Annotated in this window: 52 protein-coding genes (1 of these 52 running past the window's edge); 23 read left to right on the forward strand and 29 right to left on the reverse strand. The window is 67.9% G+C overall.

The window, feature by feature from the left end; all coding sequences use genetic code 11:
- Window positions 1–1,504: MmpA family trehalose lipid delivery protein (locus tag BKA16_RS00005; RefSeq protein WP_183368635.1), on the forward strand; the 1,504-nt coding region annotated here is incomplete at its 5' end.
- Here BKA16_RS00005 and BKA16_RS00010 read toward each other — a convergent pair.
- Entirely contained in the window at window positions 1,435–2,574 is a 1,140-nt protein-coding gene (locus BKA16_RS00010) for a glycosyltransferase (protein ID WP_183368636.1), read from the reverse strand. The genes BKA16_RS00005 and BKA16_RS00010 overlap by 70 nt on opposite strands.
- Window positions 2,575–2,602: 28 nt before the next feature.
- Between BKA16_RS00010 and BKA16_RS00015 the strand changes: the two genes are divergently transcribed.
- Window positions 2,603–3,358, forward strand: a complete 756-nt coding sequence (locus tag BKA16_RS00015) for a class I SAM-dependent methyltransferase (protein ID WP_183368637.1) — start codon at window positions 2,603–2,605, stop codon at window positions 3,356–3,358.
- Window positions 3,359–3,447: 89 nt separating this feature from the next.
- On the opposite strand, the gene BKA16_RS00020 is transcribed toward BKA16_RS00015, so the two are convergent.
- From BKA16_RS00020 to BKA16_RS00050, 7 genes are all read right to left on the reverse strand, one after another.
- On the reverse strand, window positions 3,448–3,951 hold the full coding sequence (locus tag BKA16_RS00020; protein WP_343067223.1) for a hypothetical protein: 504 nt from the start codon (window positions 3,949–3,951) through the stop codon (window positions 3,448–3,450).
- On the reverse strand, window positions 3,948–6,518 hold the full coding sequence (locus BKA16_RS00025) for an ABC transporter permease (RefSeq protein ID WP_246371556.1): 2,571 nt from the start codon (window positions 6,516–6,518) through the stop codon (window positions 3,948–3,950). Before BKA16_RS00025 ends, BKA16_RS00020 begins: the two co-directional genes overlap by 4 nt.
- A gap of 2 nt (window positions 6,519–6,520) precedes the next feature.
- Window positions 6,521–7,309, reverse strand: coding sequence for an ABC transporter ATP-binding protein (locus BKA16_RS00030; protein ID WP_183368638.1), 789 nt, complete (start codon window positions 7,307–7,309; stop codon window positions 6,521–6,523).
- A gap of 199 nt (window positions 7,310–7,508) precedes the next feature.
- On the reverse strand, window positions 7,509–9,329 hold the full coding sequence (locus BKA16_RS00035) for a phosphoenolpyruvate carboxykinase (GTP) (RefSeq protein ID WP_183368639.1): 1,821 nt from the start codon (window positions 9,327–9,329) through the stop codon (window positions 7,509–7,511).
- A 114-nt stretch (window positions 9,330–9,443) separates the two neighbouring features.
- Window positions 9,444–9,770, reverse strand: coding sequence for a hypothetical protein (locus BKA16_RS00040; protein ID WP_183368640.1), 327 nt, complete (start codon window positions 9,768–9,770; stop codon window positions 9,444–9,446).
- 18 nt (window positions 9,771–9,788) lie between these two features.
- Window positions 9,789–10,883 carry a GTPase domain-containing protein gene (locus BKA16_RS00045; RefSeq protein WP_183368641.1) on the reverse strand — a complete coding sequence of 365 codons (1,095 nt, stop codon included), beginning with the start codon at window positions 10,881–10,883 and terminating at the stop codon, window positions 9,789–9,791.
- On the reverse strand, window positions 10,880–11,557 hold the full coding sequence (locus tag BKA16_RS00050) for a hypothetical protein (RefSeq protein WP_183368642.1): 678 nt from the start codon (window positions 11,555–11,557) through the stop codon (window positions 10,880–10,882). Before BKA16_RS00050 ends, BKA16_RS00045 begins: the two co-directional genes overlap by 4 nt.
- A 110-nt stretch (window positions 11,558–11,667) precedes the next feature.
- Between BKA16_RS00050 and trmB the strand changes: the two genes are divergently transcribed.
- The 5 genes from trmB to BKA16_RS00075 all read left to right on the forward strand — a co-directional run bounded on the left by trmB (window position 11,668) and on the right by BKA16_RS00075 (window position 17,867).
- The gene (trmB, locus tag BKA16_RS00055) at window positions 11,668–12,483 is read left to right on the forward strand and encodes a tRNA (guanosine(46)-N7)-methyltransferase TrmB (protein ID WP_183368643.1); all 816 of its coding nucleotides are present in this window, start codon (window positions 11,668–11,670) and stop codon (window positions 12,481–12,483) included.
- The gene (locus BKA16_RS00060; protein WP_183368644.1) at window positions 12,480–13,136 is read left to right on the forward strand and encodes an NYN domain-containing protein; all 657 of its coding nucleotides are present in this window, start codon (window positions 12,480–12,482) and stop codon (window positions 13,134–13,136) included. Before trmB ends, BKA16_RS00060 begins: the two co-directional genes overlap by 4 nt.
- Window positions 13,137–13,252: 116 nt before the next feature.
- Complete coding sequence (locus BKA16_RS00065; RefSeq protein WP_183368645.1) at window positions 13,253–16,252, forward strand: MMPL family transporter; 3,000 nt, start codon at window positions 13,253–13,255, stop codon at window positions 16,250–16,252.
- A 39-nt stretch (window positions 16,253–16,291) separates the two neighbouring features.
- On the forward strand, window positions 16,292–17,425 hold the full coding sequence (locus tag BKA16_RS00070) for a lysylphosphatidylglycerol synthase transmembrane domain-containing protein (RefSeq protein ID WP_183368646.1): 1,134 nt from the start codon (window positions 16,292–16,294) through the stop codon (window positions 17,423–17,425).
- Between the two features lie 31 nt (window positions 17,426–17,456).
- Entirely contained in the window at window positions 17,457–17,867 is a 411-nt protein-coding gene (locus BKA16_RS00075; RefSeq protein WP_183368647.1) for a DUF3054 domain-containing protein, read from the forward strand.
- A 31-nt stretch (window positions 17,868–17,898) separates the two neighbouring features.
- Here the strand turns inward: BKA16_RS00075 and BKA16_RS00080 are convergent, their stop codons facing one another.
- Entirely contained in the window at window positions 17,899–19,542 is a 1,644-nt protein-coding gene (locus BKA16_RS00080; protein WP_183368648.1) for an NTF2-like N-terminal transpeptidase domain-containing protein, read from the reverse strand.
- 130 nt (window positions 19,543–19,672) lie between these two features.
- On the opposite strand from BKA16_RS00080, the gene BKA16_RS00085 reads away from it, so the two are divergent.
- From BKA16_RS00085 to BKA16_RS00095, 3 genes are all read left to right on the forward strand, one after another.
- Window positions 19,673–20,395 (forward strand): pirin family protein, encoded by a 723-nt coding sequence (locus tag BKA16_RS00085; protein ID WP_183368649.1) that lies wholly within the window; start codon window positions 19,673–19,675, stop codon window positions 20,393–20,395.
- Between the two features lie 42 nt (window positions 20,396–20,437).
- Window positions 20,438–22,420, forward strand: a complete 1,983-nt coding sequence (locus tag BKA16_RS00090) for a M13 family metallopeptidase (RefSeq protein ID WP_183368650.1) — start codon at window positions 20,438–20,440, stop codon at window positions 22,418–22,420.
- Between the two features lie 131 nt (window positions 22,421–22,551).
- A complete protein-coding gene (locus BKA16_RS00095; protein ID WP_183372801.1) occupies window positions 22,552–24,606 on the forward strand; it encodes an MMPL family transporter in 2,055 nt (684 codons plus the stop codon).
- A 7-nt stretch (window positions 24,607–24,613) separates the two neighbouring features.
- On the opposite strand, the gene BKA16_RS00100 is transcribed toward BKA16_RS00095, so the two are convergent.
- On the reverse strand, window positions 24,614–25,219 hold the full coding sequence (locus BKA16_RS00100) for a DUF3592 domain-containing protein (protein WP_183368651.1): 606 nt from the start codon (window positions 25,217–25,219) through the stop codon (window positions 24,614–24,616).
- 66 nt (window positions 25,220–25,285) lie between these two features.
- Between BKA16_RS00100 and BKA16_RS00105 the strand changes: the two genes are divergently transcribed.
- Window positions 25,286–25,825, forward strand: a complete 540-nt coding sequence (locus BKA16_RS00105) for a potassium channel family protein (protein WP_183368652.1) — start codon at window positions 25,286–25,288, stop codon at window positions 25,823–25,825.
- Between the two features lie 8 nt (window positions 25,826–25,833).
- On the opposite strand, the gene BKA16_RS00110 is transcribed toward BKA16_RS00105, so the two are convergent.
- Window positions 25,834–26,139, reverse strand: coding sequence for a hypothetical protein (locus BKA16_RS00110; RefSeq protein ID WP_183368653.1), 306 nt, complete (start codon window positions 26,137–26,139; stop codon window positions 25,834–25,836).
- A 52-nt stretch (window positions 26,140–26,191) separates the two neighbouring features.
- Between BKA16_RS00110 and BKA16_RS00115 the strand changes: the two genes are divergently transcribed.
- Window positions 26,192–27,049 carry an alpha/beta fold hydrolase gene (locus BKA16_RS00115; RefSeq protein ID WP_183368654.1) on the forward strand — a complete coding sequence of 286 codons (858 nt, stop codon included), beginning with the start codon at window positions 26,192–26,194 and terminating at the stop codon, window positions 27,047–27,049.
- Window position 27,050: 1 nt separating this feature from the next.
- Here BKA16_RS00115 and BKA16_RS00120 read toward each other — a convergent pair whose 3' ends face one another.
- The 5 genes from BKA16_RS00120 to BKA16_RS00140 are packed head-to-tail and all read right to left on the reverse strand — an operon-like array spanning window position 27,051 to window position 30,426.
- Window positions 27,051–27,653, reverse strand: a complete 603-nt coding sequence (locus tag BKA16_RS00120; RefSeq protein WP_183368655.1) for a TetR family transcriptional regulator — start codon at window positions 27,651–27,653, stop codon at window positions 27,051–27,053.
- Entirely contained in the window at window positions 27,650–28,816 is a 1,167-nt protein-coding gene (locus BKA16_RS00125) for an NAD(P)/FAD-dependent oxidoreductase (protein WP_183368656.1), read from the reverse strand. Before BKA16_RS00125 ends, BKA16_RS00120 begins: the two co-directional genes overlap by 4 nt.
- Complete coding sequence (locus BKA16_RS00130; protein ID WP_183368657.1) at window positions 28,813–28,992, reverse strand: rubredoxin; 180 nt, start codon at window positions 28,990–28,992, stop codon at window positions 28,813–28,815. Before BKA16_RS00130 ends, BKA16_RS00125 begins: the two co-directional genes overlap by 4 nt.
- A gap of 1 nt (window position 28,993) precedes the next feature.
- Window positions 28,994–29,161, reverse strand: a complete 168-nt coding sequence (locus BKA16_RS00135; RefSeq protein ID WP_183368658.1) for a rubredoxin — start codon at window positions 29,159–29,161, stop codon at window positions 28,994–28,996.
- Between the two features lie 2 nt (window positions 29,162–29,163).
- Window positions 29,164–30,426, reverse strand: a complete 1,263-nt coding sequence (locus BKA16_RS00140; protein ID WP_183368659.1) for an alkane 1-monooxygenase — start codon at window positions 30,424–30,426, stop codon at window positions 29,164–29,166.
- A 126-nt stretch (window positions 30,427–30,552) separates the two neighbouring features.
- Here BKA16_RS00140 and BKA16_RS00145 point away from each other — a divergent pair, with 126 nt between their 5' ends.
- Complete coding sequence (locus tag BKA16_RS00145) at window positions 30,553–31,338, forward strand: SGNH/GDSL hydrolase family protein (RefSeq protein WP_183368660.1); 786 nt, start codon at window positions 30,553–30,555, stop codon at window positions 31,336–31,338.
- 67 nt (window positions 31,339–31,405) lie between these two features.
- Here the strand turns inward: BKA16_RS00145 and BKA16_RS00150 are convergent, their stop codons facing one another.
- The 4 genes from BKA16_RS00150 to BKA16_RS00165 form a co-directional block, all read right to left on the reverse strand.
- On the reverse strand, window positions 31,406–32,059 hold the full coding sequence (locus BKA16_RS00150) for a hypothetical protein (protein WP_183368661.1): 654 nt from the start codon (window positions 32,057–32,059) through the stop codon (window positions 31,406–31,408).
- A 187-nt stretch (window positions 32,060–32,246) separates the two neighbouring features.
- Window positions 32,247–33,416, reverse strand: a complete 1,170-nt coding sequence (locus tag BKA16_RS00155) for an IS30 family transposase (protein WP_183368662.1) — start codon at window positions 33,414–33,416, stop codon at window positions 32,247–32,249.
- Between the two features lie 294 nt (window positions 33,417–33,710).
- Entirely contained in the window at window positions 33,711–35,909 is a 2,199-nt protein-coding gene (locus BKA16_RS00160; RefSeq protein WP_183368663.1) for a 3-hydroxyacyl-CoA dehydrogenase NAD-binding domain-containing protein, read from the reverse strand.
- A gap of 36 nt (window positions 35,910–35,945) precedes the next feature.
- Entirely contained in the window at window positions 35,946–37,154 is a 1,209-nt protein-coding gene (locus BKA16_RS00165; RefSeq protein WP_183368664.1) for an acetyl-CoA C-acetyltransferase, read from the reverse strand.
- 106 nt (window positions 37,155–37,260) lie between these two features.
- Between BKA16_RS00165 and BKA16_RS00170 the strand changes: the two genes are divergently transcribed.
- From BKA16_RS00170 to BKA16_RS00185, 4 genes are all read left to right on the forward strand, one after another.
- Window positions 37,261–38,451 carry a TetR/AcrR family transcriptional regulator gene (locus tag BKA16_RS00170; RefSeq protein WP_183368665.1) on the forward strand — a complete coding sequence of 397 codons (1,191 nt, stop codon included), beginning with the start codon at window positions 37,261–37,263 and terminating at the stop codon, window positions 38,449–38,451.
- Window positions 38,452–38,509: 58 nt separating this feature from the next.
- Window positions 38,510–39,421 carry an adenylate/guanylate cyclase domain-containing protein gene (locus BKA16_RS00175; RefSeq protein WP_183368666.1) on the forward strand — a complete coding sequence of 304 codons (912 nt, stop codon included), beginning with the start codon at window positions 38,510–38,512 and terminating at the stop codon, window positions 39,419–39,421.
- Window positions 39,422–39,517: 96 nt separating this feature from the next.
- Window positions 39,518–41,461 carry a TerD family protein gene (locus BKA16_RS00180; protein WP_183368667.1) on the forward strand — a complete coding sequence of 648 codons (1,944 nt, stop codon included), beginning with the start codon at window positions 39,518–39,520 and terminating at the stop codon, window positions 41,459–41,461.
- A gap of 182 nt (window positions 41,462–41,643) precedes the next feature.
- Window positions 41,644–42,375 (forward strand): YoaK family protein, encoded by a 732-nt coding sequence (locus tag BKA16_RS00185; protein ID WP_246371560.1) that lies wholly within the window; start codon window positions 41,644–41,646, stop codon window positions 42,373–42,375.
- Window positions 42,376–42,435: 60 nt separating this feature from the next.
- Here BKA16_RS00185 and BKA16_RS00190 read toward each other — a convergent pair whose 3' ends face one another.
- A complete protein-coding gene (locus BKA16_RS00190; protein ID WP_183368669.1) occupies window positions 42,436–43,893 on the reverse strand; it encodes an MFS transporter in 1,458 nt (485 codons plus the stop codon).
- Between the two features lie 220 nt (window positions 43,894–44,113).
- Between BKA16_RS00190 and BKA16_RS00195 the strand changes: the two genes are divergently transcribed.
- Entirely contained in the window at window positions 44,114–44,674 is a 561-nt protein-coding gene (locus BKA16_RS00195) for a TetR family transcriptional regulator (protein ID WP_183368670.1), read from the forward strand.
- A gap of 4 nt (window positions 44,675–44,678) precedes the next feature.
- Here BKA16_RS00195 and BKA16_RS00200 read toward each other — a convergent pair whose 3' ends face one another.
- Entirely contained in the window at window positions 44,679–45,932 is a 1,254-nt protein-coding gene (locus tag BKA16_RS00200) for an ROK family transcriptional regulator (RefSeq protein WP_183368671.1), read from the reverse strand.
- A gap of 319 nt (window positions 45,933–46,251) precedes the next feature.
- On the opposite strand from BKA16_RS00200, the gene BKA16_RS00205 reads away from it, so the two are divergent.
- From BKA16_RS00205 to BKA16_RS00215, 3 genes are all read left to right on the forward strand, one after another.
- Window positions 46,252–46,923 carry a histidine phosphatase family protein gene (locus tag BKA16_RS00205; RefSeq protein WP_183368672.1) on the forward strand — a complete coding sequence of 224 codons (672 nt, stop codon included), beginning with the start codon at window positions 46,252–46,254 and terminating at the stop codon, window positions 46,921–46,923.
- 121 nt (window positions 46,924–47,044) lie between these two features.
- Entirely contained in the window at window positions 47,045–49,111 is a 2,067-nt protein-coding gene (locus BKA16_RS00210; protein WP_183368673.1) for a CocE/NonD family hydrolase, read from the forward strand.
- Window positions 49,108–49,776, forward strand: coding sequence for a TetR family transcriptional regulator (locus tag BKA16_RS00215; protein WP_183368674.1), 669 nt, complete (start codon window positions 49,108–49,110; stop codon window positions 49,774–49,776). Before BKA16_RS00210 ends, BKA16_RS00215 begins: the two co-directional genes overlap by 4 nt.
- A gap of 47 nt (window positions 49,777–49,823) precedes the next feature.
- Here BKA16_RS00215 and BKA16_RS00220 read toward each other — a convergent pair whose 3' ends face one another.
- From BKA16_RS00220 to BKA16_RS00240, 5 genes are all read right to left on the reverse strand, one after another.
- Window positions 49,824–50,564 (reverse strand): SDR family NAD(P)-dependent oxidoreductase, encoded by a 741-nt coding sequence (locus BKA16_RS00220; protein WP_183368675.1) that lies wholly within the window; start codon window positions 50,562–50,564, stop codon window positions 49,824–49,826.
- Window positions 50,561–51,577, reverse strand: a complete 1,017-nt coding sequence (locus tag BKA16_RS00225; RefSeq protein WP_183368676.1) for a phosphotransferase — start codon at window positions 51,575–51,577, stop codon at window positions 50,561–50,563. The genes BKA16_RS00220 and BKA16_RS00225 overlap by 4 nt, the downstream gene beginning before the upstream one ends.
- 31 nt (window positions 51,578–51,608) lie before the next feature.
- Window positions 51,609–52,814, reverse strand: coding sequence for an acyl-CoA dehydrogenase family protein (locus BKA16_RS00230; protein WP_183368677.1), 1,206 nt, complete (start codon window positions 52,812–52,814; stop codon window positions 51,609–51,611).
- Between the two features lie 81 nt (window positions 52,815–52,895).
- Window positions 52,896–53,513, reverse strand: a complete 618-nt coding sequence (locus BKA16_RS00235) for a TetR-type transcription factor C-terminal domain-containing protein (RefSeq protein WP_183368678.1) — start codon at window positions 53,511–53,513, stop codon at window positions 52,896–52,898.
- On the reverse strand, window positions 53,510–54,163 hold the full coding sequence (locus BKA16_RS00240; protein ID WP_183368679.1) for a TetR/AcrR family transcriptional regulator: 654 nt from the start codon (window positions 54,161–54,163) through the stop codon (window positions 53,510–53,512). Before BKA16_RS00240 ends, BKA16_RS00235 begins: the two co-directional genes overlap by 4 nt.
- A 96-nt stretch (window positions 54,164–54,259) precedes the next feature.
- Between BKA16_RS00240 and BKA16_RS00245 the strand changes: the two genes are divergently transcribed.
- The gene (locus BKA16_RS00245; protein ID WP_183368680.1) at window positions 54,260–55,129 is read left to right on the forward strand and encodes an oxygenase MpaB family protein; all 870 of its coding nucleotides are present in this window, start codon (window positions 54,260–54,262) and stop codon (window positions 55,127–55,129) included.
- Between the two features lie 16 nt (window positions 55,130–55,145).
- Here BKA16_RS00245 and BKA16_RS00250 read toward each other — a convergent pair whose 3' ends face one another.
- Together BKA16_RS00250 and BKA16_RS00255 are read right to left on the reverse strand one after the other, a co-directional pair.
- Window positions 55,146–56,564, reverse strand: a complete 1,419-nt coding sequence (locus tag BKA16_RS00250) for an LLM class flavin-dependent oxidoreductase (protein ID WP_183368681.1) — start codon at window positions 56,562–56,564, stop codon at window positions 55,146–55,148.
- 62 nt (window positions 56,565–56,626) lie between these two features.
- Window positions 56,627–57,226, reverse strand: a complete 600-nt coding sequence (locus tag BKA16_RS00255; protein ID WP_183368682.1) for an XRE family transcriptional regulator — start codon at window positions 57,224–57,226, stop codon at window positions 56,627–56,629.
- 18 nt (window positions 57,227–57,244) lie between these two features.
- Here BKA16_RS00255 and BKA16_RS00260 point away from each other — a divergent pair, with 18 nt between their 5' ends.
- On the forward strand, window positions 57,245–57,671 hold the 5' portion of the coding sequence (locus tag BKA16_RS00260; protein WP_183368683.1) for an AzlC family ABC transporter permease. 287 nt of this gene lie beyond the right edge of the window; the window shows 427 of its 714 coding nt (coding positions 1–427); the start codon lies at window positions 57,245–57,247; the stop codon falls past the right edge of the window.

A 57,671-nucleotide genomic window follows, 5' to 3' on the forward strand; every position in this document is an offset into this window, starting at 1 on the left:
CACGTTGGCCCGCAGGCTCGTCCCGGCTTCGGGCACCGCGGGCGCCGTCGCGGCCGCGGTGGTCGGCATCTGGAATCCGTTCGTCGCCGAACGCCTTCTGCAGGGCCACTGGAGTCTCCTGATCGGCTACGCGACGCTCGGCCCGATCGTCCTGACCGTACTCGGCCTCGCCGAGGAACGGTCGTGGCGTCGGATCGCCATGCTGACCGGCTTGTTCGCCGCCGCGGGCTTCACGCCCACCGGGTCGATTCTGGCGTTGGTCGTCGCCGCGGTGACCGCCGTCGCCGCGCGTCCCGGTGTCCGCATGACGCTGATCGGCGCAGTCGGCTGGGTGCTCGCCTCGTCACCGTGGCTGGTGGCGGCGGCGGTCTCGAACGCCTCCGGGTCGTCCGGCGGCGCAGCAGCTTTCGCTCTTCGCGCCGAACCGGGTCTCGGCTCGTTCGGCACCGCGCTCGGACTGGGTGGGATCTGGAACGCCGACGCGGTGCCGACCAGTCGCACGACGTGGTGGGCCGCCGTCGCGACCGCGTTGTTCCTCCTCGTCGTCGCCACCGGAACGATCGCTCTGCTGCGTTCATCGGCAGGCCCCGTCCCGAAGGCCGAGTGCGGTGCGGATCGCCGTGACGAACCGCGTGTCGAGACCGCCCCCGCGCGTCGCCTCCCTCTCGCCCTGGCCCTCCTCGCCCTCGCCGCCGTCCTCCTCGTCGTCCTCGCCGCCACCGGTCCCGGTCGCACCGCGATGGACGCCGTCCTCGCCGACGTCCCCGGTGCCGGGCTCCTCCGCGACACGCAGAAGTACGTGGCCCTGGCGGTCCCGTTCGCATCGCTCGCCGCGGCCGCGGCGGTCGGCGCGCTTCGCCGTCTGGTGCCGGGTGGTTTCGCCGCGACCGCGGTCGCACTGCTGGTCGCCGCACTGCTTCCCGACCTCGCGTGGGGCGTCGGCGGACAGATCCGACCGGTCACGATTCCCGCCGACTATCAGCGCGTGGTCGACGAGATCGGCGACGGCGACGGATCGTCCGTCGCGCTCTGGCCGACATCGACGGTCCGCTCTCTCTCGTGGACCGACGGGCCGTCGCTCTCGCCGCTGCCGAGGATGATCGACGCCCCGGTCGTCGTCGACGGCACGCTGATCGTGGACGGCGAGCCGCTCGACGCCCCGACCGGGCGCACCGCCGACATCGTCGCCGCGCTGAACGACGGCGGCGACCCGCAGCGTCTCGCCGCGCTCGGTGTCGGCTGGGTGGTGGTCGACGAGGCAGATCCCCCGCCGCTGCTCGCCGACTCGCAGGTCACGGGCGGTGATCGTCTACGCCTGTACCGCATCGCCGACGCCGAGGCGGCGCCGTCGCCGAGTGCGGCGGCCTGGATCTCCGCGATCGGCGCGCTCGCATTGTGGTGCACAGGCATCGTGTGCGGTGTCGCCGCGGCGATCTATCGACGGCGACCGGACAACTCGTCGAACAGCTCGGCGAATCCGTCCGCCGTCGACGCCCAGGAGTAGTCCGCCGACCGCTCACGAGCGGCCTCGCCGAGCATCGCGAGCCGCTCGGGGTCGGCGGCCAGCGCGGCGACCGCCTCGGTCAGTCCGTCCAGGTCGTCGACGAGCACGCCCGTCTCGCCGTCGACGATGGAGTCGGTCAGCCCCGCCGAACCGCGGTACCCGACGGTCGGCACCCCGTGCTGCGCGGCTTCGATCACGGCCAGCCCCCACCCCTCTTTGCGGGACGGCATCAGGTGCAGGTCGGCCCCGGCGAGCAGGCCGTGCTTGCGTTCCTCGTCGACGTGACCGTGGAAGGTCGCACGGTCGTCGATGCCGAGATGTCTTGCGGCTTCCCGTAGTTCGTCGTCCCACCAGCCGCCGCCCACCACGTCCAGGTGCACGTCGACGTCTCGGCCGCCGAGTTCGGCGACGACCCGCAGAGCGTGCTCGATCTGCTTATGCGGCACGAGGCGCGACACGGCGATGAGTCGCAGGCCGTCGTGGCCGGGGGGTTCGCCGACTCCGGCGGGTACCGGGTCCACTCCGTTGCGGATCACCGTGATGCGCTCGGCGTCGACGCCGAGGTCGACGAGTTCGGCGGCCGACGGCGCGGACACCGTCACGTAGCGGCTACGCCGATGCACCCGCGGCGACACCCGAGACTCCACCCACCAGCCGATCCGCGACAGGACGGGACCGGCGACCGGCCACTGCTCACGATGGCAGTGGTGCACGAGGACGACGGTCGGCGCATCGACCAGCAGCCGGGCGAAGAACGGGACACCGTTCTGGGTGTCGACGACGACGTCGGGGCGGTACCCGGCGAGCCGGCCTCGACCGACGCGCGCGGCGGCGAGGGTGGCCGCGGCCCGCAGATAGACCGTGAGTCGGCCCCCGGCGCGGAACACGCGGACACCGTCGACTGCCTGGTGGCGCGGGGCGTCGGGATACGCCGCCGTCAGGAGAGTGACGCGGGAGCCGCGTCGGGCGAGTTCGGCGCCGACGCGCTCCAGGTAGCGTTCGCTGCCGCCGCCCTGCGGGTGACCGGTGTCGCGCCAGCACAGCAGCAGCACGTCGGTCGGCGGGGTCACCCGATCCAGGATATGCGAGACTCGCACGATGTCGTCGTCGAGCTTGCGCCGCAGGGCCACCGTGGGCCGATCCGTCCGGTTGTTCGGCGAGTTCCGGCACGAGCAGACCGATCCCGACCGCTTCTACCGGGCGCTGGCCGACGACACGGCCGCGATGATCGCCCACCTGCATCCCCGATCGCTCGCCGGTGCGAGCGTTCTCGACGTCGGCGGCGGCCCCGGATTCTTCGCCGACGCTTTCACCGAACGCAGTGCCCGCTATCTGTCCGTGGAACCCGACGCCGGTGAGATGGAGGCCGCCGGGCTCGACCACCGGACCGCGGTCCGCGCGCAGGGGCAGCACCTGCCTTTCCGCACCGGCAGCGTGGACGTCTGCTATTCGTCGAACGTCGCCGAGCACACGACGCGGCCGTGGGCGATGGCCGACGAGATGGTGCGCGTGACCCGGTCGGGCGGCACCGTCGTGCTCAGCTACACGCTGTGGTGGGGACCGTTCGGCGGCCACGAGATGGGTGTGACCCACTACCTCGGCGGCCACCGCGCGGCACGCATGTACACCCGACGGCACGGGCATCCGCCGAAGAACCTCTACGGCGAGTCCCTGTTCCCCGTCACCGCGGCCGCCGGCTTGCGCTGGGCCCGCTCGACGCCCGACGCGACCCTGCGACTCGCCTTTCCACGCTATCTGCCGGGATGGGCGTGGCCGGTGGCGCGGATTCCGGGCGTTCGCGAGGTCGCGGCGACGAATCTGGTGCTGGTGTTGGAGAAGAACGCGGCCCGGTGACGCCTGCTCCACCGACCGGAACCGAGGAACGGCTCGGGCTCGCGGACCCGGCGAACCGTGTCCGCCCGTGCCTCACCTCGGCCCGTACCTCACCTCGGCAACGTCGCTCGACACGAGAACGGCCCCAGCCCCGACGTCGACGACGCCAACAGATCCTCGCCCTGCATGATCACGCAGGTGATGCGGCCGCGCACGACGATGCCGGTCAACTCCGCGCGACGGTCCACGACGGTCGTCTTCTGCTGCCACGGGGTGCCGGTGACGGCGACGACCTGCATCCGACGCCCGGTCCGGTAGGTCACGCCGACCACATCGCCGTCACCGGTCAGCTGGTAGGTGACCGTGCCGGGCTCGCCGGTGGGCCGGGTGTGCGTCGACTCGGGAGTCGACGGCGTGGTCGGCGCCGACGTGGTGGTCGTCCTCGACGAGGTCGTACTGGTCGACGGCACTTCGACGACGGTCGTCTGCGGTGCCGCCTCATCGGTGGAGGTGACGTCCTTGACGACGAACACCGCCACCGCGACGAGGGCGATCAGCGCGATGCCGACGACCGTCGACAGGATGATCGTGCGGTTGGTGCTCTTGTCGCTCACGATTCGACGATAGCCTCCAGCGCACGCGTGCGAGCCGCCGTGACCGCGGGCCACAACGCGGCGACGACGCCGACGACCGCCGACCCGACCAGTGTGATGCCGATCAGACTCCACGGGATCACGACGCCGTCCAGCCCCCAGTACGCCAGGGTGCGGATGAGCGGTATCGCGATGGCCAGGCCCAGGACCACGCCCAGGACGGCGCCGAACACCGCGATGTACGTCGACTCCAGGTAGATGGAGCGTCGGACCTGCGCACGCGCCATGCCGATGGCCCGCAGCATTCCGATCTCCTTCTTCCGCTCCACGACCGACAGAGCGAGGGTGTTGACGATGCCGAGGACGGCGATCGCCAGCGACAGTCCGAGCAGTGCGTACAGGGTCACGAGCATCTGATCGATGGTCGAGGAGACGGTGTTCTTGAACTGCTCCTTGTCCTGGATCTGCACGACGAGATACTGCTTCGTGACATCTTCGATCTCACTGCGCAGCTTGTCCACGTCGGTTCCGGGCCGTCCCTTCACCCAGATGGGCGCGGCCTGCCGCATCGTCTCGACCGGCACCAGCTTCTTGTACGCGTCCTCACCGACGATGCGCTGCCCGATCACCTCGCTGTCTTCGTAGACCCCGGTGATCTTCACCGGCACCCGGTCGCCGGTGGGTGCGGTGAGGGTGACCTCGTCGCCGAGCTTCCATCCCTGATCGCGGGCCGTCGACGCATTGATCGCGAGCCCGTCGCCGGGCACGTCGAGACTGCCCTGCTCGGTGTGCACGACGGCGACGTCGTTCAGCGAGCCGCCGAGCGCGGACGACATCCAGAACGGCTGACCGTCGACTTTCGCGGTGGCGAGCGCCTGACTGATGACCACTCCCGCGTCGGGCACCTTCGAGCGGATGGTGTCGGCGATGCCGATGGGCAGCGGCCCGTTGTTGGTGGCCGTCACGATGAAGTCGGCGGTCACCCCCTTGTCGACCTCGCTGTTGACGGTCCCCTTGAACGACGTGCCGATGGTGCCGATCACGACGACGAGCATCAGCCCGAGGGTCAGTGCGAACGCGGTGGCGGCGGACCGTCGCGGGTTGCGGATCGCGTTGGTGCGGGCCAGACGTCCGACGGTGCCGAACGGCTTGGCGAACAGGCTGCCGAACGCGCCGACCACCGGCTGCGACAGGGCCGGTGCGCCGAGCACGACCGCCACCACCGCCAGGAGGGCGCCGAGGCCGACGATCAACGCCGGACCGGTTCCCTCGCCGAGGCCGCCGACCACGAGCGCGAGGACCCCGAGGACCCCGAGGATCGCTCCGACCAACGTGCGGGTGCGCAGCGAACCGGCCCCGGGCTCCACGGTGGACTCGCGCATCGCCTCGACGGGCGGGATCCGCGAAGCGCGTCGCGCCGGGATCCACGCGCTGAGCATGGTCACCACGACGCCGACGACCAGCGAGGCGATCACCGCGGTGACTCCGATGTCGAGGCCGCTGGAAGGCAGTCCCTGCGCCTGCGTCACCGCGAGCATGACGGCCGCGATGCCGATTCCGAGACCGAGACCGATCAGACCGCCGATGACGCCGACGATCGACGCCTCGAGCAGCACCGATCGAGACACGTCGCGGCGGCTCGCTCCGATCGCGCGGAGCAGCGCCAGTTCCTTGTTCCGCTGCGCGACGATCATCGAGAAGGTGTTGTAGATGATGAACGTGCCGACCAGCAGACCGATCGCGGCGAACGCGAGGAACACGGCCTGGATGATGGTCAGGAACTGGTCGACCTGCGCTTTCTGGTCTTCGCGGACCTGGTCGCCGGTGCGCACGTCGTACAGTTCGTCAACGGTCTTCGCGTCGCCGAGGGCCGCGTGGACACGCTCGCGCAGCTGTGCGTCCGAGACACCCGGCCGCGCCGTCATGTCGACCACCGAGACGTACTCCCCGTCGGAGAAGTACTGTTTCGCGGTCGCCTCGTCGAAGGCGATGCCGACGAACCCGCCGGTGGACGTCGGCATGTCGGTGAGCCCGACGACGGTGACGTCGATCGGATCGGAGATGCCGGTGCCGAGGACCACCTTGGTCGGCGATCCGACGTGCAGACCAGCTTTGTCGGCGGCGTCCTTGTTGATGAGGATCTCGCCCTCGCTGGTCGGCGCGCGACCGTCGACGATGTCGCCGTTGGGATCGCCGATGGAGCGACCGGGCGGCAGATACGCCGAGGCGATGCTCGGCGCGCCGCCGGTCTGGATCGGCTTGCCCGCGGAGTCGGCGACGGTGACGGGGCCGCCGACGTTCTCGACGAGTCGATCGATGCCGAGCTCGTCCTTATCCTTCCTGAGCTTGTCGACGAGGTCGACGGGCACGCCCGGCGACTGCGGGTCGGCGGCGCTGACCTCGACGGCGACGCCACGCGCGGCGCTGTCGAAGATCGCGTTGAACGCCGATGAGACCGTCGACGTGAACATGAGTGCGGCGGCGACGAAGCTGGTGCCCAGGACCACGGAGAACACGGTGAGGACGAGGCGGAGCTTATGGGAGGCGAGGCTGCGGACCGAGACCTTCCGCATCACTGACGACGCCATAATCACTGCTTCTCGGTCGTCGAGTCGCCGCCCGGCGCGACGTCGTCGAGGTGCCTCATGACCTCGAAGACGTCGTCGGCGGACGGACGCTGCAGTTCGCGGACGAGCTGCCCGTCGGCGAGGAAGACGACGCGGTCGGCGTAGGCCGCCGCGCGCGGATCGTGGGTGACGATGACGACCGTCTGGTTGAACTCGTCGGTGGCGGCGCGCAGGATGTCCAGGACCTCCCCGGACGAACGCGAGTCGAGGTTGCCGGTCGGCTCGTCGCCGAAGATGATGTCCGGGCGTCCGACGAGGGCGCGCGCACATGCGACGCGCTGCTGCTGGCCGCCGGAGAGTTCACTGGGACGATGCGACAGCCGGTCTGTGATGCCGAGTCGGCCGACGACGGTGTCGAACCATTCGCGGTCCACTTCCCGGCCCGCGATGCCCTGCGGGAGCGTGATGTTCTCCTCCGCGATCAGCGTCGGCACCAGATTGAACGCCTGGAAGACGAAGCCGATGCGGTCGCGCCGCAGCTTGGTCATCTCCTTGTCGGAGAGACCGGCCAGCTCGACGCTGCCGATCCGCACCCGGCCGCCCGACGCGGTGTCGAGGCCGGCGAGACAGTGCATCAGCGTCGACTTGCCCGAACCGGACGGCCCCATGATCGCGGTGAACTCACCGCCCCGGAAGTCGATCGACACGCCGCGCAGTGCATGCACCACCGTGTCGCCGGACCCGTATGTCTTCGTCAAACTCTCGGCGCGCGCGGCGATCTGCTCCGGCTGTTCTGCAGCTGCGTGTGTCATAGGTACAAGAGTTCCAAACGATGCGCCGATGCGCTATCGGGGGATGGCCCTGAGAACTCCAGTCGGGCGTCGCCCCCACAGAACTCGACTACGCATTCGCGGCACCCGGCGACATTCGCGGCATTCGAGAATGCCGCGGATGTTACCGAATGCCGCGAATGTCGTTCAGGGGTGGACGCCCCACGCGAAGCGGTGAGGCTCAGCTCAGGCGCGAACGGAGGCCCTCGAGTTCGTTGGCCAGTGCGGTCGGGAGCTTGTCACCGACGAAGGAGAACCACTCCTCGATGCTCGGCAGCTCGTTCAGCCACTCGTCGTCGTTGACGGCGAGAGCCTCGGCGACGTCCTCGATCGGGACGTCCAGCCCGGTCAGATCGAGCTCCTCCGGCTTGGCGACGATGCCGATCGGGGTCTCGACGCCGTCGACGTTGCCCTCGATGCGGTCGACCATCCACTTCAGCACACGGCTGTTCTCACCGAAGCCCGGCCACAGGAAGCGGCCGTCCTCGCCGCGACGGAACCAGTTGACGTAGAACACGGCGGGCAGCTGCGCACCGTTGCGGCGACCGATGTTCAGCCAGTGCTCGAAGTAGTCGCCGACGTGGTAGCCGAGGAACGGCAGCATCGCCATCGGGTCGCGGCGGACGGTGCCGACCTTGCCCTCGGCGGCGGCGGTCTGCTCCGAGCCGACGGTGGCGCCCATGAAGACGGCGTGCTCCCAGTTGCGGGCCTGCGTGACCAGCGGAACCGTGGTCTTGCGGCGGCCGCCGAACAGGATCGCCGAGATCGGCACGCCCTGCGGGTCGTCCCACTCGGAGGCCAGAGTCGGGCACTGCGCCATCGGGGTGCAGTAGCGCGAGTTCGGGTGGGCGGCCTTCTCACCGGACTCCGGGGTCCAGTCGTTGCCCTTCCAGTCGATGAGGTGCTCGGGCGCCTCGCCGATGCCCTCCCACCACACGTCGCCGTCGTCGGTGCGCGCGACGTTCGTGTACAGGGTGTTGCCCGCCTCGATGGTCTGCATCGCGGTCGGGTTCGAGTCCATGCCGGTGCCCGGCGCGACGCCGAAGAAGCCGAACTCCGGGTTGACGGCGTACAGCTGTCCGTCCTTGCCGAAGCGCATCCATGCGATGTCGTCGCCCACGGTCTCGGCCTTCCAGCCGTCCAGGGTCGGCAGGATCATCGCGAGGTTGGTCTTACCGCACGCCGACGGGAAGGCGGCCGCGACGAAGTAGACCTTGTTCTCCGGCGAGGTGAGCTTGAGGATGAGCATGTGCTCGGCCAGCCAGCCCTCGTCGTGCGCCATCGCCGATGCGATGCGCAGCGCGTAGCACTTCTTGCCCAGCAGCGCGTTGCCGCCGTAGCCCGAACCGTACGACCAGATGATGCGATCCTCGGGGAACTGCACGATGTACTTGTCCGGGTTGCACGGCCACGGGACATCGTCCTGACCGGGCTCGAGCGGCGCGCCGACCGAGTGCAGGGCCTTGACGAAGAAGCCGTCGGCGCCGAGGGTCTTGAGGACGTCGTTGCCGACACGGGTCATGACGCGCATCGACAGGACGACGTACTCGGAGTCGGTGATCTCGACGCCCAGCTTGGGGTCGTCCGAGCCGAGCGGGCCCATGCAGAACGGGACCACGTACATGGTGCGACCGTGCATGCACCCGCGGTACAGCTCGGTCATGGTGGCGCGCATCTCGTCGGGGTCGACCCAGTTGTTGGTCGGGCCCGCTGCCTCTTCGGTCTTGGAACAGATGAAGGTGCGCGATTCGACGCGGGCGACGTCGGCGGGATCCGAGAGAGCCAGGAACGAGTTCGGCTTCTTCTCGTCGTTCAGCTTCACCATGGTGCCGGACTCGACCAGCTGGGACGACAGGCGGTCCCACTCCTCGTCGCTGCCGTCCGACCAGACCACCCGGTCGGGCTGCGTCAGCTCAGCAACCTCAGCCACCCAGGCGAGAAGCCCGGCGTGGGTTGTCGGGGCGTTTCCGGGCTCGAGGCCAGGAATGGTCGCAGCGGTCATGCGGATCTCCTCAGTAACGGCGATACCTGCGCCAGTAGTTCCGTCCAGGCGCAGTTGGCATCGAGGATACGCGGTGTATGCACACTTCCTGTACCCGGTACAGCGAGGAATTCGTCACTGTAGCCGACCGAGTGACGTAGGACTCCACGGCAGCGGCCGGTCCGCGACGTCCGCGACGGCGACCTCCGCGTCCGCGGTCAGCCGCGTCATCCGGTCGATGCGACCGTCCCCGTCGGAATCGGTCAGGATGACCGGGTCGCCGTCGGAATCGCTGGTGATCGAGTCGGGGACGCCGTCGCCGTCGGCATCGACATCGGCGGGTCCCAGATCCCAGAGCTGGCCGTCCTGGTAGACCCAGAGGTCGTCGGCCGGCCCCTCTCTGAGAGCGGAATCGGCCGACGCGGCGTCGTCGGTGGGCTCGGATGCGAACCAGTCGTCCATACTGCCTTCTCTCCTCCCCTATAGATTAGGCCGTCTTCGGTTCCACGGGGCCCGACCGACGCCCGCCTCGGTCAGACCGATCCGGGCGATGAGCCGGTGCTCGAGCGCGGTGCGCCGCAGCACGACGATGTCGGAGGTCCACTTGCGCAGCGCGGTCCGCGTGGCCGCGGTCCTTCGCACTCCGACGATCCACGCGGCCACCGCCAGCCCGGTCGCCGCCGTCAGGACCGCACCGGCCCACCCGAGTCCGGCCCATTGGACCATCGGTGCGACGAGCACGCGGCCGGCGCCGAACCCCGCGCTGACGCCGAACAGCAGCACCACGGCGTCCTCCGCACTCGGGCGACGTTCCGGCGGCGCAGGCGCCGAGACGACCGCCGGAACGGGTCGAACGTCGACGGCCGCCTCGTCGGGCAGCCCCGCGGAGGCGACCGACCGCACCTTGTCGAGGCGGTCGGCCAACCGCGCGTCGATCGTCGTCTCCACCGCGGCCACGGCCCCGGTGACCCACCCGATGTAGGCGTCGACGTCGGCGGGACGCAGGCCGGAGCACACACGGTCGGCGCGCACCGCCAACGACTGCAACGACTCCCGGGCCGCGGTCAGCGCATCGGTCCGGGCCGCGGCGACACCGGCGCGCAGTCCGGTCAGACGATCGGCGCGGGACGGCCCGGATGCGAGCGGCGCCGGGCGCACGGCGGGTCCGAGCCGGGTCACGGGCGTCGGCGGGCGCACCGGGACGGACGCGTCGGTGTCGGCCGTGGCACACCAGTCGGCCAGGTCGTCGACACCGCCGCCCGTGCTGGACACGGCGAACACGGCCAGCCGTCGGCCCGGGTCGACGGCGTCGCGCAGCCGCGCCGCCGTCCCCGGCCAATCCGGGTACCGATCGACCCGGGTCATCACCAGCGCGGTGGGTGTCGCCAGATCGGCGAGTTCGCCGAGCAGCTCGTACTCCTCGTCCCCCGGCTCACCGGAGAGGTCCAGGGCGACGATCGCGCACCGGTCGGTCCGTTCCGGGTGCACCCGCGACGACGCGCCCAACGCCCGCGCCAACGGGCCCGGCTCGGCGCCCGCGGTTCCGAGGACCACCGCCGTCTCCGTCCCGGTCATGAGGCGAATCCGACGAGAGCGCGTTCGGCGTCGTCGCGGGCCACCCCGCGAGCGGCCAGCAGTCGCAGGTCGTCTCGCAGACGGCGATCCCGCAGGGTCGCCACCGGCCCGGAACGCTCACGGATCGGATCGGCGAGGGCGTCGATGCCGCTGACCGCGCGCAACCGCTCGGTCACCTCCCGCGCGGTGGACTCCGGCAGCCGATCGAGGAGCTCGCGGGCGGCCGCGACGCCCGTCAGCCCGTAGCGGCGCAGCAGCGGCGCCGGGGGATCGGCGGCGCGCAGGCCCACCAGATCGGCGGGGCCGACCGCCGCCGACGCCAACAACCCGGACACCGGGTGCACCGAGCGCCCCAGGTCGTCGGCTGCCGCATCGGCGAGCGCCCGCGGATCGGACCTGACATCGGCCTTGGCTGCGACGACGATCGTCGGAACGGCGACGTCGGCCAGTGCCCGGCGATCCTGTTCGCGCACCTGCGCGCCGATCACCCGGATCAACAGATCCGCCGTCGGCGGCGGATCGGTGTCACCGATGGTCATGCAGCACAGTCGGAAACACGTTCGCAGCGCCGCCGCCATCGTCGACGAGCCGGCTCCGGGCCGCCCCGCGACCGCGACGGTGAGCGGTCCCGACCGGCGAGTCTGCACCTGCTCGAGCGCTTCGTCGTCCCCCATCCGAGCACCTCCCCCAAGGTCGGACTCGACGCTACCCCGATGCGGCGCGCCGCGACGGCGGTTCGGGTGTCGGTTGTGGATAAGCGGCGAACGTACGACACCATAGACCTGTGAACAACGACGAGAGCCCCGTCGCCGACCCCGCAGACGCCCCGCGTGAGCACACCGACCGCGACAACTCGCGCCTGTATCCGCGCGTCACGAGTTTCCGGTTCCGCCGCGGCTCGCTGACCACCGGACAGAAGCGGAACTGGGAGACCCTGTGGCCGGTTCTCGGCCGCGATCTGAAGACCGGACCCGACGCCGCGGACGAACCGCCTCTCGACGCACCCGACTGGTTCGGCAGGCAGGCGCCGCTGATCATCGAGGTCGGCAGCGGCACCGGCATCTCGACCGCGGCGATGGCCGAGGCCGAACCGGACACCGACGTGGTGGCCGTCGAGGTCTACCAGCCGGGACTCGCACAACTCGTCGGCCTCGTCGACCGCGGTGGACTGACGAACGTCCGGATGATCCGCGGCGACGCCACCGTGGTCCTGACCGAACTCGTCGCGCCGAACAGCCTCACCGGCGTGCGCGTGTTCTTCCCGGACCCGTGGCCCAAGACCCGCCACCACAAGAGACGCTTCCTGCAGTCGGGCACTCTCGAACTGATCGCCGACCGGCTCAAGCCCGGCGGGGTGCTGCACATCGCGACCGATCACGCCGACTACGCGCTGTGGATCGCCGAACTGCTCGCCACCCAGCATCCGGATCGTCCGCACGTGGTGCCGTTGACCTTCGATTCCCCGATCCTTCTGGAGCGTCCGACGACTAAGTTCGAAGGACGGGCACACACCGAGGGGCGCGACGTGAACGAATTCGTCTACGTCAAACCGCTCCCCCGCGAGAAGCCGACCGCACCGACTCAAGAGGATCCGTCATGACCGCACCAGAGTTCGCCGAAGCGATCACCGGCACCAGCCCCGCTCGCCGCGTCCTGCTCATCTGGGACGCACCGAACATGGACATGGGGCTCGGCAGCCTCCTCGGCGGTCGTCCCACCGCGGCGCACCGCCCCCGCTTCGACGCGCTCGGCAGGTGGGTGCTGCAGCGCACCGCCGCGATCGGCGCCGCGACCCGCGACACCGTCGAACCCGAAGCCACGGTGTTCACCAACATCGCGCCGGGCAGCGCGGACGTGGTGCGCCCGTGGGTCGAGGCCCTGCGGAACGTCGGCTACGCGGTCTTCGCCAAGCCGAAGCTCACCGATGACAGCGACGTCGACGACGACATGCTCAATCACCTCGAAGTGCGACGACACTCGCCCGGCCTCGCCGGCGTGATCATCGCCTCCGCCGACGGACAGGCGTTCCGGGAGCCGCTGCTGGAGATCGCCGCCGAGGGCGTGCCGGTCGTCGTCATCGGTTTCCGGGAGCACGCGAGCTGGGCGCTGACCACCGATGAGCTGGAGTTCGTCGACCTCGAAGAGATCCCCGGCGTCTTCCGCGAACCCCTCCCGCGCATCAGCCTCGACTCGCTGCCCGACGACGGCGCATGGCTCACGCCGTTCCGTCCGCTCAGCGCGCTCCTCAAGTAAGGTCCGCCGCACACGTCGCCAGAGGGACGTTCTCCCCGCAGCTCTCTCTCATAGTCTCTCAGGTGAAGCTGCGACAATCGCACTTTGCAGTGTTCGCGAGAAGGAAGGAAGCCGGCGTGTTCGGATCCATCGGCTCATTCGTGTACCGAATGCGCTTCGCCGTCATCGCTGTGCTCATCGCATTGATGGGCGGCCTCGGCCTCTACGGCATGGACCTGCCGAAGTACCTGTCGCAGAGCGGCTGGTTCGATCCGTCATCGGAGTCGGTGACCGGTTCCGTCGTCGCCGACTCCGCCCTCGGTCGCGATCACAAGTCCGATGTGATCCTGCTGATCACGCCGCCCGACGGCACACGGATCGACGACGCGGCCTTCGGTCAGAAGATGCAGAAGCTGACCGACGATCTGATCGCCGAACACCCGGACATCGTCAGCCGCGAGGTCGACGACGTCCACGCCGGTCTGATCAGCCCCTTCGACGAGATACGCAACGGCGCCGACGAGATCGCCGCGAAGCAGAAACGCGAGCGGATGTGGACCGCCGACCGCAGACACGGCTTCATCTCCATCGGTGTGACCGGCAACGACGACACCGCGATCCTGAACAACTACAAGGTGATCGAGCCGTTCTTCAACGGACTCGCCGAGCGGTACGACCTGCCCGGAACCACCTTCGAACTGGCCGGTCTGCAACCGATCGCCGGGTCGATGTCCGCCGGCATGGACGCCGACATCCACCGCGCCGAGATCATCGCGCTGCCGGTGGTCGCGGTGATGCTGCTGTTCGTGTTCGGCGGCGTGATCGCCGCGATCCTCCCGGTGTTCATCGGCGGTCTGACGATCGCCGGATCGCTGGGCATCACCAAGATCATCGCCCAGGCCACCGAACTCAACATCTTCGCCCAATCGGTCATCACGCTGATCGGTCTGGGCATCGCCATCGACTACGGCCTGTTCATCGTCAGCAGGTTCCGAGAAGAACTCGCCGAGGGGTACACGGTCAAGGCCGCGGTCCGAAGAACCGTGATGACCTCGGGTCAGACGGTCGTGTTCTCGGCGACGATCATCGTCGCGGCCCTCGCCTGTCTGCTGATGTTCCCGCAGGCGTTCCTCAAATCCGTGGCGTACGGCGCCATCGCGTCGGTCGCGTTGGCGGCGATCCTGTCGATCACCGTGCTGCCCGCGATCCTGGCGATCCTCGGGCGGCGGGTCGATGCGTTCAGCGTGCCGTTCCTCAACCGGAGCAAGACCCGGGAGGAGATCGAGTCCGGCTTCTGGGGCAAACTCGCCACCTGGGTGATGAAGCACCCGCTCAAGACCGCGATTCCGACGGTTCTGCTGCTGTTGATCCTCATCATCCCGTTCGGGAACATCGCCTTCACCGGGCTGTCGGAGAAGCTTCTGCCGCCGGACAATGCGAACCGCGTCGCCCAGGAGCACTTCGACGAACTGTTCCCGACCGAGCGCACCGAGGAACTCAAGCTCGTCGTCGTCTACGACCAGAACGGCGACGACGTGGCGGGCAAACTGCAGACCATCGCCGACGAGGCCAATAAGATCCCCGGCTTCACCAAACAGTTCTCCCCGGACGCCGACGGCGGCGCCCTCGACGGCGTCTACGGCGACGAGGAGACCGGTCTGGGCGTGACCCAGATGTCGGCGGGCCTGGAGAACCGGGACACCGCGGCCGAGGCCATCGACAAGCTGCGCAGCATCGACGACCAGGGGCTGCGGATCTACGTGGCGGGCACGCCCGCCCTCACGCAGGACTCCATCGACGGACTGATGAAGAAACTCCCGTACATGGCGGTGCTCCTGGTCGTCGTGTCCGGACTGCTGATGTTCCTGGCGTTCGGCTCGATCATCCTGCCGATCAAGGCCGCGCTGATGACCGCACTCGGCCTCGGATCCACACTTGGCATCTTGACCTGGATCTTCGTCGACGGCAACGGGTCGTCGATCGCCAACTTCACGCCCGGCCCGCTGTTCGCACCGATCCTCGTGCTGATCATCGCGATCATCTACGGATTGTCGACCGACTACGAGATATTCCTGCTCTCCCGCATGGTGGAAGCCAGACAGAACGGGGCGTCGACGACCGAGGCGATCCGGACCGGCACCGCCAACACCGGCCGCATCATCACCGCGGCCGCGGCGATCCTCGTCGTCGTGACCGGTGCGTTCGGCTTCTCCGAGATCGTGATGATGAAGTACATCGCGTTCGGCATGATCGCGGCGCTGATCCTCGACGCGACCGTGATCCGCATGCTGCTGGTGCCGTCGGTGATGAAACTGCTCGGTGACGACTGCTGGTGGTCGCCGCGGTGGATGCAGCGTCTGCAAGAACGGATCGGTCTGGGCGAGAAGACTATTCTCGACGAGCCGGGTGAGAAGGAGATCCTCGCGCACGCCGCGGTGGCCTCCTCCTCCGGCGGCGTCGTCGCGGCCGCGGAGGCCCCGACCACCGCCATGAAGCGCGTCACCGAGCGTCCCGTCGCCGGTCAGGCCGAACCGACCGGGGTCCGGCGCGCACTGGCCAAGACCTCCCGGGACGACCATGCGTCCGACGACGATCTGCACGGATCCGAGAGCACCCTCGACGAACTCATCGGTGACGACGACAACGATGACGCACCCGCGCGGCCGGCGCCGGCCGCCTCTCGCCGCAAGAGCGAGGGGCCGGACACCGGTTCCTGGCGTCTCGGTGCGAGCGGCGTACGCCAGTCGTCCCAGGACATCCGCCCGCGCCCGCAGCAGCCGGGCGCCCCGGTCGTGCAGCCGGGTCCGGCGCGTCCGCCGCAGCCGCAGCGCCCCACCTCGCAGCCGCTGCCCGTTCAGCGCCCCGAGCAGGCACGACGACCGGCCGCGGGATCGGCTCGACCGCCGGCTCCACAGCCGCCGAACGCGCAGCCTCGGCCCGGCCGCCGGCAGGCTCCGCCCGCTCCCCGGGCTCCCCAGAGACCGACTCCGCAGCCACGGACAGAGCCCGCACCGCGGGCGACCGACACGACGGAGTCGCGGTCGGCCCGCGAACTGCGACCGGACCGCGACGGACAGATCAGCGTGCAGGATCTACTCCGTCGCAGCCGAGGACACGCCTCCGACGACGAGTCCTGAGTTTTCAGCAAGGGCACCGAGCACCGTAGGGTGAACGGCATGTCCGACGACGCCGACGCCACGGCCGACGCCCCCGACGCCCCGTCTGGTAAGCGTCGGCCGTGGCGTCGCTGGCTCCGGTGGACCATCATCGTCCTCGTCGTCGTGATCCTCGGGGTCGAGGGATATCTGATCTGGCCGAAGCTCAAGGACACCTGGGCCCACATCGGCGAGCTCCGCTGGGCGTGGGTCGCCGCCTGCATCGTCGCCGCCGGACTGTCGATGGACAGTTACGCGCAGGTGCAGCGCGCCCTCATGCGGTCGGCAGGGGTCAAGGTGAGCCAGGCCGAGTCGCTCGCGGTGATTCTGGCGTCCAATTCGGTGTCGCAGACGATGCCCGGCGGCCAGGTCCTCTCCCCCGCCTTCGTGTACCGGGAGAGCCGCAAGTGGGGCGCCACCCCGGTCATCGCGTCCTGGCAGGTCGTCATGTCCGGACTCCTCGCCGGCGCCGGACTCGCCGTCCTCGGACTCGGCGGCGCACTGCTGGCGGGCGCCAAGACCAGCCCGTTCTCGGTGATCTTCTCCGTCACCGGGTTCCTCGTGTTCGCGATCGCGGTGCAGTATCTGGCCAGCCATCCCCAGATCCTCGAGAACGCCGGGCTCAAAGTCCTGGGCTGGACCAACAATCTGCGGGACAAGCCGGGCGACCACGGTCACGCTCGGCTCAGGCAGATCATCGAGCAGTTGGAGGCCGTGCAGCTCAACCGGCGCGACGGTGCCATCGCCTTCGGCTGGAGCTTCTTCAACTGGGTCGCCGACGTGGCCTGCCTGGCGTTCGCCTGCTATGCCGTGAACGCGCACCCGTCGTTCTCGGGACTGATGGTCGCCTACGCCGCGGGGAAGGCGGTCGGCACCGCGATCCCGTTGCTGCCCGGTGGAATCGGCGTCGTCGACATCACCATGCAGCTCGCTCTGACGTCGGCGGGCATGCCCGCGGGCGTCGCGCTCACCGCGGTGCTCATCTACCGCGTCGTAAGCTACATCCTCGTCGCCGCGGTCGGCTGGGTGGTCATCGCCGTCCGCTATCGCGGTGCGTTCAAGTCCGACGACACCCTCGACCAGGAGATGGCGGTCGACAAGGCGCGCTTCGCCGAATCGGACGGCACTCTCGAGGACCCCCGGACCGAGCAGTAGCGACTGCGATCGGCATCGCTACCGTGGAGGCATGATCTCGACAGACTCCGCCGCCGTCGTGCGCACTCCGGCCTCGGCCGTCGTCCTGACCGCGCTCGCCGACATCGTCGCCATCGGCGTATTCGTCACGATCGGCCGTAGCAGCCACGACGAGGCGTCGTCGTTGTCCGGATTCTTCTCGACGGCGTGGCCGTTCCTCGTCGGTGGGGCCGTCGGATGGTGCGTCACCGCGATCGTGACCGGATCGAGGTTCCGTCCCGCTCAGCTCTGGCCCGCCGGAGTGATCGTCTGGATCGCCACCGTCGTCATCGGCATGGTGCTGCGTGTGGTGGCCGATCAGGGCACCGCGGTGTCGTTCATCGTCGTCGCGACCATTGCGACCGGCGTCCTGCTGCTCGGCTGGCGCGGCGTGGCGGTCGCCGTGTCGCGCATACGGCGCTGATCCGCCCGGCACGCCCAAGGGCGGACGCGGTCTACTGAGCCGACACCCTGAAGTACTTCTGCGCCACTTGGAGAGCGGCCGTACCCGACTTGTCTCCCTCGCAGTAGATCACGAGGACCTTCTTGCCCTGGATGCCGACGAACCACCCCGGCCCCTGCGGGCCGTTGGTGCCGACGAGCGCGCGCAGGCCGGGGGCGCCGGTCAGATCGCTCGCATCGCCGCTCTTGGCCGTCTTGGCCATGTCGGCCAAGATCTTGCGAGCCGTGTCCGGCGAGAACTCGCCGAGTTCTCCGCCGCCGACCTTGGTCTGCGCGCCCTTCACGATGTAGGGCGCGACCGCATCGCTGCGTCCGGCGTCCGCGCGGGCGAGCGCCACCCCGAGCGCACCCATGTTGAGCATCGACGACGTGTAATCCGACGGCGAGAAGTCGGCGCTGGACACCTTCGGTGTGCCCGGCGAGTGGGGCAGGCTGACCCCCGGCGCGGTGAACTTCGCGCCGAGGCCGTAGTGGAACAGCAGCCGACCCGCTTTGCCGTCGTCGCCGCCCGCCTCGCGGTCGACCGCCGCGAACACCGGATCCAAGGTCGACCCCGTGGCGTACGACGTACCGGCCTGCACGTCGCGCTTGGCGGCGGCGTCGTTGCGGGCCATGCCGAGGATGCCGCCGGTGGACGCGTCGAAGGTCATCATCGTCGCGGGCTGGGCGACGTCGACGACCGAGTCGCCCAGCACCAGCTGCTGATTCTGATCGACGGTGGTGGCGATGTCCTTGGCGGGCGGCCCCTGCTTGCCCGCCAGACGCTGGGGGCGGCTGCCCGGGGTCACCAGCTGGACCTGCCAGCCCGCCGTCGCATCGCGGACCGCGGCCCAGTAGTTCGTCAACCCCGTTTCGAGGGGGCTGGAGAGTCGTCGATCGTCCATCACGAGTTTGCCGGTGCGATTGACGGTGACGCCGGCGATCTTCGCCGGGTCGGAGGCGACGAGCCCCATGTCCTCTTCGCGCAGCACGACGGCGGTCACCGCACGTCCGTCCGCCTGGTCGACCTTCTCGCGGATCACCGCCGCGGTGACCAGCGGGGCGATCGGCTCGATGGCGCGGGCCAGCGCGTTGATCGCGGCGTCGGATTTGCGCCCCGCGGCGGCCGGGTCGAAGACGATCTCGTCGACCGGCTCCATCTTCATGAACGTCTTACCGGTACGGCTGTCGACGGTGGGCGCCGGTGACGCGTCGGTGCGGACCTTCTGCAGTCGCGCGCCGGCGGGCATGTTCTGGTAGACCAGTCCCGGTTCCCACTGCACCTTCCAGCCGCTGGAGAGCTCGCGAGCGGTCCCGGACGTGCTCGTCTCGAACGTCCCCTGATCGGGCCAGGTCCACGTGGTCTTGATCGTGAACGACGCGGTGCCGTCGCTGTACTCGACGGGATCGTCGACCGACGTCGTCACGGAATCGGGTGCCATGCCGGCGAACGTGGCGCCGAGCGTTTCGGCCGCCGACGCCGGGGCGGTCGTCAGATCCGACGCCGCCTGGACGTTCTTGTCCGCGATCGCCGCAGCGTAATCGCTGACGACGCCCGCGGCATCGGTGCTGTCCCCCGACCCGCACCCGGTGACCAATGACAGTGTGAGAGCAGCGGCCACCGTCGCCGCTGCAACACTGCTTCCCCTCCATGCCATGACATCAATTTTCACTCGGTTCACATGCGTTTCACCGCACGGGGCCTCACATTACTGAATCGGACCGGTGACGATTTGGTAACGCCACCGTCCGAGCCGGTCGAATCCGCCCTGCCCGCATAATAGAGGCATGCTTCCGACGATTCATCGCGCCGCGGACCGTGTCGTCACGGAGACCGCCTGGCTGACGTCGTCGCACAGCTTCTCCTTCGGCGACCACTACGATCCGTCGAACACGCATCACGGCGCCCTGCTGGTCCACAACGAGGATGTCATCGCGACCGGGCAGGGCTTCGAGACCCACCCTCACGCGGAGACCGAGATCATCACGTGGGTCCTGTCCGGTTCGCTGATTCATCAAGACTCCCAAGGGAATTCGGGAGTCATCCACCCTGGGCTCGCGCAGCGGACGAGCGCGGGAACCGGGATCGAGCACTCCGAGCGCAACGACCACGCGGAGTCGAGCGACCCGGTGCACCTGATCCAGATGTGGGTCACTCCCGACGAGCCCGGGCGGGCCCCGAGCTATGACCAGTTCGACATCACCTCCGATCTGGAATCGGGCACGATCGTGCCTGTCGCCTCGGGCGATCCGGCGCATGACTCAGCCGTCCGGATCGCCAACTCGGGCGCGACGCTGTACGCGGTGCGACTGAACGTCGGGCGGTCGACGGCCGTCCCCGCGGGCCGCTTCACCCACCTGTTCGTCACTGCGGGCGCCGTCGCCGTCGACGGTCAGACGCTCGGCACCGCCGACGCCCTCCGCGCCACCGACTTCGGCGGAACGAGGATCACCGCCGTCGCCGACGCCGAAGTGCTGATCTGGTCGATGTCGAAACGCCTCTGGGAGTAGTCGCGCCTCCCCGCTGGTCGAGCGGAGCCGAGACCGGGCACTATGGATCATGTGACTACCGAACAGAGTTCCGGACTGGACCTGGAGTGGGTCGATCCCGCGGTGCGCGCGGCCGACGACCTCTTCACCCACGTCAACGGCAGATGGCTGACCACCCACGAGATCCCCGGCGACCGCAGCATCGACGGCGCCTTCCACGTTCTGCGTGACAACGCCGAATCCGATGTCCGCACCATCGTCGAGCAGTGCGCCGACGATCCGGGAGACGACGCGGCGTCGACGCTGATCGGCGACCTGTACGCGTCATTCATGGACACCGAACGGATCGAGGAGCGCGGACTGGACGCGATCCGCGACTATCTGACGGCCATCGCGACCGTCGGATCGACCGCCGATCTGGCGCGCATCCTGGGCTCGTTCCAGCGGGTCGGGGTTCGCGGACTGTTCGGCTTCTACGTCGACACCGACGCCCGCCGATCGGACCGCTACCTCGTGCACGTCACACAGGGAGGTCTCGGACTGCCCGACGAGTCGTACTACCGCGAGGAGAACCACGCCGAGACCCTCGTCGCCTACCGCGAGCACGTCGCGGCGATGTTCGCCCTCGCCGGATTCGACGACGCCGACTCCCTCGCGGGTGTCGTCGTCGACCTGGAGACGACGATCGCGAGCCACCACTGGGACGTGGTGCGTCGCCGCGACGCGGAAGCCACCTACAACCTGCGGACACTCGCCGAGTTCACCGACGGGTCCGCCGGGATCGATGTGGACGCGTGGCTGGTCGGGCTCGACGCCCCGACCTCCGAGACCTTCGCCGAGGTGATCGTCGGGCAGCCGTCGTTCTTCGCCGGGGTCGGCGAGTTGGTGACGTCCCGCCCGCTCGACGACTGGAAGACGTGGCTGCGCTGGAAACTCCTCCACTCGGCCGCGCCGTACCTGTCGAGTGCGTTCGTCGATGAGAACTTCGCGTTCTACGGGAAGGTGCTGACCGGCGCGGAGGAGATCCGAGACCGGTGGAAGCGCGGTGTCGGCTTCGTCGAGGACGCCGCCGGATTCGCCGTCGGCGAGCTGTACGTCGCCAAGCACTTCCCGCCCGCGGCCAAGGCCCGGATGGACGAGTTGATCGCGAATCTGGTCGAGGCGTACCGCCGCAACATCAGCGAACTGGACTGGATGACGCCCGCTACCCGCGAGCGCGCGCTGGCCAAGCTCGACAAGTTCACGCCGAAGATCGGGTATCCGACCACGTGGGTCGACTACTCGACGCTCGAGGCCGACCGGACGGATCTGATCGGCAATGTGCGGCGCGCCGCGTCGTTCGAGACCTCGCGGGAGTTGGCGAAGATCGGGAAGCCGGTGGACCGCGACGAGTGGTTCATGACACCGCAGACGGTGAACGCCTACTACAACCCGGGGATGAACGAGATCGTCTTCCCGGCGGCCATCCTGCAGGCGCCGTTCTTCGATCCCGACGCCGACGACGCCGCGAACTACGGCGGCATCGGTGCGGTGATCGGTCACGAGATCGGACACGGTTTCGACGATCAGGGCGCGAAGTACGACGGCGACGGCAATCTCGTCGACTGGTGGACCGACGACGACCGCACCGAGTTCGGTAAGCGCACCGCGGCTCTGGCCGCGCAGTACAACGAGTTCACGCCGAACGGGCTCGATGAGAAGTACAAGGTCAACGGCGAGTTCACGATGGGCGAGAACATCGGCGACCTCGGCGGCCTGTCGATCGCATTGGTCGCCTACGACGTCGCGAACGAGACCGCGGGTGAGCCGCCCGTGATCGACGATCTGACCGGTGCACAGCGCGTGTTCTTCTCCTGGGCGCAGATCTGGCGTACCAAGACGCGCGACGCCGAGGCTATCCGTCGCCTGTCGATCGACCCGCACAGCCCGCCCGAGTTCCGCTGCAACGGCGTGGTCCGCAACGTCGACGCCTTCTACGACGCGTTCGACGTCGTCGACGGCGACGGCCTGTATCTGGCCCCGGCCGAGCGCGTGCGCATCTGGTAGTCCCCTCGACTCGGCTCCGGAGCTTCCGGGGTCGAGACCACCTGCTCCGAGCCCGGTGACCGCAGGCCGGCCACTGCGCTCGGAGCAGGCAGGCGATTGGCGCCTGTCGCCCGAACCCGGTACACATGGGCATGCTCACTCATCGGGGGTTCCGCGTCGTCGTTCCGGCGATCTTGCTGCTCGTCTGGCTGGCGATCGCCGGCGTCACGGGACCGCTCGCGGGGAAGCTGAGTCAGGTCTCCACCGACGACGCGAGCGCGTTCCTGCCCGCATCGGCGGAATCGACGCGGGTGCAGGAGGTCCTGCCGCAGTTCACCGACACCGACTACTTTCCAGCGATCGTCGTCGCCGAGAATCCGACCGGATGGACGTCCGCGGACTCGTCCTATCTCGCCGACGCCGTCGCCCCGCTGCGGGGTGCCGACGGTTTCGCACCGCAGTTCTCGCCGCCGCTGCCGTCCGACGACGCCCGCGCCGCACAACTCGTCGTCGGGGTGTCGACGTCGGCGAAACCGGCCGACGCGATCGACCGTCTGAACGAGGTGCTGGCGAACCCTCCGCCCGGCGTCACCGTGGGCATCGCGGGTCCGGCGGCGCAGGCCGCCGACCTGAGCAACGCGTTCGCCGGTATCGACGGCGTGCTCCTGCTGGTCGCCGGGATACTCGTCCTGGTCATCCTGGTGCTCGTCTACCGCTCGCCGATCCTGCCGTTCGTCGTGCTGATCTCCGCGGTGTTCGGACTCGCACTGGCGTCGGGCGCGGTCTACGCCCTCACCGACGCCGGTGTCCTCGAACTGAACGGTCAGAGCCAGGGCATCCTGTTCATCCTCGTGTTCGGCGCCGCCACCGACTACGCACTGCTCCTGGTGGCCCGCTACCGCGAGTGTCTCACCGAGTACGACGATCCCCGGCGAGCGCTCGTCGCCGCCTGGCGCGCGACCATCGCTCCGATCGGCGCCTCGGCGGGCACGGTGATCCTCGGCGTGCTGTGCCTGCTCTTCTCCGACCTGAACTCCAACCGGAGTCTGGGACCGGTCGCGGCGATCGGCGTCGCCGCGTCATTTCTGGTCTCGATCACCTTCCTGCCCGCTGCTTTGGCGCTTCTCGGACGGACCGCGTTCTGGCCGCGCCGCCCCACGACCGACGACGCCGCAGAGCCGCATCGTCTGTGGACCCGTGTCGCGGGTCTGGTGTCGCGCGCGCCGCGTCGGACGTGGGCGATCACGCTCGCCGTCCTGGTGCTCGGCGCGGCGTTCGCACCGATGTTCCGCGCGGACGGCGTGGCGACCACCGACTTCTTCCTCGGCGACGCCGCCTCGGTGTCCGCGGCTCAGATGCACGACGAGCACTTCGACGCCGGTTCCGGTTCGCCGACCTGGATCATCACTCCCGCCGACAAGGCGGATGCGACGGCGTCGACCGTCGGATCGGTGCCCGGCGTGGCGCGCGCGGACGTCCTCGCCGATGACGGCTCACCGACGGTCCGCGACGGCAGGGCGGCGGTCGAGACGACGCTCACCGACGACCCGGACTCCCTGGCGGCCCAAGACACGATCGCCGCGATCCGCGACGCCGTCGGCGACGACGTCCTGGTCGGCGGTTCGACCGCCGTCGACCTGGACACTCGGGTGACCGCACGTCACGACCGGAATCTCGTGATCCCGTTGGTCCTGATCGTGGTCTTCGCCGTTCTGGTCGTGCTGCTGCGGTCGCTGGCAGCGCCTGTCCTGCTGCTGTCGACCACGGTGCTGTCGTTCGCGACGACCCTCGGCGTCGCCGCCCTGCTGTTCAACGGACCGTTCGACTTCCCCGGCGCCGACCCCGTCGTTCCGCTCTTCGCATTCGTGTTCCTGGTGGCGCTCGGCGTGGACTACAACATCTTTCTGATGACGCGAGCGCGCGAGGAGGCGCGACGGCTCGGCACCCGCGACGGCGTCCTGTCGGCGCTGACGAGCACCGGCGGTGTGATCAGCGCCGCGGGTATCGTGCTCGCGGCGACGTTCGCGGCGCTGGCCGTGATCCCGCTGCTGTTCCTCGCACAGGTCGCGTTCCTGGTGGCGTTCGGCGTCCTCGTCGACACGTTGATCGTGCGGTCGTTGTTGGTCCCGGCGGTGGCCGTCGACGTCGGGAAGCGGATCTGGTGGCCGTCGACGCTGTCGCGCCGCAGCCGCCGACCCGAGTCGTGAGCACCGATCACGCCCGTTCCGACATCGGCCGATGTCGGAACACCGCGACGGCCCGGTCCGCGTCGTCCGGCAGGTAATACACGTCGACCACGTCGCGCACGCGCGGCTGATGTCCCACCTCGAACGTCTCCCGACCGGAGACCGTATGCGCGTCGCCGCCCGCCGCCGGACGGAATCGAACCTCGTATCGGACCTTGGTGTGCGAGGTCTCCGAGCTCAGCCTCTCCGGTGCCACATCGGCGTCTACGGCGACGACGCGACCCACGCCTCGGACGCCTGATCGGTACAGCCGAATGCGCGGCGCAACCCGCCGCCACCAGCGCAGACATGCGAACACGGCGATCGCCAGACACGGCAGCAGCACCCAGGCGTCGACCAGGTGGGCCAGTCCGACCCCGACTCCGGCCGCAACGAATCCGACCGCCAAGTCGAGCCACGCCCCGGGGAACGCCCAGGCCGCCGCGCACACGGCGAGGATCGCGACCGTCGGCAGGGTCTTGCCGGGGTGGTCGGCGAGAATCCAGACGAACACGCCGATCCAGACGGCCGACCACACGCCCGCGGCCAGCGCCAGCGCGATCGCCCGGCTGATGCTCTCCGGACCCGGTTCCATCGTTCGATCATAGGATGCCCGCGCATCGATTCGCCTGTTCCACGGTGTATCTGCGACTATCCCTGAATGAGTAGACACGCACCGCGCCTCGCCGTCGGGCCGATCAGCGGACGCATGGTGGCCGGTGCGCTCCTGCAACCGCTCGGCGCCGCCACAGTCCTCCTGGTCGGCTACTTCCTCCTGCCGATCAACCACGACAGCGAATGGAACCAGCTGGGTCTGGCCGTCGGCGTGCTGTTGCTCGCCGCGTTCTGCGCTTGGGAGATACGGCGGCTGACCCGCACCCGACACCCGGTGGCCGGCGCACTCGAGACACTGACCGCCGTGGTCGGGTTCTATCTCGTCGTCTTCGCGACCGCCTACTTCCTGCTGTCGGATTACGCTCACGCCAGCTTCACCGAGCGTCTGAACCGCGTCGACGCTCTGTACTTCGCACTGACGGTGTTCACCACGACCGGGTTCGGCGACATCACGGCGGCGGGCGAGGGCGCGCGAATCGCCGTATCCGTTCAGATGGTCTCGACGCTGTTCGTCGTAGGGCTCGGCGTACGGCTGATGAGCCTGTTAGTCAGCGACCGGCTGCGCGCGGGCCGTTCGTCGACGTGATCGCCTCGCTACTCGTCGTCGACCAGAACGAGTACGCCGGCCGTTCCGGCAGCGGCGGCTGCGGTCACCACTCCGACCGACGGCCAGGCGCCGATCTTCTTCGCGAGTGGATGCGACGCGCCGAACGCGCCGAGGTACAGGGCCGCGAGACCAGCGGTGACGGCCGGACCGCGACCGAGCCACGAGCGGCCGGCTGCGCCCCCGGCTGCCGCCAGGACCGCTCCGCCGAGTTCACGCCTGCCGGTGTAGCGCGCGACGCTGTAGCCGCCGATCAGACCGGCGGCGACGAGGGGGACGGAGGAATCGATGCTCATGCGACACACCGTACCGCCCACACAAAAGTAGAACACGTTCTATTCTGATCGTATGGACGTGACATACGAGGGAACCCGCCGCGAGATCGCCACCGACAAGGGCGTCATCCGCTATCACGAGGCGGGTGAGGACAACGATGAGATCCTGCTGTTGTTGCACGGGAGCGGCCCCGGAGTGACCGGATGGCGCAACTACCGCGGAAATCTGGCGTTCTTCGCGCGGACCCACCACTGCTACATCGTCGAGTTCCCCGGATTCGGCGTCTCCGACCCCGTCGACGGCCATCCGGTGATGACGGCGGGGTCGTCGGTCATCCGGTTCATGGACGCCCTCGGCATCTCCTCCGCAGCGATGATCGGCAACTCGATGGGCGGGGTGGTCGGCGTCAACCTCGCGATCAAGCACCCCGATCGCGTCTCGAAGCTCGTGACCATCGGCGGGGTCGGCCCGAACGTCTTCAGCTCCAGTCCGTCGGAGGGACTGCGTCTGCTTCAGGAGTTCACCGACGCGCCCGATCGCGAGAAGCTCGTCCGTTGGCTGAACTCCATGGTGTACGACCGCGAGGTCGTCACCGACGAACTCGTCGAGGAACGATGGGAGGCGGCGATCGATCCGGACGCCGCCAAGACCGCGGCGATGATGTACGGTTCGGCGGCATTCGCGATGCAACAGAAGTTCCTGGCCGACGCCGACTTCCCACCGTACTGGGCCATGATGCACAAGATCACCTGCCCGACCCTGCTGACCTGGGGGCGAGACGATCGTGTCAGCCCGCCCGACATGGCACTGGTCCCGATGCGGTTGATCCCGGACGCGCAACTGCACGTGTTCCCCCAGTGCGGACACTGGGTGATGATCGAGGCCAAGGACGCGTTCGAGGCGACGGTCGGGGCGTTCCTGGCCGGGTGAGTCAGCCTCGTGCGGCGTCGATCGCGGGGGTCATCACCGCGGCGAGGTCGGCGGCGACGTCGAAGTCGGCCTCCGGCGGCATCGAGATGTAGCTCAGTGCCATTCTCGTGATCATGCGCGCGATGCGGCCCGACACGGCGGCGGGCAGTCCGATCCACGAGTCCCGCAGGATCTGATCGAGGCTGGCCGTCGCCGATTCGATCAACGGCGCCGAGTCGGTGGTGATGAGCTTGAGCAGGTCGGGCTTCGCCTCGCCACTCAGCAGCGACCTGATCATCGGGTCCTGCGCGGCGCCGGCGAAGAAGCCGGCGAACCCCGCGGTGAGTGCACCTCGCACATCGCCCGGCGCGGCTTCGACGGCGGTCGCGATCTCCGCGGTGAACTGGTCCACCAGCCGCAACGCGTACGCCTGGGCCAGACCGTTGCGCGACCCGAATTCGTTGTAGACGGTCTGACGACTGACCCCCGCGACCCGCGCGACGTCGCTCATCGTGACCTGCGCCCAGTCGCTCTCGACGAGCAGATCGTGCAGGCCGTCGAGCAACGAGGTGCGCAACAGCCGTTTGCTCGCCTCGGCGTACGACGGTCTGGTAGGGGTGCTCACGGAGTCGAGCGTAGCCCGGCGGCGATCTCGGTCCGCAATGCGCGTGCCTGCGCGGCTCGACCGACCGTGACCGCGCCGATCAGCTCACCGTCGACGCTGACCCGCACGGCCGCATCGGCGGAGTCGAGACATCCCTCGACCCGGACGTCGCCGCCCGCGGACGGCCAGCCCACCGTCTGGACGTTGACGCCGTGCTGGATCGTCCAGGCGCGCGGCACGTCACGGAACGGTTCGGGTGCGTCGCCGGTCAGATGAGCGAGGACCGACGATGCGACCGCGCGTCCCTGGTCGGTCGCACCGAACCAGTGACCGCCCGCGGTGGGAAGGCCGGTCAGCGAGTCCGGGGTCGCCGCGCAGTCGCCGACGGCGAAGACGCCGGGTTCACTCGTGGCGAAGACCGCATCGACGTCGATCCCCTCCGCGGACGTCTCGATTCCGGAGCTGACGGCCAGGTCGATGTTCGGCGTCATTCCGACTGCCGCGACGACGGGTCCGTCGACGAGCGTTCCATCGGCGAACCCGATGGCCTCGGGGGTCACCGACGTCGCACGGGCGCCGACGCGGACCGTGACACCCGCACGCTCGTGCAGTGCGCGCAGCCAGTCCGAGACCGCGGCCGGTACGACGCGACTCGCGAGCCGGTCGCCTGCTTCGACGATGTCGACGGGCATGCCGCGCGATGCCGCGGACGCGGCGAGCTCGAGTCCGATGAGTCCGCCGCCGAGCACCGTCAGTCGACCCGCGCTCTCGATCACTTCGCGGACGGCCAGTGCGTCCGACAGGATGCGCAGCGTCGGGACGCCGTCCAGCCACACCGGTCGCGCCGCCCGCGCCCCGGTCGCCAGTATCAGTGCGCGGTAGCCGATCTCCTGGTCGTCGTCACAGACGACGATCCGACGCGCCGGTTCGACGGCGACGACGCGACGTCCTCGTCGCAGATCGATGCCCTTCGCGTCCCACACGTCGGGCCGGTGCAGGGAGATGCGGTCGACCGACAGATCGGCGGCGAGCAGCTCCTTGGTGAGCGCCGTACGGCGGTACGGATGCTCCGGCTCGTCACCAATCAGAGTGAGGGGGCCGTCGAATCCGCGGTCGCGCAGCGTGGTCGCCGCGGTGACACCCGCGGTGCCCGCGCCGACGACCACGACTCCGGGGACGCTCATCCCCGCGCGACCTCGACCATGTCGAAGTCGGCCTTGGCGGCACCGCAGTCCGGGCAGCTCCAGTCGTCGGGGATGTCGTCCCAACGGGTGCCCGGCTCGATACCGTCCTCCGGCCAGCCCTCGGCTTCGTCGTACTCGAATCCGCACTGTGCGCAGCGATACAGCTTGTAGTTCATGTCATGCTCCCGTCGGGACGAAGTCGGTCTTCTCACGGACCCCGCAGTCGGGGCAGGGCCAGTCGTCGGGGACATCGGCCCACGGTGTGCCCGCGGGATAGCCCTCACGCGGATCGCCCGCGGCCTCGTCGTAGGTGTAGTCGCACACTTCGCAGCGGTAGACGGCCATGATCACGCCTGTCCGTACTTCGCGAGCAGCTTGGACTCCTTGCCCGGCTGCAGGTTGGCGCGCGTCAGGTCGCCGTCGTAGTGCGCGAGGACCCTCTTGTCCATCACCTTGCGCCACAGGGGCGGGAAGTACGCGACGGTGATCATGCTCGCGTAGCCGCTGGGCAGATTCGGCGCCTCGTCGAAGCTGCGCAGCGTCTGGTACCTGCGGGTCGGGTTCGCGTGATGGTCGCTGTGCCGCTGCAGGTGGTACAGGAAGATGTTGGTGCAGATGTGGTCGCTGTTCCAACTGTGCGACGGTGTGCATCGCTCGTAACGGCCGCGCTCATTCTGCTTGCGGCGCAGGCCGTAGTGCTCCAGGTAGTTGACGGTCTCGAGCAGGGAGAACCCGTAGATCGCCTGGATCACCATGAACGGCAGGATCTGCCAGCCGAAGACCGCGGCGAGCACTCCCCAGAGCGCGATCGACATGGCCCAGGCGTTCAACACGTCGTTGCTCGGGTGCAGCACCGGCCTGCCGATCTTGCGCATGCGGTTGGCCTCGAGCGTCCACGCCGATCTCAGACTGCCGAACACGCTGCGCGGCAGGAAGGTCCAGAAGGTCTCACCGAAGCGTGAACTGGCCGGGTCCTCCGGAGTCGCGACACGCACGTGGTGACCGCGGTTGTGCTCGATGAAGAAATGCCCGTAGAAGGTCTGCGCCAGGGTGATCTTCGAGAGCCACCGCTCCATCGACACCTTCTTGTGGCCGAGTTCGTGAGCGGTGTTGATACCGATTCCACCCATCGCGCCGATCGAGAATGCGAGGCCGATCTTCGATACGACACCGAGCGATCCCCCCTCGACGCCGAGCCAGCTGAGGTCCCCGAATCGGCCTCCCGGCCCCGCCGTCCACAGGTAGGCGGCGAAGATCAGGCTCGCGATCTGGAACGGGATGTACGCGTAGGTGCAGTACCGGTAGTACTTGTCCGCCTCGAGTCGTTCCATGAGCTCCTCCGGCGGGTTCTGCCCGTCCGGGCCGAAGAACACGTCGAGAATCGGGAGCAGGACGTAGATGAGGATCGGACCGATCCACCACCACACGGGCGAGACGGTTCCGAGCCATCCCCAGTCGAGGACGTCCCGCAACCAGTTCATCAACGCGATGAACCCGGTCGCGAGGAAGACCGCCGTCGGCGGTATCAGACCCAGCAGCCAGAGGTGTCGCTTCTTGTCACGCCACGTCGTTGCGTCGACGGGGCTGTCGTCGAGTGTCGAGTTCGCCATGAGTGCCTCCTGGTCCGGCGATGTCGTGACCTTGACACTAGACGTTGTCACGTCGTCTGTCTATACATATCCATGTATTTGTAAAACTCAGAGGATGAAGCCGTCCGAGTCGCTACCATCGGATGCATGGAGTTTTCGAGATTCGTCGCTATCGGCGACTCCCAGACCGAGGGCATGTGCGACGAGGCCGGGCCCGATCTGTACCGCGGGTGGGCCGATCGCCTCGCCGAGCAGCTGTCGACCGTCAACCCGGGCCTTCGCTATGCGAATCTCGCCATCCGCGGAAAGAACACGAGGGACACTCTCGTCGAGCAGCTCGAACCGGCCCTCGCACTGCGGCCGGACCTGATCGCCGCACCTCTCGGCATGAACGACGTGATCGGCCGCGCCGACCTCGACGTCGTCCACGCCGACCTCGACAAGATCTACGGCTCGCTCGCCGAATCCGGTGCGACGGTGGTCATCTCGACGTTTCCGGACATCGCGCAGATCAATCCGCTCGGACGCGCGTTCGAGCCTCGACTGTTCGAGATCAACGACATCATGCGCGGGTTCTCCCGCCGGTACGGGTTCGTACTCGTCGACCTGTTCGCGGCGCCGGTCCTACGGGATCGGCGTTCGTGGTCGACGGATCGCCTGCACGCGTCCAGCCTCGGTCACGACCGGTTCGCCGCCGGCGCGGCGCATGCGTTGGGACTCCCGGGGTCCGACCCCGGGTGGGGCCGAGCCCTCGACTTCACCGGGGAGCCGAATCCGTTGCGGCGCACCGTCGACGATGCGCGTTGGTTGGTGGAGTTCTTCACCCCGTGGATCGTGCGGAAGGTCCGTGGACGTTCGTTGGGAGACGGTCGGACGCCGAAGCGACCGGAGTTGACGCCGATCGTCGCGCCCGGGGGCGTCGCGGCGGGCTGAGAATCGGGCCGGGAGATGCCGGACGTCGCGAGCAGGGCGATGGCGAGCGTCGCCCATTTCTGAGCGGTCATGTTCGAGCGGCGATCGTCGCGGCGGCCGATACGGCTCGACGACGCAGTAGGTCGAACTGCCGATCGACGCCGTCGGCGATGTCGGTCACCACTTCCAGAGAGGCGATCACGGTGCGGAGGTCGTCACTCATGATCAGGCGCGTGCCGTGTGCCTCGTCATGAGCTGCCACCGCGTCTTCGAAGTCGTAGAACGCATCGCGCAGCAGGCGCGCGGCGTCGCACAGTTCCGCGTCCGCGTCACAGTCCGGCGAGCTCATGAATGGTCCGGCGCCGAGACACCGAGATCCGCCGGGGACCATCCTGTGGCACCTCCGCTTCTCGTCCCACGTGAGTGTGCCGTACCAGTCGCAGATCCGGTACGGATCGAGGATGTCGTCGATCTCGTCGAGGGCGCCCGGCGGCGCGTCGGCGATCGTCCACCTGTCGCGTGTCCCGTCCGGCTGCTCACGCCACGGCCGGAACTCCATCATCAACGTGAACCATCGCTCGTCGGTGTGACCGTGACGCCGGCTCAGTTCGGTGGCGACACAGCACCACGTCCACACCGGGTTCGCGGCGGCGAGTCGGTGCGCGAGCCGACGATCGGACGCGTCCTCAGCGCGGCGTCGTGCGCGGCGCCCGTTCGCTCGTGCCTTGTTCCTCTTCGACATCTGATCCCCCTGGTACTCGTCGTGGGGCGATCATCTCCTCGAGGCCGCGGTCTCCGCCAGGGTGTGTCCACAGGCCGGACCCTGCCGACGATGCGGTGTCGGCGAGGTCGGCTATAGTGCGCCGCGCACACGAGACAGGCCCCGGCGAGCGTGGGCAGTTTCTAGGGGTCCTCGCAACACCTGATGGTTAAGGCATCATCAGTAGATCACGCAGACGCTCGGCTGGGGTATCCCAGCCGAGCGTTTTGCGTGGACGACCATTGAGCTCTTGAGCGACGTGCTCAAGGTCTTCAGACCCGTACGGCCGCAGGTCCGTGCTCTTCGGGAAGTACTGGCGCAGAAGCCCGTTTGTGTTCTCGTTGCTGCCCCGCTGCCAGGGTGAGTGCGGATCACAGAAATAGACCGGAACCCCAGTCGCGATGCTGAACTGCCTATGCGCTGCCATCTCGGCGCCCTGGTCCCAGGTCAGTGACCCCCGCAGATGCTCAGGCAGCGTACCGATCAACCCGATGAGCACGTCACGGACTTCCCCGGCGGTGTGCCCGCCGGGCAGATGCCCCAGGAGCACGTATCGAGTCGTTCGCTCCACCAGCGTCACGATCGCCGAAGCACTGCCTGGCCCGACGATCAGATCACCTTCCCAATGGCCAGGCACCGCGCGGTCCTCGATCTCGGGCGGCCGCTTCGAAATCATCACCATCTCGTCGATGAACCTGGACATGCGCTGGCCGGGATGCTTGCGCGGCTTCCGGCGTGTCCTCCCGGTCCGCAGTGTCTCCGCGACCTCACGCTTGAGCCCACCGCGTGCCTGGACGTACAACGCCTGATAGATCGTCTCCGGGCTCACTCTCATACTCTCGTCGTCGGGAAACTCCTTCCTCAGAGTGTGGCTGATCTGCTCCGGCGACCACCGCACCGACAGCTTCTCCTGCACGTACTCCCGCAACGACACGTGGGTGACGAGCTTCGAGGACTTCGGCCTGGACCTCGACGCTGCCCAGGCGCGATGGGCGAGGTAGGGCTGATAGCGGCCGTCCTCAGAACGAGCATCGAGCTCACGCTTGATCGTCGAGGCAGGTCTTCCCAGCACGCGACCGATCGCTCGCAGGCTCATGCCACTGCGATACAGGTCAGCGATCGTCTCCCGCTCCTCGAGCGAGAGATACCGGGGATGGAGCACGGCCTCCACCGCTGGCAGGGCGGGAACTTCTACCTGCATAGTCATACCGGTGTTGTAATCGATCACGGTGCCATCGGGATAGATACGGGAGTTACTCACATGCCGGACACCCTGGTCCCAGTCCCTCGCTGAGCGCACGTTGACGCCCACTCTGGCCGCTGCTTCTGACTGTGACATGCCATCGGCGCGTAGTTGCACGTACTCAGACTTACGAGGGTGAGGGCCGTTCCCCCTGACCCCACGTCCACGGATCCCGGCCCGTCGCGCCCACCCGTACGCGGTGTTCCGGTTGACACCGACCTCGCGAGCGGCGGCTGAGATCCCGATGTCCGAACACCTCAGCGTCTCAAGAAACATCTCTTTCAACTCATTGAACGACACGATCCCCGCAACTCCTTGAAGTTCAAGGTGTTGCGGGGATCGCTATAACCCGCCCCGATGCAGCGGGGCCTGTCTCGACGAAGCCGAGACCTACTTGACGAGGTTCTCGTTCGTCAGCGACTCGACGCCTGCCTCTGCCTTCTCGACGAGCGAGGCGGGCGGGAGGAAGTTGTCGCCGTACTTGGCGGCGAGGTCCTTGGCACGAGCGACGAAGCCCGCGACACCGCCCTCGTAACCGTTGATGTACTGCACGACGCCGCCGGTCCAGGCCGGGAAGCCGATGCCGAAGATCGAACCGATGTTGGCATCTTCGACAGAGGTGAGCACACCCTCGTCGAAGCACTTCACGGTCTCGAGTGCCTCGGCGAAGAGCATCCGCTCCTTCATGTCCTCGAACGGGATCTCGACCGAACCCGACTTGAAGTGCTCGCGCAGACCGGGCCACAGCAGACCGCGCTTGCCGTCTTCGTCGTAGTCGTAGAAGCCCTTGCCGTCCTTGCGGGCGGTACGGCCGTTCTCCACCATCCAGTCGACGACGGCGAACGAGCCGTGCTGCGCCGGGGTCTTGCCCTCAGCGATCTCGGCGGCCTCGGTCTCCTTGCGGATCTTCTGCGGCAGGGTCAGCGTCAGCTCGTCCATGAGCTGCAGCGGCGGGGCCGGGTAACCGGCCTGACCGCCGGCCTGCTCGATGAACGCGGGCTCGATGCCCTCACCGACGGCCGCGACAGCCTCGTTGATGAACGTGCCGATCACGCGGCTGGTGAAGAAGCCGCGGCTGTCGTTGACCACGATCGGGGTCTTGCGGATCTGCAGGGTGTAGTCGATGACCTTGGCCAGGACGGCGTCGGAGGTCTTCTCGCCTTTGATGATCTCGACCAGCGGCATCTTGTCGACCGGCGAGAAGAAGTGGATGCCGATGAAGTCCTCGGCCCGCTTGACGCCCTCGGCGAGGCTGGTGATCGGCAGCGTCGAGGTGTTCGAACCCAGGATCGCGTCCGGCTCGACGATGTCCTCGATCTCCTGGAACACCTTGTGCTTGACCTCGACCGACTCGAACGCGGCCTCGATCACCAGGTCGACGCCCTTGAAGTCGGCGGCGTCGACGGTCGGGGTGATGCGAGCCAGCAGTGCGTCGCTCTTCTCCTGCGTGGTCTTGCCCCGCTTGAGCGCCTTGGCCTCGAGGGCCTCCGAGTAGCCCTTGCCTCGTTTGGCGGCCTCGATGTCGATGTCCTTGAGGACCACCTCGATGCCGGCCTTGGCCGACACGTATGCGATGGCCGCACCCATCATGCCCGCGCCGATGACGCCGACCTTCTTGGCGGTGTACTTGTCGAAACCGTCCGGACGCGAACCGCCGCCGTTGATGTGCTGCAGATCGAAGAAGAACGCCTTGATCATGTTCTGCGCGACCTGACCGGTCACCAGCGACACGAAGTAGCGGGTCTCGACCTGGTCGGCGGTGTCGATGTCGACGTACGCGCCCTCGACCGCGGCGGCCATGATGGCGCGCGGAGCCGGCATGTTGGCACCCTTGATCTGCTTGCGCAGGAGGGCGGGCAGCGCCGGAAGATTCGCGGCCAGCGACGGGCTGGTCGGCGATCCACCGGGGATCTTGTAGCCCTTCACGTCGAACGGCTGCTGGGCCTCCGGGTTCGCCTTGATCCACGCCTTGGCGGCCGGGACCAGTTCGTCGATGGAGCCGACGACCTCGTCGACCAGGCCGGTCTCCTTGGCCTTGGTCGGGTTGAAGCGCTGGCCCTGCAGCAGCACGCCCATGAGCGCCTGCTGGATGCCGAGCAGGCGGACGGTGCGGGTCACGCCGCCACCGCCCGGGAGCAGACCCAGGGTCGCCTCGGGCAGACCCACGACGGCGCCCTTCACGTCGGCGACCACGCGGTAGTGGCAGTGCAGCGCGATCTCCAGGCCGCCGCCGAGCGCGGCGCCGTTGACCGCGGCGACGACGGGCTTGCCCAACGTCTCGAGACGACGGAGCACAGCCTTCATCTCGTTGGTGCTGTTGGTGATCTCGGTGGCGAGCTCGGCCTTCGACTTGTCCTTGGGCTGGCTCGTCATGTCCTTGAGGTCGCCGCCGGCGAAGAAGGTCTTCTTCGCCGAGGTCAGCACGACACCGGTGATGTCGTCCTTCTCGGCCTCGAGGCGGTCGACGGTCTCGGCCATCGACGCCCGGTAGGTGGCGTTCATCGTGTTGGCGCCCTGGTTCGGGTCGTCCATGGTGAGGATGACGACGCCGTCGGCGTCCTTCTCCCACGCGATCATGTTGTCAGTCATGATGAAGTTACGTTTCCTTCTGAAGTTCCGGGGCGGTCAGAGACGCTCGATGATGGTCGCGACGCCCATGCCGCCGCCGATGCAGAGGGTGGCCAGACCGTAGCGGCCGCCGGTGCGCTCGAGCTCGTCGAGCACGGTGCCGAAGATCATCGCGCCGGTCGCGCCGAGCGGGTGGCCGAGTGCGATGGCGCCACCGTGGATGTTGACCTTCTCGTGGGGGACGTTCAGGTCCTTCATCCACTTCATGACGACGGAGGCGAACGCCTCGTTCAACTCGAAGTAGTCGATGTCGTCGACGGTCAGGCCTGCGCGCTTGAGGGCGAGCTCGGTCGACGGGGTCGGGCCGGTGAGCATGATCGACGGCTCCGAGCCGATCTGACCGAATGTCACGATGCGACCGCGCGGGGTCATGCCGTTGCGCTTGCCCGCCTCTTCGTTGCCGATCAGGACCAGGCCCGAACCGTCGACGATGCCGGAGCTGTTGCCGCCGGTGTGGACGTGGTTGACGCGCTCGACGTTCGGGTACTTCTGCATGATGACGTCGTCGAAGCCCGCCATGTCGGCCAGACCCTTGAACGCCGGCTTCAGCTTGGCCAGGCTCTCGACCGTGGTGCCCGGGCGACGGTGCTCGTCGTTGTCGAGCAGGGTGACGCCGTTGATGTCCTTGACCGGAATGATCGACTTCGAGAAGATTCCGTTGTCCCATGCCGCGGCGGCACGACGCTGTGACTCGGCGGCGTAGGTGTCGACGTCCTCGCGCGAGAAGCCCTCGATCGTGGCGATCGTGTCGGCGCCGATGCCCTGCGGGTTGATGTAGAAGTCGTACGCGGTGGTCGGGTCGGCGAACAGTGCGCCTCCGTCGCTGCCCATCGGCACGCGCGACATCGACTCGACGCCGCCGGCGAGGACCAGGTCGTCGAACCCGCCCTTGACCTTGGCCGCGGCCAGGTTCACCGCTTCGAGACCCGAGGAGCAGAAGCGGTTGATCTGCGTGCCGGGAACGGACTCACCGAGGCCCGAGACCAGAGCGGCGGTACGTGCGATGACCGCGCCCTGCTCGCCGACCGGGGAGACGCAACCGAGGACGACGTCGTTGATGTCCGTCGGGTCGAGGTCGGGGTGGCGTTCCAGAAGACCCTTGATCAGACCCGAGACGAGGTCGATCGGCTTGACGCTGTGCAGCGAGCCTCCACGCTGCTTGCCACGGGGCGTACGCACAGCCTCGTAGATGAATGCTTCGGACACAGGTGTTCCTTTCACACGAACCGATAGTGGTTACGAACTACAGGCTAACGCTTCATAACTTATTTGGCTATACCGGGTGGTCATCCGGTCCCTATAAGTCACCTCGATGCGCTATGGTCGGTTCACAATGACGGCCTCGAAGCAGAGCCGGACTCCGCGTCCGGCCAATCGGAAGCGACAGTTGATCGACGTGAGCGCTCAGCTGTTCCTTCGGCATGGATACCCCCAAGTCTCCATGGCCGACATCGCTCGTGCGGCCGGAGTCACCGCGCCGTCGCTGTATCGTCATTTCGCCGACAAGCAGGCGTTGCTCTACGCGGCGGTCCTCGCGGGAGTCGACGATCTGCAGACCTGCACCGACACGGCGCTGGCGGCTGCCGACGGCGACTCCGAGGCGTTCATCGCCGCGATGTGCGGCTCGATGGCACGGCGGCAGAACGCATCGACGCTGTGGCGGTGGACGGGTACGTACCTGACGTCGGAGCAGAACCGCGAGGTCGTGCAGGGAACGCGCGCCGTACTGCGGCAGTGGGCGGAACTGCTCTTCGCCGACCGCGACCTTCTCGACTGGGAGCAGCGTCAACTGGTCTGGACGCTGCTCAGCGTGGTCGGCAGCCTGTCCGTGCACCGCGCGCGTCTGTCGTCCGCTCAATCGGTTCTCGAGTTGACCGCTGCCGCCGTGCGGCTGGTGGCTCTCACCCCGTCGGATGCGATTCCCCTCCGGGTGCCGCCCCATGTCGACGTGCCGGGCGACGACCGACGCTCCGAGATCCTCGACGCCGCCGCTCGTCTGTTCTCCGAACGCGGTTACGGCCCGGTGACCGTCGACGAGATCGGCGCGGCCGTCGGTATCACCGGCCCGAGCGTCTACAAGCACTTCCCGTCGAAGGCCACGATCCTCATCGAGATCGGCCGACGTAGCGGAGCACGCCTGGAGGTCGGTGTGATCGCCGCCTACTCGGCCGGGTCGGACGACACCGAACGCCTTGCGCTGATGGTGGATTCGTATGTCGGGGCGATCACCTCCATGCCGGACCTCTCGGTCTCCTTCAACAACGCCTCGGCACTCGCCGACGACCCGTCCTCCCGTGAGTTGCTCGACATCCAACGCCGATACGTGCGCCGATGGAGCACACTCATGACGTCGATCCACGAGATCGGCGACGCCGAGGCCGCGGTCGCGGTACATGCCGCACTGTCGATCGTGAACGACGCGGTTCGTGTGCGCCGCGGGACCGAGCGCCCGGACTTCCCCGCACAGATGGCGTATCTGATGCGGGGAGTGTTGGGGTTGTGACTCGTTCGACGTGCACTCGAACGCCCCATGACCACCCGCGACTCGCTACCGTTACCCCATGACCGCGCCACCGCAAGAGCCCCGCTACTCGCGCGACGAACTGATCGAAGCGATCGGCGTCGGCCAGGAGTACGGCGAGAAGATCTGGACAGCCTTCGGATTCGGCAGACAACAGACGGACGCGAAGCTGTTCACCGCCGCCGACGTGGATGCGTTCGCACTGTTCGCTCGCGGCGCGTCGGAGGTCGACGAGGCCGCGCAGGTCGCAACCGCACGCACCATCGGTCTGTCGCTGTCGAGGCTGGCCGACTGGCAGGCCGCGCAGCTGCTGGAGTTCGAGGAGGATCCCGACGTCACCTGGTCGATCGACGACATGGCCAAGGCGCTCAGTCGAATTCAACGTCTCGTTTGGCGACTGCATCTGGCGATAGCGCTGGAGGGCAGCCGGTCGTCGCACACCGAACACGACGATCACGCCGACTGGAGCACGGTGATCGGATTCGTCGATCTGGTCGGCTACACGAGCCTGTCCAGACGTCTGGACCACCGCGAACTCAACGATCTGATCACCACTTTCGAGGACGAGATATCGGCGGTCATCACCCGCCACGACGGACAGGTCATCAAGACGCTCGGCGACGGCATACTGTTCGCCAACCCCGATCCGACGCTGGCCGCCCAGACAGCGCTCGACATCGCCGACCTCAGCGACCAGCCGCCCATTCCCCAACTCCGAACAGGGCTCGCCGAGGGCGAAGTCCTCGCTCGTCTCGGCGACGTCTTCGGCGAGCCGGTGAACATCGCGGCCCGACTCTGCGGCTCGGCTCGGCCCGGCAAGATCCTTGTCGACGAGAACCTCACGGCGGCCATCGAGGACGACGAGCGGTTCCGCATACGCTCCATCGCTCCGCTCAGCGTGCGCGGCTACCGGCGTCTGCGAGCGAACGCGCTGTCGAGGCCGAAGAAGTAGCCGCGCCAGACCACGGGTCGGACACCTGTAGTCCAACCAGATGACGAAGACCGAATCGTCCGGGCCGTCAGAAGCACTCACGGTACGTTTCTTCGAGTGACAAACGCATTACTGACTAAGGGCACCAACACGTCGATCGCCGCCGTCGGTGATTCACCGCCCACGATCACCGTGACCATCGAAGTGCGCTCAGACTGCGGCTTGATCACCGACGCCAGTGTCCTACTCCTCGGGGACGACGGCCGAGTCCGGTCCAGCGACGATCTGATCTTCTACAATCAGGCCACCGGCGCCGACGGATGCGTGCGACTACTCGATCGCGAAGCGGATTCAATCGACGACGCGAGCAGAGACACGATCCGAATCGACCTCGCCGAGATCTCTCCCGACATCGCACGAATCGTCGTCGGAGCGAGCGTGGACGACCCCGAGACATCATTCGGCTTGGCGACGGCCGCGTCTCTCATCGTGTCCGTCGACACGGACACCATCGCGACGTTCCCCATCGACGGCCTATCCGCCGAGCGCGCCCTACTGTTCGGCGAGGTCTACCGCCGCGGCGACGATTGGAGGATTCGGGCCATCGGGCAGGGCTATGAGAATGGACTGGAGGCCCTGGTCACCGACTTCGGTGTCGAAGTAGACAACGACTCTGAGCACTCCACCGGACAGGAACAGTCGAGCGCTGACTCGGGGGACGGCGGCGAGCATAAGACCACTCCCTCCAATGTTCAGATGAGGCGGCGACGGCGAGCAGTCCGATTGCCCGCCGACTGGGCGGACCGCACCAATGCCTACCTCTCGTTGTCGGGAGACGACGGCCCGTATCACCGGGCGAGTCTCTTCCCCGCGGTCCACTCGAAAGCCTCGACCAACCATGAGCAACGAGCGACGTCGATCATGCTCGCGACCATGGAGGTCGTCCGAGAGTTCGGCCGCGCCGTCTTGGCCCAGATCGGAGCCCCCAGTGGGCGAGTCGAGTCGTTCGTGGAGCCGGAGTTCACCATGAACGGTATTGAGGCACGCCCCGACGGACTGATTCGAGTGACACGCGGATCGACGATGTGGACCGCTCTTGTCGAGGTCAAGATCGGTTCCAGACGACTCGACGACGATCAGGTCAACGCCTATCTGACCGTTGCGAAAGCGAACCGGTTCGACGCCGTGATCACCATCAGCGGGGACCTTCCGCCGACCGCAGGCGACTGGGGAGTCACCCCCGATCCGAAGGCGATCAAATCGGTCGCACTCCATCACATCTCCTGGGAGGAGATCATCGCGACGGCTGCGACGACTCTCGACCACACAGGAATCGAGAACCGCGAGCGCAGGCGGTTGCTCCGCGAATTCCTCGAGTTCGCGATACACCCGGCGAGCGGAATGCAGACCTTCGATGACATGGGCAAACACTGGGTCCATGTACGTGACGGTGTGAAGACTCGAACCATCGGCCCCACAGACGCGGCCGCCCGCGACGTCTGCGACAACTTCGACAGGCTGATCCGGCATACCGGATTGACGCTGTCTGCGCTGATCGGGCAGCGCGTACAAGCCATTCCGCCAGCCGAACACAGGGATGCGGTCAGCCGCGTACGCCAACTCGCGGACTCTGGGCAGCTGTTTGGAACGCTGCGTACCGCAGGCCTGGTCGGCCCGCTCGTCATCGAATCCGATCTGACCCGGGATCGGACCGTCTGCTCGATCACCGTCCCCGCACCGCGAGAAGGCAGACCACTGACGCACGTCAACTGGCTGCTCCGCCAGCTTCCGGGTGCAGGCTCCAAGACACGCATCGTCTCTCACCATTCCGGCACGAAAGAGACCACTGCGGTGCTCCTCGGCAAAGCCCGAGAGGATCCGTCTGTCCTCGTCCCCGGAAATGGACGGAACATCCGCGAGTTCACCGTCTCGGTCGACTCGTCGACCGGAACGAAGCGGGCCGGAACGTCTGGAGGCTTCGCTACCGCGTTCACACAGTTCGCTCTCGTCTTCTACGACGAGATCGCCAGTGTGCTCAAGACGCCTACTCGAAACGCCTAGGTGCCGAGTTCTCGACTCCGAACAAAGCTCTGGATGACCGCCCCGTCACGGCCGTGTGACCCCGTCGTAAACCCCCGAAATCACTGCGGCCAGCGAGTGTGAACCCTCGCACCTATCGTGGGCGTAGATCCCATCGTGCCTGCACAATCGGCATCATGTCGTCTAATCGGGGGAACGAAATCATGGGACGAGGCGAAACCGGGCCGGTCGTGTCGAAGCACGACGCGGTCGGATCGGATGCACGGTTGTCGTGGCTTCTGGCGGGCGTGGCCGGGATGGTCGGCGCCGTCGCATTCCTGCACAGCGCCGGCTACTTCGTGACGTTCATGACGGGCAACACCGAGCGAGCCGTCGTCTCCTGGTTCAAGGTCTCCGACACCCAGAAGGTCGCCGGAGCCGGAGCCCTCGCTGCGATCGCGCTCATCGCGGCCTTCATCGTAGGCGTGTCGGCGGCATCGTACTGTCGGCGGCGATTCTGGAAGCATCACCCACACGGACCGACGGTGCTGACCACCGCCGGACTGCTCATCGCGGCGGCGGTCGACTTCGTGTTCCACGGATTCGACGATTCCGAGGTCCGCTTCGTGCCCGTCCTGATCATCACGGCCGCGATCGGCGCCCTCAACACCTCGTTCGTCAAGAACGGCGAGGTGTCCGTTCCGCTCTCGTACGTGACCGGAACGCTGGTGAAGTTCGGCCAGGGCGTCGAACGTCACGCCACGGGCGGCGGCACCGTCTTCGACTGGCTCGGGTACGCGCTCGTCTACGTCGGATTCCTGCTCGGCGCGGCGGTCGGCAGCACGTTGTCGTCGTTCCTGTCGGGACCTCAGGTGATCCTCGCCGCGGGTCTGCTGTGCGGTGCCACGGCGGTCGTCACCTTCGTCCACTCCGACCGGAAGGCGATCCTCGGCTGACGACGCCAGCGCCCCGGACCGCGCGTGCGATCCGGGGCGTTTCGGTGGGAGGGCTCGAGTTCAGCTGACGGCCTCGATCTCGGCGGCGTCGTCGGTCGTGACTTCTTCGGGTTCGTCATGGTCGCGGCGCTTCGGAATCACCGCGGTCACCAGGAAGGCGACGACGGCGGCACCGCCCGCGATCAGCATGATCGTGGTGAAGGCATCACCGCTCGCGAACTCGTGACCGCCGAGCGAGACGGTCATCTGTGCGACGATCACACCGGCGATGGCCGACGCGAACGAGGTGCCGAGAGACCGCATCAACGTGTTGAAGCTGTTGGCCGCGCCGGTCTGCGACGGCGGAACCGCGCCCATGATGAGGGCCGGCATCGCACCGTACGCGAGACCGGTACCGAAACCGATGATGATGCCGATGACGACCAGCTGCCACTCCGAGTGCAATAGGAACGCGCCGATGAAGTAGCCCGCCGCGACCACGACGGCGCCGCACATCAGGGTGATCTTGGGACCGAACGTATTGGTGATGTGCGACGAGACGGGTGCCGCGAACAGCAGCATGACACCCATCGGAGCCATGACCAGACCGGCCATCAGCATGGAGCCGCCCAGACCCGAACCGGTCTGCTCGGGGAGCTGAACCACCTGCGGGAACACCATCGACGTCGCGAACATGGCGAATCCGAACGCGATCGAGGCGATGTTGGTGAAGAGGACCTGCGGACGCGCCGCGACGCGGAGGTCCACCAGCGGTGCGGATTCGCGGAGCTCCCACGTCACCCAGATCGCGAAGGCTGCCGCGGCGACGACGAAGCACACGACGGTCGGCACCGACGTCCAGCCCCAGCTCGCTCCCTGCGAGACGCCGAGCAGCAGCGAGACCAGTCCGGCGGACAGCGTGACGGTGCCGACGAAGTCGAAAGCGCCGCCGGAACGAACCGGCGACTCGGGGACCACGAGGCTCACGACGACGAGGCTCACGGCACCGAGGATCGCCGACACCCAGAACAACCAGTGCCATGAGGCGTACTCGGCGATCACCGCGGCGATCGGCAGACCGAACGCACCGCCGACACCGAGCGAGGCACTCATCATGGCGACCGCGCCCGCAAGCTTCTCCTTCGGCAGCACATCGCGCATCACGCTGATTCCGAGCGGGATCACACCTGCCGCGAGTCCCTGCAGGACACGAGCGACGATCATCGGCAGCACCGACGAGCTGAGTGCGCCGACCACCGAACCCATCGTCATCAGGACGATGCTCAACAGCAGCATCCGACGTTTGCCGAACATGTCGCCGAGACGGCCCATGGTCGGTGTCGCGACGGCCGCGGCGAGCAGAGTGGCCGTGATGACCCAGGCGGTCGCCTCCGGCTCGGCGTTCAGGTACTCGGGCAGATGCGGAATGATCGGGATGACCAGCGTCTGCATCAACGACACGACGATTCCCGCCAGGGCCAACACTGCGACGACGGCGCCTGTCTTCGGCGGCGCCGTGCCCTCGGAATTCACTGACATCAGGTGCACTCTCCAATAACGCTAGGGCTCATCGTGGACGCGATCGCGTCGAGCAGTCTCGTCAGCCGCCTCCGTCGACCGGGTCGATTAGCGGAGGCGGCTCCGGTTCGATACCCTAAAGCGGAGGATCCTCCGATTGCAAGCCCCAGTGAAGCAGATCACGCAGGTAGGCTGGCATCGTCGAGGTCGCGGACGACCCGACAGCAAGGAGTGAAGGCGAGTGGAGACCGCACCGGCGAACACACGATCGGATGCGCGCACCAACCGTGCGCGACTGTTGGCCGCGGCGACCTCGGTTCTCGAACGTGACGGGCATGACGCGACACTGAGTTCGATCGCCGAAGAGGCAGGCGTCGGCATCGGCACCCTGTACCGCCATTTCCCGAACAGGGGACGACTCGTCGAAGCCGTCTACCGCAATCGCGTCGTGGAACTGTGCGAAGCGGCACCGACACTGCTCGCCGGGAACGCTTCCGCACGCGACGCGTTGCACATCTGGGCGGGACGGTTCGGCGCGATGCTCGTCGCCAATCGCGACGTACCCGCGTCGCTGCAGCCGGCGTTGTCATCCGACAGCGAGTTCCGCGAAGAGTCGAGCAGCCTGCTCACCGCCGCCGTGCAGGACCTGCTCGACGCCGGGATCTCCCGAGGCGAGATCCGCTCGGATGTCGCCCCGATCGACATCCTCCGGATGGTCACAGGATTCTCGTACGTCGCGACCTCGGTCGACGACATCACCAGGCCGCTCGACATCATGGTGGACGGACTGCGCCCGTCCTGACCGCTCACGCGGTGTGCGAGAGCGCCTCCAGCGGATCGGCGTAGATCGCATCGAGCGCGACCGCGCCCGCGGCCTTCTGCTGGACGGTGATCGCCGACCGGGCGACGCGCACGTCGCGCTGGGTGACCACCGACGTCGCCCGCAGCGCCTTGCTGACCGCGGGCAGGGCCTCCGGGTAGTCGGTGAAGGCCTGGCCGCCGAGGATCACGTGATCGGGATTGAAGATGTCCGAGATCAGTGCGACGGTCCGGCCGAGCACCTCAGCGCGCTCCACCAGGATGTCGTGCGCCACAGAGCTTCCCGTACGTGCAGCGGCGCGCAGCTCGTCGATCGAGGTGACGTCGAGTCCGGCCGCCGCCGCCGCTTCGAGGACGCCGGAGTCGCTGACCGTCTCCTCCAGCCGGCCGGTTCGCGACGGGTCGAGGAGCTTCGTGGCCCCGGTCGGGAAGTGGCCGATGGTCGGCGGTCCCGCAGCGGGCGTATGAATGGTGCCGTCGACGCTGAACGCGATGCCCGCCGTCTCGCGAGCGTAGAAGTACAGGAAGTTCTGGTTCTGATCGGTCGGGTTGTTCACGACGAGTTCGGCCGCGGCCATCGCTTCGACGTGCGAGGCGACCGATACGGGCAGGCCGACGGTCTCGGCGATGATCTCGCCGACCCGAACACCGCTCCAGCCCAGACGCGGGTGGTCGACGGCGCCGCCCTCGACCACCCGACCGCCGATGGCGACGCCCGCCCACAGCAGCCGCTTGCCCACCCACCGGTCGGCGAAGCGCCGCGCGCTGGCACCGATGGACGCGACGACCTCGTCGGGCGTGCCCTCCTTCGGGGTCGGGATCGCGATGGCTCCGACGACGCGGTGCATCAGGTCGTGGGTGGTGATCGACGTCGACTTGTAGCCGATGTGGATGCCGACGGTCAGAAAGCCCGCCGTGTTGATCTCGAACGGGACGCGCGGTCGTCCTACGGCCCCGGGCGGGGTCAGGTCGGCGCGCTCACGGATCACTCCGGCCTTGAGGAGCGCACTCACCTGGCGGTTGACGGTCGAGATCGACAGGCCTGTGGCCGCGGCGGTGTCGTCGCGGAACACCGGCCCGGACACGCGAGCGGTGCGCAGCACGAGAGCGGCGGCCTTGGTCGAGAGCTGCAGGCCCGCGGTGGCGATATGCGGTGCGGGAGTCGACTTGCGGGCCGGCCGGATGGGGACGTCGACGGCGACGGTCTTCGCGCGGACGGTTCGGTCGAGGGTGGCGGTCATCTTCGTATGGATCCTTGTGCTGGACGCGCTCGACGTCGTGAGAGAACGTCGGCAGCGTGGAGGGTGCCCGTCGTATCGGGCAGGAATGGGCTGGTTCAGCGCATTCGACGACAACACAGGACCCGAGGCAGCGGCAGACGGCAACCCAGGGCGGTGGTCATGTAGGTGACCTCCGGGATCGCATACGGCTGACGGGTCATAGTGCCGAAAATAGCAAGACGGTGCGATGATAAGCAACTATTGCCCGCCGACTACGGTGAAGCAGTGACCATCGACACCACATCGGGCGACTTCTTCCACATGACGGGGGTGCGCTGACATGGGCGCGATCTATCTGGTGCGCCACGGACAGGCTCCCGCGCACGCGTACGGGGTCGGCACCGCGACCGGCGACGCTCCCGGACTGACCGATCTGGGCTTCGAGCAGGCTCGTCGTTCCGGTGTGCTGCTGGCGGGAATGGTCCCCGCGTTCGACGCGACGATCTCCGGCGCCCTCCCGCGCCAGCGGGCGACCCTGCAGGGCGTGATGGCGGCGTTCGATCCCCGCCCCGAGCACGTCGTCGACGCCGACTGGGACGAATACTCGGTGAGCGACATCGTCGCCGGTTCCGTCGACGCGGCGACCTATGCGGACCGCGCCGCCTATCAGAGACTGGTCGACACCGCCCTGTCCGACTGGATCGACGGCACGACGACCGGCGACGAGTCGTACGCGGAGTACGCGGCCCGCACGACGGCAGCCGCCCAGCGCGCCGCCGACCTCGCGGGCAGCGGCGCCAACGTCCTGGTCGTCTCCTCTGCGGGGACCATCACCCAGTTGCTCGCGCAGTTGTGGCAGGTCCCGCCGCAGGGCTGGCCCACCCTCTCCCGCGCCTTCGTCAACGCGTCGGTCACTAAGGTGATCTCCGGCAAGCGCGGACTGTCCGTCGTGTCGGTGAACGAGCACGCACACCTGGCCCGCAGGGGCGAAGGGATGATGACGTACCGGTAACCGCCCGGGTTTCCCGCATTCCATTGCATTTCGGTGTGACCCGCCTTACAGTCACCCTAGTGAGGTACGCATCAGTTCCCCACTATCGAGATCGAGTCCTTCGGGAACGGGGCGGTGCGATATGGCAACGAATCGAACACGGCGCGGGCACGCACGCCGGTCGCTCTGCGCGGCAGCGATTCTGACCGCACTCGCACTCGTCGCAGGCCTGGCCGCACCGGTGTCGGCGGCGCCGTCGCCCGCCGACACGGTCCTCGGCGCCCGGTGGACACACACCGAGGACGGTCCGCAGAGGCATCCCGGTGTGCACGTCGACTGGGACGTGCCGATCCGAATGAGCGACGGCGTCGTCTTGAAGGCGAACGTGTATCGCCCGGCCGATCGCGCGGGACACGTGGTGACGACGCCGGTGCCGGCCGTGATCAACATGACTCCCTACACGAAACTCCTCTACGCACTGCTCGAAGCCGCCACCGCGATCCCCGGACTCTATGACCCGATCGTCAGTGTGATGAACCGATTCGACCTGTTCGATCTGACCGGCACCCCGTTCTCCGGGGTCGGCGATCAGATCAAGGCGTTCCTGTCGAGCGGCTCGGCGCGGACCGTGTCGGTCGATCCACAACTCGTGAAGTCCGGCTACGCCGAAATCGTCGTCGACGTGCGCGGCACCGGATTCTCCCAGGGCGTATGGAACGCGGCGGGGCCACGCGAACAGCAGGACGTCGCCGAGATCAGCAGATGGGCGGCCCGACAGACGTGGGCCACCGACAAGGTCGGCGTCGCGGGACTCTCCTACGGCGGCATCAACGCGTTGCAGGGCGCCGAACAGCCGGACTCCGCCATCTCGTCGGTGTTCGCCGTCGTCCCCGGCAGCGACATCGTCGCCGACACCCTCGCCCCGGGCGGCGGCTTCAACGCCGGCTTCATTCCGTTCTGGCTGGCGGGCATCAACACCCTCAAATGGCTGCCCGACCTGGCGTCGATCGCCACGGGAGATTTCGACTGGCAGTGGCTCGCCGATCGCGTGTCGAGCCCGATCACCCTGTTCGACACGATGCTCCGCGCACTGTTCACACTGGACGTCGACCACATTCCGCCGGATGTGAGCGATCTGATCGATCCCACGCAGGCGTTCCGGCAGGGGGTCACCGGCCACCCCGAACGCATCGACGCCCCGACGTTCGTCGTCGGCGGCTGGCACGACCTGTTCACCAATTCCGAACCCGACATCATCGACGCGATCCCCTTGCCGAGTACACAGAAGAAGCTGATGATGGGCGACTGGTATCACTCGACGGTCGGCTCGGGCAACGGCACGCGGGGCGCTCCGCCTCGCCTGGACGTGCTGCAACGCGCCTGGTTCGACAAGTGGCTCAAGGGCATCGACAACGGCATCGACCGGTACAGCCCGGCGACCCTGTTCCAGCAGGGCGGAGCGTGGACCAGCACGGCCGGATACCCGCGACCGGGCATGACCTACACGCGGCAGTATCTGACCGGCGACGCGAGCCGCACCACCGGTGTCGTCGCGTTCGACGGCTCCGTCGGTCCGACGCCACCGCGAACACGGGCGACAGCGGTCGTGTCGCCGGGTCTGTCGACGGTGTGCTCCCGGGATTCGGCCCAGGGCACGGCGGGCGTCCCCGGGGTGATCGACGGGTGTGCGAAGGACTCGCGCATCGCCGAGGTCGCCGCGGCGACGTTCACCGGGGCACGGGTGTCACACGCGACGGCGGTCTCCGGACCGGTGAGTCTTCACCTGAACACGATGTTCGCCGCGACCGACGGTTACTGGTCCGCGACATTGAACGACGTCGCCCCGGACGGCCGGTCGACGGTCGTGACGTCGGGGCAGTTGACGGCCTCGCTGCGCACGATCGACGATGCGCGGAGCACTCGCTCCGCGAACGGCGACTACACGCGGCCGGTACCGTTCGTGTCACTGCAGACGCGGCAGCCGACCGTGCCAGGACACGCGGTCACGATGGACATCGGATTCAATCCGACGGACTTCGTGCTGCAGCCCGGCCACCGGTTGCGCGTCGCCCTGTACGCGAGCAACTTCCCGAAGGCGATCATGATTCCAGCGCTCCTCGTCCAGTCGCAACTGCGTCCGCAGCGGATCGTCATCGATCCGCGTGCGCCGAGCTATCTCAACCTGCCGACGAGCCAACCGCTGCCGTGACCGTCGATCGCCTTCCGCGGGGCCCACACGGACTCGAGCGGGAAGACGTCCTCGCATCTCAGCGTCGGCGCATCTTCCGGGCAGCGCTCGACTGCGTCGCCGAGAACGGATTCGCCGGAACGTCCATCGCCGCGATCGTGGCCGGTGCGGGCGTGTCCCGCCGCAGCTTCTACGAGCTCTTCGCCGACAAGGTCGACTGCGTGGGTGCGGCACTCGATTTCGCCTACGAGTCGCTCGCGACCCTGCTCGTCGCCGCATTCGACGCGTCGGACTCGCAGACTCCTCGCGATGTGATCGGTGTGTTCTACCGCGCGTATCTGGAGATTCTCGCGGACCGGCCGTCGACGGCTCGAGCTCTGCACGTCGAACTGCCGTCGACCGCAGAGTTGGCCTCGCGCCGCGAGAGCATCTCGCAGTCGTTCGCCGCCCGGATCTGTGAGACGCACCGACACGGTCTGGAACGGGGCGAGATGTCTCCGGTCGATCCGGGCGTCTTCGACTTCGTCGTCGGCGGCGTCGACGACCAGATCCGCCGGTGCATCCTCATGCGCGGCCCGACCGATCTGCCGTCTCTCGCCCCTCTCCTGACCCACAGCACCCTGATGCTTCTCGGCGACCACCGCACAGCGACGAGCGAACGGTCCGGCGGAACCGAACCCGAGTGAATCGCCTCCTGAACGCCGCGGTGCTCAGCAGGACGCACGACCCGGCGTCACGCCCGGTGCATGTTCTCCCCGGGCCGAGTGAGGATCGCCTGCGGGAGCACCGCCCAGCGCGACAACTGCGTCACGGTGTACGCCAGTTCGGCGATGTCGGATCCGCTGATCATCTCCTCCGCCGGGATGGCTCCGTCGCCCTTGGTCCATTCGGACATGTCGGTGTCGACGTACCCGGGGCAGATGGACGTCGCCGACACGCCGTGGACGGACTGTTCGAGGTTGAACGTCTCGCACATCGAGATGAGTGCGGCCTTGGTCGATCCGTAGGCGAAGAGGTTCGGCTCGGGGTAGACGCCGGTGATCGATGAGATCGCGACGACCTTGGCACCGACGTCGGCTGTCACGTTCTTCTTCAGGCTCGCCAGCAGCAGCTGGGTGAGTTGGAACGGTGCGCGCAGGTTCACCTGGTACAGCTTGTCGAGGCGGCGAGCGGGGAACTCCTCGAACGATCCCATCGAGCCCATGCCCGCGTTGAGGATGAGCGCATCGGTGCGGTCGTACTCGTCGAGATGTCGTGCCGCGAGGGCGGCGACGGCGTCCTCGTCGGCCATGTCCGCGGCGACGGCGAGCACCCGGCCGCCGTGTGCCCGGAGGGCCTCGGCCCGGTCCTCGAGCACATCGGCGCCGCGGGCGCTGATGGTCAGATCCCACCCCTCCCGCGCGAATCGGTCGGCGACGGCGGCCCCGATTCCCCGTGACGCTCCGGTCACGACCGCTGCTCTGCGTTCGGTCACGATACTGCCTCCAGTCCTTTGGCGATGAATGTGGCGGTGGCCTCGATGGCCAGTTCGGCGCCCGCACTGCCGGAGCTGCCGCCCTGGCGGGCGCGGTGGCTGATGCCCGCGGCGATCACACCGATCTTGAGGTTCGCCAGGCCCATGTAGAAGTCCCAGTCGCCGAGGTCCGTACCCGACACCGTCGCGTACTTCTCGGCGAGGGCGTCGGCGCTCGGGTAACGGTCGCTCGCCCACGCGCCGTCGAAGCCGAGGACCGTCGAGAACGACGGTTCGCGGTACACGCACATGGCCGCGATGTCGGTGAGCGGGTCGCCGAGGGCGGACAGTTCCCAGTCGACGACCGCGGCGACGCGGCCGGGGTCGGCGGGGTCGAGGATCGCGTTGTCGACCCGCAGGTCACCGTGGATGATCGAGTTGCCCGCTGCAGCGGGAACCCGCTCGGACAGGATTGCGACGAGCTTGTCGAGGTCGGGGAGCTCGCGGTCTTTGACGATCTCCCACTGGCGCGACCACAGCTTCACCTGGCGGGCGGCGAATCCCACGGGGCGCCCGAAACCGCCGAGACCGACGGCCTCGTAGTCGACGGCATGCAGGTCGGCGAGGGCTTGGACGAGGCCGTCGGCGCTGGCGACGACCTGCTCGTCCGAGAGCGCTGCGAGGTCGTCCGTCGAGCGGATGACGAGTCCGTCGACGAACTCGACGACGGTGCACGGGGCGCCGATGTGCTCGCCGTTCCGGTCGATGGCGACGGTGGCCGCGACCGGAACGGGAGTACCGCTCAGCGCGGAGGTGACCGCCCATTCGCGCTCCATGTCGTGGGCAGAGGGGGTGAGTCCCGCCATCGGCGGGCGGCGCGCCACCCAGTGGTGCACGTCGTCGCGGACGTCGAAGGTCAGGTTCGACCGTCCGCCACTGATCAGTTCGATCCGCAGGTCTCCGACGACGTCGACGTCGGCGGCGTCCAACAGGTTGCGCAGGTTGTCGGCGGTGAGGCCGGGATGTTCGCTCACGCGGGGTTCTCCTTCTTCTCGCGTGGAGGGGTCAGTTGCCGGTCCGGGTCTTGCGGGCGCGGCCGACGGCGCGCTTGGAGATGGCCCAGCGGTGTACTTCGGACGGGCCGTCGTAGATCCGGAACGGGCGCAGCTCGTTGGCCAGACGCGTCAGCGGGAAGTCTTCGGACACGCCGAGACCGCCGCACATCTGGATGCTGCGGTCGACGACGCGGGTGAACGCCTCGGCGCCGAAGGTCTTGGCGATCGACGTCGCGTCCGAGGCGTGCGAGCCCTGGTCGAGTTCCCAGCAGGCGCGGACGAGGAGCGAGCGCGCGGCGGCGAGGTCGATCTCGTTGTCGGCCACCATCTGCTGAATCATGCCGAGGTCGCCGAGACGCCCGCCGAAGCCTTCGCGCTGGTCGACGTAGTCGAGGGCCACCCGGTGAGCGCGGACCGCCGACCCCATCCAGCGCATCACGTGGGTCATGCGGGCCGGGCCGAGACGCACCTGCGCATAGCGGTAGCCCTCGTCGACGGCGCCGAGGACGTCCTCGTCGGGCACGAAGACGTCGGTGAACGTCATCTCGCAGTGGCCGCCGATCATCGACTTGTCGGTGGTGTGCACGTGGCGGTCGACGCTGATCCCCTCCCGGTCGGCCGGCGCGAGGAACATGGTCGCGCCGCCGCGGTCGCCCGCGGCGCCGGAGGTGCGCGCCATGATGATGAAGAAGCCCGCACCGTCGGCCCCGGTGATGAAACGCTTGCGGCCGTTGATCTTCCAGCCGCCGTCGACGCGGACGGCGAGGGTGTTGAGGGCGTTCGGGTCGGCTCCCGCGCCCGGCGACGGCTCGGTCATGGCGAAACCGCTGCGCACTTCGCCCGAGGCGAGCGGCGCCAGGTACAGCTGGCGCTGGCGATCGTCGGCGATGTGGGCGAGCATGTGGACGTTGCCCTCGTCCGGCGCACCGATGTGCAGGGCGACGGGGCCGAAGGTCGAGCCGCCCGCGGCTTCGAACACCGGGGCGCGGTCGCTCATGTCGAGGCCGAGCCCGCCGAATTCGACGGGTGCGTGCGGCGCGAAGACGCCCGCCTCCCTGGCCTTCGCGTTGAGCTCGCGACGGATGTCGTCGCCGCCCGCCGCGGTGATGTCGCCGTGGAACTCGTTCTCCACGGGCAGGACGTGTTCGGCGATGAACGCCTCGGTCTTGGCGACCAGCTCGACGACTTCGGGCCGGTACGACAGATCGATCGACATGAGTGACTCTCCCAGATCCCGACCGAGCGATCGCTCGGTGCAGTGACCAGACTCCCATGCCCGCGCGCGAGGAGTCAAGGCTCAGTCGCGTCGGCGGTACCCCACGATAGCCCGCGCATAGTCGAGATTGCGTTCGATGAGCTCGGTGGGACCGAGTTCGCCGTCCGCCCGGTACCACGTCGACACGCCCACGCACATGGTGGCGACGGCGCGCGCCGCCCCCTTCGGGTCGACCGTCTCGAAGACGCCCGAGGCGACGCCGGCCAACACCACCTCGTCCACCATGCGCTGCTGACGGACACGGTGGCCGATGTACCGCGGCCGGTAGTCCGGGTCGAGGCTCCGCATCTCGGTCGATCCGACGAACGCCTGTTCGCGGCGGTACATGTGGAAGCGCAGCAGGGATTCGACGACGGCGTCGAACTGCGCGAGCGGATCGTCGCCCGCCTCGATGATCGCCTGCTCGGACCGACGAAGGAGGTCGCCCATCGTCAGCTCGAGCAGCCCCTGCAGCAGCGACTGCTTGGACGGGTAGTGGTGGTACAGACCAGGCACCGAGAGTCCGGCGCGCGCGGCGATGTCGCGGACCGAGGTGCCGTGGTATCCGTGCTCGACGAACGCCTCCAGCGCGGCGCGCAACGGCACGGGCAGGTCGACGGCTCCGTAGTCGCGCCAGGACGACTGCACTTGATCGATCACCGGTCACCCACCGCATGCGATCGGGACTCCGGAAGCAGCATGCGCCCGCAGACGGCGACGAGTCGTTCGCGGTCGAGGTCGAGCCGCCCCTCCGTCCACGATGCGAGCACGCGCCCCAGACCGCCGACCTGGAAGTGCGACGCGGCCATCAGCTCGTCGTCGCCGCGCACCGTGGACACCTGCTGCGCCGATCGCGAGGTCAGCGTTGCGAACAGCTGCAGGCTCTCGGCGCGCCGTTCGGCCAGCACCGGGCTGCCGAGCGAATCGGAGAAGATCAGCCGCCCCTTGCGCCGGTCGGTGTCGACGATGTCGACAATGGCTTCGACGGCCGAGAGGACCTTGTCCCGCGGGTCGGCGCCCGCGTCGAAGGCCGCACCCGCACGCTCGGCGATCTCGGTGATCACACCGTCATAGGTCGCGCCGACCAACACATCGACGTTCTCGAAACTCTCATAGAAGTAGCGCGGCGTCAGACCGGCGTGCGTGCAGATGCCGCGGACCGTCACCGGACCCGCCTCCGGCTCACTCAACAGGTCGAGCGTCGCGTCCAGTAGGGCCGCACGCCGTCGCGCCACCCGCGCATCGCCGGCCTCTCCTCCGTATGACCGCAGTTCCCCCGCGACCTGACTCGACTCACTCACACCGTCCATACTGACACCTCCCCGGCGGTACCGAGCTTGACACCACCGGATCTCGGGCGTTGAATCAACAACAGGAAACGCCCGTTATCAGTTCTTGGGAGCGACATGACCACCGAAGCCGTCGACGAGTTCGTCACCGAGACCGTGCCCGCACGCACACGCGTCGAGCTCGACGAGCAGCAGATCACCGACATGGGCCTGCTCGGCCCGGCCCTGCTGTCGGGCCCGGCGAACGTGATCATGCAGCTGTCCCATCCGTCGGTCGGCTACGGCGTGTACGAGAGCAAGGTCGACACCGGGAACCTGTACAAGCACCCGGTCAAGCGCACCAGGACCACTCTGACCTACCTGGCGGTGGCCGCCGAAGGCGGTCCGGAACTCCGCCGCAAGTACCGTCAGGCGGTCAACCGCTCGCACGCGCAGGTCCGGTCGGTCGAATCGAGTCCGGTCAAGTACAACGCCTTCGATCCCCGGCTTCAGCTCTGGGTCGCGGCCTGCCTGTACCGCGGATGGGAGGACTGCGTCCGCATCTTCGGCGACGAGACCGCCCTCACCGAGGAGGCGTACCGCCAAGGCGCCGTCATGGGCACCACCCTGCAGATGCCGCCCGAGATGTGGCCGGCGACCCGCGCCGAGTTCGAAGAGTACTGGCAGTCGACGCTCGCCGAGATGGAGATCGACGACGTCATCGGCAGCTACCTGAAGTCGTTGGTCCGACTTCGGTTCGCCCATCCCGTCGTTCGCGCGCTCATGGGTCGCTTCTCCGAGATCATGACCATCGGATTCCTGCCACCCGAGTTCCGCGAGAAGATCGGCTTCACGCAGACCCGGACCGACAAGCTGGTCTTCGACACGCACAACAAGATCATGCGGGCCGCCGTTCACGCGATGCCGCCGTCGTGGCGCAAGTTCCCGTTCAACCTCCTGCTCGCCGACCTGAGGTGGCGGATGCGGACGAACCGCCCGCTGATCTGAACACACGCGGGTCTCGTCAGACGACGACGCCGACCTCGCGCACGGTGTCATCGATCGTCGACCCGGTGCCGCCGACCCGGAACGACGCACCACGGTGATTGTCCGGCAGTCTGTCGCCACGACCGAACAGTTTGTGCCGCAACGATCCCGGTGTGTACTCACCCGAATACACACCGCGCGCCGTGAGCGCGGGGACGACGTGGTCGACGATGTCCTCGAATGTTCCCGGTGTCACGGCGTACGCGAGGTTGAAGCCGTCGGCGTCGGTCTCGTCGACCCAGTCGGTCAGAGTCTCGGCGATCTCGTCGCCCGATCCGATGAACACCGGCCCCATGCCGCCGATGCCGCCCCACGCGGCGACGTCGCGCACCCGCCACGGACGACCGTCCTCGTTCGCCTGCGCGAACGCCGCGACCGCGGACTGGATCGCGTTCGACTCGACGGCGGCGATGGGGTCGTCCAGGCTGTACCGGGAGAGGTCGATCCCCATCCACCCGGACATGAAGACCAACGATCCCTCATCCGATGCGTACCGCCGGTAGTCCGCCGCCTTCTCCCGGGCGGCATCCGCGGTGCTGTCGGTGATGATCGTCGCCAGGGTGTAGATCTTGGCGTCGTACGGCCCACGACCCGCCGCGACGAGCGCGTCACGCGTCCGCGAGACGACGTCGCGCAGAATCGTCTTGGTCGGCGCGGCGACGAAGATCGCCTCGGCGTTCTCCGCCGCGAACCGACCCCCTCGCGTCGACGCGCCCGCCTGGTAAATCACCGGCGACCGTTGGATCGAGGGCTCGGCGAGGTGAATTCCCGGCACCGTGAAATGCTCGCCGCGATGGCCGATGTGATGAACCCTCGACGGATCGGCGAACACTCCGTCGGCACGGTCACGTCGAACCGCGTCGTCCTCCCACGAGCCCTCCCACAGCTTGTAGAGGACCGTCAGATACTCGTCGGCACGGTCGTAACGCGCATCGTGGTCGAGCAGGTCGGCGTCGCCCATGTTTCGGGCGGCAGCGGGGAGGTAGCCGGTCACGACGTTCCAGCCGATCCGCCCCCGTGTGAGGTGATCGAGTGTGGACAGCCTGCGGGCGAACGGGTACGGATGCTCGAATCCGGTACCGGTCGTGACCCCGAAGCCGAGGTTCTCGGTGGCGTGGGCCATCGCCGAGACCAGGAGCAGCGGATCGTTCACCGGAATCTGAGCGCCCTGCCGGATCGCGGCCTCATCACTGCCGCCGTAGACGTCGTACGTGCCGAGGACGTCCGCGATGAACAGCCCTTCGAACCGGCCCCGCTCGAGCAGCCTCGCGAGATCCACCCAGTAGTCGATGGTGTTGTACTCCCACGATCGATCGTCCGGGTGGCGCCACAGCCCCGGCGACTGATGGGCGACGCAGTTCATGTCGAAGGCGTTGAGTCGGATCTGGCGTGTCATGCCTGACATGGTCGACCCGTCGACCGCTTCGGCCCACCGTTGTGCGCACGATGGGCCGAACCTCACGACTCGCTGAGCAGCACCGCGATCGTTCCGTCGTCGAGCGCGTCGAAGATGTGCTCGACGTCGCCGGGGTAGTTCACGTAGTCGCCCGGCGAGAGGTCGACCGGCGACTCGGTCGGACCGACCGACGCCCTTCCCGCACAGAGGACGACGTGTTCGACGACTCCTCGCGCATGCGGCTCGGACACACGCGGGCGGCCCCGGTCGGCGCGGATCAGATAGGCGTCGCGCCGCGTGCCCGGTCGGGCGGCCGACAGCAGCGTCGCCGTGTACGAGTCCGCTTCGCTCGCCCCGATCGTCGGGCCGTCACCGAGCCGGATCACTTCGACCAGCGGACGGGGGGCGTCGACGAGCGCCGAGAACTGGATACCCAGCGCGACGCTGATCGACCACAGCGTCTCGATGCTGGGGTTCCCCTCCCCCGACTCCAGTTGGGACAGAGTCGATTTGCCGACGCCCGCTCGGCGCGCGAGTTCGGCGAGCGAGATCCCCGCGCGCGTGCGTTCACGTTTGAGCGACGCGGCGACCAACTTCTGCGGACTCACCTCACCGACGTTCGACGAAATGGTCGATCGTTCATCTTGACGAACATCATCCATAGGTCCATCATAGTGACCATGCGTTCGGTACAGGGAACGATCCGCGAGATCGCAACACAGACCCCGCGCGAGATCGTCGCGATCGGCGTGTCGATGTGGGTGGTCGGCACCTCGTACGGTGCGGCCGCGCACGGCATCGGTCTGGCCTGGTGGCAGATTCTGCTGATGGCATGCGTCGTACTCGCCGGATCGTCGGAGTTCGTACTGGTCTCGGTGGTCGCCGCGGGCGGGCTGCCGGTCGTCGGCGCGCTCGCCGGACTGCTGGTCAACGTGCGCAACTTCTCATACGGACTGTCGGCGGGCCGTTTTCTACGACACGATCGAACGCTCGTCGCGGCCGCTCACATGGTGAACGACGAGACCGCTGTCTACTCCGCACCGCACCGCGATCCGACGAAGGCGCGCGCCGCATTCGTCGTCTGCGGCATCGCCGTCGTGGTGTGCT

It is taken from the genome of Gordonia humi, assembly GCF_014197435.1.
GTDB classification, from domain to species: Bacteria; Actinomycetota; Actinomycetes; order Mycobacteriales; family Mycobacteriaceae; genus Gordonia; species Gordonia humi.

Excerpts from the sequence above, each read along its gene's own strand:
- BKA16_RS00015 (WP_183368637.1), top strand. The coding sequence starts at position 2,603 with ATGTCGTCGTCGAGCTTGCGCCGCAGGGCCACCGTGGGCCGATCCGTC.
- BKA16_RS00025 (WP_246371556.1), bottom strand. The coding sequence starts at position 6,518 with ATGGCGTCGTCAGTGATGCGGAAGGTCTCGGTCCGCAGCCTCGCCTCC.
- BKA16_RS00030 (WP_183368638.1), bottom strand. The coding sequence starts at position 7,309 with ATGACACACGCAGCTGCAGAACAGCCGGAGCAGATCGCCGCGCGCGCC.
- BKA16_RS00035 (WP_183368639.1), bottom strand. The coding sequence starts at position 9,329 with ATGACCGCTGCGACCATTCCTGGCCTCGAGCCCGGAAACGCCCCGACA.
- BKA16_RS00040 (WP_183368640.1), bottom strand. The coding sequence starts at position 9,770 with ATGGACGACTGGTTCGCATCCGAGCCCACCGACGACGCCGCGTCGGCC.
- BKA16_RS00045 (WP_183368641.1), bottom strand. The coding sequence starts at position 10,883 with ATGACCGGGACGGAGACGGCGGTGGTCCTCGGAACCGCGGGCGCCGAG.
- BKA16_RS00050 (WP_183368642.1), bottom strand. The coding sequence starts at position 11,557 with ATGGGGGACGACGAAGCGCTCGAGCAGGTGCAGACTCGCCGGTCGGGA.
- BKA16_RS00060 (WP_183368644.1), top strand. The coding sequence starts at position 12,480 with ATGACCGCACCAGAGTTCGCCGAAGCGATCACCGGCACCAGCCCCGCT.
- BKA16_RS00070 (WP_183368646.1), top strand. The coding sequence starts at position 16,292 with ATGTCCGACGACGCCGACGCCACGGCCGACGCCCCCGACGCCCCGTCT.
- BKA16_RS00075 (WP_183368647.1), top strand. The coding sequence starts at position 17,457 with ATGATCTCGACAGACTCCGCCGCCGTCGTGCGCACTCCGGCCTCGGCC.
- BKA16_RS00080 (WP_183368648.1), bottom strand. The coding sequence starts at position 19,542 with ATGGCATGGAGGGGAAGCAGTGTTGCAGCGGCGACGGTGGCCGCTGCT.
- BKA16_RS00085 (WP_183368649.1), top strand. The coding sequence starts at position 19,673 with ATGCTTCCGACGATTCATCGCGCCGCGGACCGTGTCGTCACGGAGACC.
- BKA16_RS00090 (WP_183368650.1), top strand. The coding sequence starts at position 20,438 with ATGGATCATGTGACTACCGAACAGAGTTCCGGACTGGACCTGGAGTGG.
- BKA16_RS00095 (WP_183372801.1), top strand. The coding sequence starts at position 22,552 with ATGCTCACTCATCGGGGGTTCCGCGTCGTCGTTCCGGCGATCTTGCTG.
- BKA16_RS00100 (WP_183368651.1), bottom strand. The coding sequence starts at position 25,219 with ATGGAACCGGGTCCGGAGAGCATCAGCCGGGCGATCGCGCTGGCGCTG.
- BKA16_RS00105 (WP_183368652.1), top strand. The coding sequence starts at position 25,286 with ATGAGTAGACACGCACCGCGCCTCGCCGTCGGGCCGATCAGCGGACGC.
- BKA16_RS00110 (WP_183368653.1), bottom strand. The coding sequence starts at position 26,139 with ATGAGCATCGATTCCTCCGTCCCCCTCGTCGCCGCCGGTCTGATCGGC.
- BKA16_RS00115 (WP_183368654.1), top strand. The coding sequence starts at position 26,192 with ATGGACGTGACATACGAGGGAACCCGCCGCGAGATCGCCACCGACAAG.
- BKA16_RS00125 (WP_183368656.1), bottom strand. The coding sequence starts at position 28,816 with ATGAGCGTCCCCGGAGTCGTGGTCGTCGGCGCGGGCACCGCGGGTGTC.
- BKA16_RS00130 (WP_183368657.1), bottom strand. The coding sequence starts at position 28,992 with ATGAACTACAAGCTGTATCGCTGCGCACAGTGCGGATTCGAGTACGAC.
- BKA16_RS00135 (WP_183368658.1), bottom strand. The coding sequence starts at position 29,161 with ATGGCCGTCTACCGCTGCGAAGTGTGCGACTACACCTACGACGAGGCC.
- BKA16_RS00140 (WP_183368659.1), bottom strand. The coding sequence starts at position 30,426 with ATGGCGAACTCGACACTCGACGACAGCCCCGTCGACGCAACGACGTGG.
- BKA16_RS00145 (WP_183368660.1), top strand. The coding sequence starts at position 30,553 with ATGGAGTTTTCGAGATTCGTCGCTATCGGCGACTCCCAGACCGAGGGC.
- BKA16_RS00150 (WP_183368661.1), bottom strand. The coding sequence starts at position 32,059 with ATGTCGAAGAGGAACAAGGCACGAGCGAACGGGCGCCGCGCACGACGC.
- BKA16_RS00155 (WP_183368662.1), bottom strand. The coding sequence starts at position 33,416 with ATGTCACAGTCAGAAGCAGCGGCCAGAGTGGGCGTCAACGTGCGCTCA.
- BKA16_RS00160 (WP_183368663.1), bottom strand. The coding sequence starts at position 35,909 with ATGACTGACAACATGATCGCGTGGGAGAAGGACGCCGACGGCGTCGTC.
- BKA16_RS00170 (WP_183368665.1), top strand. The coding sequence starts at position 37,261 with ATGCGCTATGGTCGGTTCACAATGACGGCCTCGAAGCAGAGCCGGACT.
- BKA16_RS00175 (WP_183368666.1), top strand. The coding sequence starts at position 38,510 with ATGACCGCGCCACCGCAAGAGCCCCGCTACTCGCGCGACGAACTGATC.
- BKA16_RS00185 (WP_246371560.1), top strand. The coding sequence starts at position 41,644 with ATGGGACGAGGCGAAACCGGGCCGGTCGTGTCGAAGCACGACGCGGTC.
- BKA16_RS00190 (WP_183368669.1), bottom strand. The coding sequence starts at position 43,893 with ATGTCAGTGAATTCCGAGGGCACGGCGCCGCCGAAGACAGGCGCCGTC.
- BKA16_RS00200 (WP_183368671.1), bottom strand. The coding sequence starts at position 45,932 with ATGACCGCCACCCTCGACCGAACCGTCCGCGCGAAGACCGTCGCCGTC.
- BKA16_RS00205 (WP_183368672.1), top strand. The coding sequence starts at position 46,252 with ATGGGCGCGATCTATCTGGTGCGCCACGGACAGGCTCCCGCGCACGCG.
- BKA16_RS00210 (WP_183368673.1), top strand. The coding sequence starts at position 47,045 with ATGGCAACGAATCGAACACGGCGCGGGCACGCACGCCGGTCGCTCTGC.
- BKA16_RS00230 (WP_183368677.1), bottom strand. The coding sequence starts at position 52,814 with ATGTCGATCGATCTGTCGTACCGGCCCGAAGTCGTCGAGCTGGTCGCC.
- BKA16_RS00240 (WP_183368679.1), bottom strand. The coding sequence starts at position 54,163 with ATGGACGGTGTGAGTGAGTCGAGTCAGGTCGCGGGGGAACTGCGGTCA.
- BKA16_RS00245 (WP_183368680.1), top strand. The coding sequence starts at position 54,260 with ATGACCACCGAAGCCGTCGACGAGTTCGTCACCGAGACCGTGCCCGCA.
- BKA16_RS00250 (WP_183368681.1), bottom strand. The coding sequence starts at position 56,564 with ATGACACGCCAGATCCGACTCAACGCCTTCGACATGAACTGCGTCGCC.
- BKA16_RS00255 (WP_183368682.1), bottom strand. The coding sequence starts at position 57,226 with ATGGATGATGTTCGTCAAGATGAACGATCGACCATTTCGTCGAACGTC.